The organism is Cytobacillus oceanisediminis (assembly GCF_003182355.1).
GTDB lineage: Bacteria > Bacillota > Bacilli > Bacillales > Cytobacillaceae > Cytobacillus > Cytobacillus oceanisediminis_A.
This window is the reverse complement of the sequence record NZ_QGTW01000005.1, coordinates 230,686-288,356: the sequence shown is the minus strand read 5'-3', so window position 1 is coordinate 288,356 and position 57,671 is coordinate 230,686. Positions and strand designations below refer to the sequence as shown.

At 41.8% G+C, this 57,671-nt stretch carries 56 protein-coding genes, 4 pseudogenes and 2 riboswitches (1 of these 62 running past the window's edge); of the genes and pseudogenes, 49 read left to right on the top strand and 11 right to left on the bottom strand.

Annotated elements, in window-relative coordinates; genetic code table 11:
• The 12 genes from DFO73_RS12205 to DFO73_RS12150 form a co-directional block, all read left to right on the top strand.
• A protein-coding gene (locus tag DFO73_RS12205) for a cbb3-type cytochrome c oxidase subunit I (protein ID WP_258309434.1) crosses the window boundary here: on the top strand, positions 1 to 757 show its 3' end. It extends 875 nt beyond the left edge of the window; 757 of the gene's 1,632 nt are visible here — the last part of the coding sequence; the start codon falls outside the window, past its left edge; the stop codon is at positions 755 to 757.
• A gap of 65 nt (positions 758 to 822) precedes the next feature.
• Positions 823 to 1,458, top strand: a complete 636-nt coding sequence (locus DFO73_RS12200) for an SCO family protein (protein WP_110065044.1) — start codon at positions 823 to 825, stop codon at positions 1,456 to 1,458.
• Entirely contained in the window at positions 1,455 to 2,012 is a 558-nt protein-coding gene (locus DFO73_RS12195) for a hypothetical protein (RefSeq protein ID WP_110065043.1), read from the top strand. Before DFO73_RS12200 ends, DFO73_RS12195 begins: the two co-directional genes overlap by 4 nt.
• A gap of 162 nt (positions 2,013 to 2,174) precedes the next feature.
• Positions 2,175 to 2,963 (top strand): DUF2935 domain-containing protein, encoded by a 789-nt coding sequence (locus DFO73_RS12190; protein ID WP_110065042.1) that lies wholly within the window; start codon positions 2,175 to 2,177, stop codon positions 2,961 to 2,963.
• Between the two features lie 41 nt (positions 2,964 to 3,004).
• On the top strand, positions 3,005 to 3,343 hold the full coding sequence (locus DFO73_RS12185) for a YmaF family protein (RefSeq protein WP_110065041.1): 339 nt from the start codon (positions 3,005 to 3,007) through the stop codon (positions 3,341 to 3,343).
• Between the two features lie 193 nt (positions 3,344 to 3,536).
• The gene (locus DFO73_RS12180) at positions 3,537 to 4,406 is read left to right on the top strand and encodes a cation diffusion facilitator family transporter (RefSeq protein WP_110065040.1); all 870 of its coding nucleotides are present in this window, start codon (positions 3,537 to 3,539) and stop codon (positions 4,404 to 4,406) included.
• Between the two features lie 219 nt (positions 4,407 to 4,625).
• Positions 4,626 to 4,739: riboswitch (TPP riboswitch) on the top strand.
• 126 nt (positions 4,740 to 4,865) lie between these two features.
• Positions 4,866 to 6,647, top strand: coding sequence for a phosphomethylpyrimidine synthase ThiC (thiC, locus tag DFO73_RS12175; protein ID WP_110065039.1), 1,782 nt, complete (start codon positions 4,866 to 4,868; stop codon positions 6,645 to 6,647).
• 23 nt (positions 6,648 to 6,670) lie between these two features.
• A riboswitch (TPP riboswitch) is annotated at positions 6,671 to 6,778 on the top strand.
• Positions 6,779 to 7,044: 266 nt separating this feature from the next.
• A complete protein-coding gene (gene tenI, locus DFO73_RS12170) occupies positions 7,045 to 7,653 on the top strand; it encodes a thiazole tautomerase TenI (RefSeq protein ID WP_110065038.1) in 609 nt (202 codons plus the stop codon).
• Entirely contained in the window at positions 7,654 to 8,775 is a 1,122-nt protein-coding gene (gene thiO / locus DFO73_RS12165) for a glycine oxidase ThiO (RefSeq protein WP_110065037.1), read from the top strand.
• A 14-nt stretch (positions 8,776 to 8,789) separates the two neighbouring features.
• A complete protein-coding gene (gene thiS, locus DFO73_RS12160; protein WP_110065036.1) occupies positions 8,790 to 8,993 on the top strand; it encodes a sulfur carrier protein ThiS in 204 nt (67 codons plus the stop codon).
• Position 8,994: 1 nt separating this feature from the next.
• A complete protein-coding gene (locus tag DFO73_RS12155; RefSeq protein WP_110065035.1) occupies positions 8,995 to 9,762 on the top strand; it encodes a thiazole synthase in 768 nt (255 codons plus the stop codon).
• Positions 9,759 to 10,778: a MoeB/ThiF family adenylyltransferase gene (locus DFO73_RS12150; RefSeq protein WP_110065034.1), complete on the top strand. Its 1,020-nt coding sequence runs from the start codon at positions 9,759 to 9,761 to the stop codon at positions 10,776 to 10,778. Before DFO73_RS12155 ends, DFO73_RS12150 begins: the two co-directional genes overlap by 4 nt.
• 57 nt (positions 10,779 to 10,835) lie before the next feature.
• On the opposite strand, the gene DFO73_RS12145 is transcribed toward DFO73_RS12150, so the two are convergent.
• On the bottom strand, positions 10,836 to 11,264 hold the full coding sequence (locus tag DFO73_RS12145; protein WP_110065065.1) for a hypothetical protein: 429 nt from the start codon (positions 11,262 to 11,264) through the stop codon (positions 10,836 to 10,838).
• A gap of 266 nt (positions 11,265 to 11,530) precedes the next feature.
• Between DFO73_RS12145 and DFO73_RS12140 the strand changes: the two are divergent.
• Positions 11,531 to 12,039: pseudogene (locus DFO73_RS12140) on the top strand (VOC family protein).
• A 108-nt stretch (positions 12,040 to 12,147) separates the two neighbouring features.
• Here the strand turns inward: DFO73_RS12140 and DFO73_RS12135 are convergent.
• Positions 12,148 to 12,525: pseudogene (locus DFO73_RS12135) on the bottom strand (VOC family protein).
• Between the two features lie 198 nt (positions 12,526 to 12,723).
• Here DFO73_RS12135 and DFO73_RS12130 point away from each other — a divergent pair.
• Positions 12,724 to 13,263, top strand: coding sequence for a DUF3267 domain-containing protein (locus DFO73_RS12130; RefSeq protein ID WP_110065033.1), 540 nt, complete (start codon positions 12,724 to 12,726; stop codon positions 13,261 to 13,263).
• Positions 13,264 to 13,479: 216 nt separating this feature from the next.
• Here DFO73_RS12130 and DFO73_RS12125 read toward each other — a convergent pair whose 3' ends face one another.
• Positions 13,480 to 15,111: a bifunctional metallophosphatase/5'-nucleotidase gene (locus tag DFO73_RS12125; protein WP_258309430.1), complete on the bottom strand. Its 1,632-nt coding sequence runs from the start codon at positions 15,109 to 15,111 to the stop codon at positions 13,480 to 13,482.
• A gap of 9 nt (positions 15,112 to 15,120) precedes the next feature.
• Entirely contained in the window at positions 15,121 to 16,323 is a 1,203-nt protein-coding gene (locus tag DFO73_RS12120) for an NAD(P)/FAD-dependent oxidoreductase (RefSeq protein ID WP_110065032.1), read from the bottom strand.
• 192 nt (positions 16,324 to 16,515) lie between these two features.
• On the opposite strand from DFO73_RS12120, the gene DFO73_RS12115 reads away from it, so the two are divergent.
• The 3 genes from DFO73_RS12115 to DFO73_RS12105 all read left to right on the top strand — a co-directional run bounded on the left by DFO73_RS12115 (position 16,516) and on the right by DFO73_RS12105 (position 19,298).
• Positions 16,516 to 18,120: an ATP-binding protein gene (locus DFO73_RS12115; RefSeq protein WP_110065031.1), complete on the top strand. Its 1,605-nt coding sequence runs from the start codon at positions 16,516 to 16,518 to the stop codon at positions 18,118 to 18,120.
• Positions 18,121 to 18,138: 18 nt separating this feature from the next.
• Positions 18,139 to 18,807: a response regulator gene (locus DFO73_RS12110; RefSeq protein ID WP_110065030.1), complete on the top strand. Its 669-nt coding sequence runs from the start codon at positions 18,139 to 18,141 to the stop codon at positions 18,805 to 18,807.
• Positions 18,808 to 18,935: 128 nt separating this feature from the next.
• Positions 18,936 to 19,298 (top strand): hypothetical protein, encoded by a 363-nt coding sequence (locus DFO73_RS12105; RefSeq protein WP_110065029.1) that lies wholly within the window; start codon positions 18,936 to 18,938, stop codon positions 19,296 to 19,298.
• 55 nt (positions 19,299 to 19,353) lie between these two features.
• On the opposite strand, the gene DFO73_RS29315 is transcribed toward DFO73_RS12105, so the two are convergent.
• Positions 19,354 to 19,485 (bottom strand): hypothetical protein, encoded by a 132-nt coding sequence (locus DFO73_RS29315; protein ID WP_258309429.1) that lies wholly within the window; start codon positions 19,483 to 19,485, stop codon positions 19,354 to 19,356.
• A gap of 564 nt (positions 19,486 to 20,049) precedes the next feature.
• Between DFO73_RS29315 and DFO73_RS12100 the strand changes: the two genes are divergently transcribed.
• The 12 genes from DFO73_RS12100 to DFO73_RS12045 all read left to right on the top strand — a co-directional run bounded on the left by DFO73_RS12100 (position 20,050) and on the right by DFO73_RS12045 (position 32,485).
• Positions 20,050 to 21,060, top strand: coding sequence for a tripartite tricarboxylate transporter substrate binding protein (locus tag DFO73_RS12100; RefSeq protein WP_110065028.1), 1,011 nt, complete (start codon positions 20,050 to 20,052; stop codon positions 21,058 to 21,060).
• Between the two features lie 174 nt (positions 21,061 to 21,234).
• Entirely contained in the window at positions 21,235 to 21,693 is a 459-nt protein-coding gene (locus DFO73_RS12095) for a tripartite tricarboxylate transporter TctB family protein (protein WP_110065027.1), read from the top strand.
• A gap of 17 nt (positions 21,694 to 21,710) precedes the next feature.
• Positions 21,711 to 23,228 (top strand): tripartite tricarboxylate transporter permease, encoded by a 1,518-nt coding sequence (locus DFO73_RS12090; RefSeq protein ID WP_110065026.1) that lies wholly within the window; start codon positions 21,711 to 21,713, stop codon positions 23,226 to 23,228.
• Positions 23,229 to 23,565: 337 nt separating this feature from the next.
• Positions 23,566 to 23,865 carry a hypothetical protein gene (locus tag DFO73_RS12085; protein ID WP_110065025.1) on the top strand — a complete coding sequence of 100 codons (300 nt, stop codon included), beginning with the start codon at positions 23,566 to 23,568 and terminating at the stop codon, positions 23,863 to 23,865.
• 641 nt (positions 23,866 to 24,506) lie between these two features.
• Entirely contained in the window at positions 24,507 to 25,493 is a 987-nt protein-coding gene (locus DFO73_RS12080) for a LacI family DNA-binding transcriptional regulator (RefSeq protein ID WP_110065024.1), read from the top strand.
• A 247-nt stretch (positions 25,494 to 25,740) separates the two neighbouring features.
• On the top strand, positions 25,741 to 27,081 hold the full coding sequence (locus DFO73_RS12075) for an ABC transporter substrate-binding protein (RefSeq protein WP_110065023.1): 1,341 nt from the start codon (positions 25,741 to 25,743) through the stop codon (positions 27,079 to 27,081).
• Positions 27,082 to 27,143: 62 nt separating this feature from the next.
• Positions 27,144 to 28,094 (top strand): carbohydrate ABC transporter permease, encoded by a 951-nt coding sequence (locus tag DFO73_RS12070; protein ID WP_375137321.1) that lies wholly within the window; start codon positions 27,144 to 27,146, stop codon positions 28,092 to 28,094.
• Positions 28,091 to 28,927 (top strand): carbohydrate ABC transporter permease, encoded by an 837-nt coding sequence (locus DFO73_RS12065; RefSeq protein WP_110065022.1) that lies wholly within the window; start codon positions 28,091 to 28,093, stop codon positions 28,925 to 28,927. The genes DFO73_RS12070 and DFO73_RS12065 overlap by 4 nt, the downstream gene beginning before the upstream one ends.
• A gap of 45 nt (positions 28,928 to 28,972) precedes the next feature.
• Positions 28,973 to 29,662: a YesL family protein gene (locus tag DFO73_RS12060; protein ID WP_110065021.1), complete on the top strand. Its 690-nt coding sequence runs from the start codon at positions 28,973 to 28,975 to the stop codon at positions 29,660 to 29,662.
• An 18-nt stretch (positions 29,663 to 29,680) separates the two neighbouring features.
• Positions 29,681 to 31,192 carry an arabinosylfuranosidase ArfA gene (gene arfA / locus DFO73_RS12055; protein WP_110065020.1) on the top strand — a complete coding sequence of 504 codons (1,512 nt, stop codon included), beginning with the start codon at positions 29,681 to 29,683 and terminating at the stop codon, positions 31,190 to 31,192.
• Between the two features lie 543 nt (positions 31,193 to 31,735).
• Positions 31,736 to 32,266 (top strand): GNAT family N-acetyltransferase, encoded by a 531-nt coding sequence (locus DFO73_RS12050; RefSeq protein ID WP_110065019.1) that lies wholly within the window; start codon positions 31,736 to 31,738, stop codon positions 32,264 to 32,266.
• 63 nt (positions 32,267 to 32,329) lie between these two features.
• Positions 32,330 to 32,485: a DUF1540 domain-containing protein gene (locus DFO73_RS12045; protein ID WP_009335488.1), complete on the top strand. Its 156-nt coding sequence runs from the start codon at positions 32,330 to 32,332 to the stop codon at positions 32,483 to 32,485.
• Positions 32,486 to 32,579: 94 nt separating this feature from the next.
• On the opposite strand, the gene DFO73_RS12040 is transcribed toward DFO73_RS12045, so the two are convergent.
• Positions 32,580 to 32,837 (bottom strand): hypothetical protein, encoded by a 258-nt coding sequence (locus DFO73_RS12040; protein ID WP_110065018.1) that lies wholly within the window; start codon positions 32,835 to 32,837, stop codon positions 32,580 to 32,582.
• A 266-nt stretch (positions 32,838 to 33,103) separates the two neighbouring features.
• Here DFO73_RS12040 and DFO73_RS12035 point away from each other — a divergent pair, with 266 nt between their 5' ends.
• On the top strand, positions 33,104 to 33,556 hold the full coding sequence (locus tag DFO73_RS12035; RefSeq protein WP_110065017.1) for a GNAT family N-acetyltransferase: 453 nt from the start codon (positions 33,104 to 33,106) through the stop codon (positions 33,554 to 33,556).
• Between the two features lie 73 nt (positions 33,557 to 33,629).
• Positions 33,630 to 33,788 carry a hypothetical protein gene (locus tag DFO73_RS28645; RefSeq protein ID WP_181395994.1) on the top strand — a complete coding sequence of 53 codons (159 nt, stop codon included), beginning with the start codon at positions 33,630 to 33,632 and terminating at the stop codon, positions 33,786 to 33,788.
• Positions 33,789 to 33,836: 48 nt separating this feature from the next.
• Here the strand turns inward: DFO73_RS28645 and DFO73_RS12030 are convergent, their stop codons facing one another.
• Positions 33,837 to 34,121 carry a DUF1259 domain-containing protein gene (locus DFO73_RS12030; RefSeq protein ID WP_309043052.1) on the bottom strand — a complete coding sequence of 95 codons (285 nt, stop codon included), beginning with the start codon at positions 34,119 to 34,121 and terminating at the stop codon, positions 33,837 to 33,839.
• A gap of 500 nt (positions 34,122 to 34,621) precedes the next feature.
• Between DFO73_RS12030 and DFO73_RS28640 the strand changes: the two genes are divergently transcribed.
• Complete coding sequence (locus tag DFO73_RS28640; RefSeq protein ID WP_181395993.1) at positions 34,622 to 34,768, top strand: hypothetical protein; 147 nt, start codon at positions 34,622 to 34,624, stop codon at positions 34,766 to 34,768.
• 40 nt (positions 34,769 to 34,808) lie between these two features.
• Here the strand turns inward: DFO73_RS28640 and DFO73_RS12025 are convergent, their stop codons facing one another.
• The 3 genes from DFO73_RS12025 to DFO73_RS12015 are packed head-to-tail and all read right to left on the bottom strand — an operon-like array spanning position 34,809 to position 36,216.
• Positions 34,809 to 35,105 (bottom strand): putative quinol monooxygenase, encoded by a 297-nt coding sequence (locus DFO73_RS12025; protein ID WP_110065016.1) that lies wholly within the window; start codon positions 35,103 to 35,105, stop codon positions 34,809 to 34,811.
• Between the two features lie 21 nt (positions 35,106 to 35,126).
• Positions 35,127 to 35,762, bottom strand: a complete 636-nt coding sequence (locus tag DFO73_RS12020) for a nitroreductase family protein (protein WP_110065015.1) — start codon at positions 35,760 to 35,762, stop codon at positions 35,127 to 35,129.
• A gap of 25 nt (positions 35,763 to 35,787) precedes the next feature.
• On the bottom strand, positions 35,788 to 36,216 hold the full coding sequence (locus DFO73_RS12015; protein ID WP_110065014.1) for a MarR family winged helix-turn-helix transcriptional regulator: 429 nt from the start codon (positions 36,214 to 36,216) through the stop codon (positions 35,788 to 35,790).
• Between the two features lie 446 nt (positions 36,217 to 36,662).
• On the opposite strand from DFO73_RS12015, the gene eutB reads away from it, so the two are divergent.
• The 11 genes and pseudogenes from eutB to DFO73_RS11960 all read left to right on the top strand — a co-directional run bounded on the left by eutB (position 36,663) and on the right by DFO73_RS11960 (position 50,379).
• Positions 36,663 to 37,673 carry a hydroxyectoine utilization dehydratase EutB gene (eutB, locus tag DFO73_RS12010; RefSeq protein WP_110065062.1) on the top strand — a complete coding sequence of 337 codons (1,011 nt, stop codon included), beginning with the start codon at positions 36,663 to 36,665 and terminating at the stop codon, positions 37,671 to 37,673.
• A 370-nt stretch (positions 37,674 to 38,043) separates the two neighbouring features.
• Positions 38,044 to 39,756, top strand: coding sequence for a PucR family transcriptional regulator (locus tag DFO73_RS12005; protein ID WP_110065013.1), 1,713 nt, complete (start codon positions 38,044 to 38,046; stop codon positions 39,754 to 39,756).
• Positions 39,757 to 40,153: 397 nt separating this feature from the next.
• Entirely contained in the window at positions 40,154 to 41,341 is a 1,188-nt protein-coding gene (locus DFO73_RS12000; protein WP_110065012.1) for a M24 family metallopeptidase, read from the top strand.
• 16 nt (positions 41,342 to 41,357) lie between these two features.
• A complete protein-coding gene (locus DFO73_RS11995) occupies positions 41,358 to 42,362 on the top strand; it encodes a cyclodeaminase (protein WP_110065011.1) in 1,005 nt (334 codons plus the stop codon).
• A gap of 14 nt (positions 42,363 to 42,376) precedes the next feature.
• Entirely contained in the window at positions 42,377 to 43,579 is a 1,203-nt protein-coding gene (locus DFO73_RS11990; RefSeq protein ID WP_110065010.1) for a cystathionine gamma-synthase family protein, read from the top strand.
• Between the two features lie 29 nt (positions 43,580 to 43,608).
• Positions 43,609 to 44,856 carry a M20 metallopeptidase family protein gene (locus DFO73_RS11985; RefSeq protein WP_110065009.1) on the top strand — a complete coding sequence of 416 codons (1,248 nt, stop codon included), beginning with the start codon at positions 43,609 to 43,611 and terminating at the stop codon, positions 44,854 to 44,856.
• Positions 44,846 to 45,901: a homoserine dehydrogenase gene (locus DFO73_RS11980; RefSeq protein WP_110065008.1), complete on the top strand. Its 1,056-nt coding sequence runs from the start codon at positions 44,846 to 44,848 to the stop codon at positions 45,899 to 45,901. The genes DFO73_RS11985 and DFO73_RS11980 overlap by 11 nt, the downstream gene beginning before the upstream one ends.
• Positions 45,902 to 45,922: 21 nt before the next feature.
• The gene (locus DFO73_RS11975; RefSeq protein ID WP_110065007.1) at positions 45,923 to 47,365 is read left to right on the top strand and encodes an aldehyde dehydrogenase family protein; all 1,443 of its coding nucleotides are present in this window, start codon (positions 45,923 to 45,925) and stop codon (positions 47,363 to 47,365) included.
• A gap of 285 nt (positions 47,366 to 47,650) precedes the next feature.
• Positions 47,651 to 49,195 carry a BCCT family transporter gene (locus tag DFO73_RS11970; RefSeq protein ID WP_110065006.1) on the top strand — a complete coding sequence of 515 codons (1,545 nt, stop codon included), beginning with the start codon at positions 47,651 to 47,653 and terminating at the stop codon, positions 49,193 to 49,195.
• Between the two features lie 253 nt (positions 49,196 to 49,448).
• Positions 49,449 to 49,767, top strand: a pseudogene (locus DFO73_RS11965) (MBL fold metallo-hydrolase); the annotation flags it as partial.
• Positions 49,768 to 49,812: 45 nt separating this feature from the next.
• Complete coding sequence (locus DFO73_RS11960; RefSeq protein ID WP_110065061.1) at positions 49,813 to 50,379, top strand: DUF4256 domain-containing protein; 567 nt, start codon at positions 49,813 to 49,815, stop codon at positions 50,377 to 50,379.
• Positions 50,380 to 50,433: 54 nt separating this feature from the next.
• Here the strand turns inward: DFO73_RS11960 and DFO73_RS11955 are convergent, their stop codons facing one another.
• On the bottom strand, positions 50,434 to 50,844 hold the full coding sequence (locus tag DFO73_RS11955) for a MerR family transcriptional regulator (RefSeq protein WP_110065005.1): 411 nt from the start codon (positions 50,842 to 50,844) through the stop codon (positions 50,434 to 50,436).
• A 244-nt stretch (positions 50,845 to 51,088) separates the two neighbouring features.
• On the opposite strand from DFO73_RS11955, the gene DFO73_RS11950 reads away from it, so the two are divergent.
• The 6 genes and pseudogenes from DFO73_RS11950 (at position 51,089) to DFO73_RS29310 (ending at position 56,999) form a co-directional block, all read left to right on the top strand.
• On the top strand, positions 51,089 to 52,129 hold the full coding sequence (locus DFO73_RS11950; RefSeq protein WP_110065004.1) for an NAD(P)-dependent alcohol dehydrogenase: 1,041 nt from the start codon (positions 51,089 to 51,091) through the stop codon (positions 52,127 to 52,129).
• Positions 52,130 to 52,227: 98 nt separating this feature from the next.
• Positions 52,228 to 52,545: pseudogene (locus tag DFO73_RS29610) on the top strand (enoyl-CoA hydratase).
• A gap of 148 nt (positions 52,546 to 52,693) precedes the next feature.
• Positions 52,694 to 54,082 (top strand): aminotransferase-like domain-containing protein, encoded by a 1,389-nt coding sequence (locus DFO73_RS11940; protein WP_142669524.1) that lies wholly within the window; start codon positions 52,694 to 52,696, stop codon positions 54,080 to 54,082.
• A gap of 100 nt (positions 54,083 to 54,182) precedes the next feature.
• Complete coding sequence (locus DFO73_RS11935) at positions 54,183 to 55,499, top strand: MFS transporter (protein WP_110065002.1); 1,317 nt, start codon at positions 54,183 to 54,185, stop codon at positions 55,497 to 55,499.
• A gap of 50 nt (positions 55,500 to 55,549) precedes the next feature.
• On the top strand, positions 55,550 to 56,755 hold the full coding sequence (locus tag DFO73_RS11930; protein WP_110065001.1) for an aminotransferase-like domain-containing protein: 1,206 nt from the start codon (positions 55,550 to 55,552) through the stop codon (positions 56,753 to 56,755).
• Between the two features lie 118 nt (positions 56,756 to 56,873).
• Positions 56,874 to 56,999 (top strand): hypothetical protein, encoded by a 126-nt coding sequence (locus DFO73_RS29310; RefSeq protein WP_019379528.1) that lies wholly within the window; start codon positions 56,874 to 56,876, stop codon positions 56,997 to 56,999.
• The last annotated feature ends 672 nt before the right edge of the window (positions 57,000 to 57,671 follow it).

Below are 57,671 nucleotides of genomic sequence, written 5' to 3'. Positions count from 1 at the left end.
ATCCTTGATGACAGCTTATGCGATGTTTGCGGTATTTGAACGCACAGCCAGAAAGAAAGGCGGAAGAGGCCTTGTTGGCTGGTATAAAAAATTGCCTTGGGGCGATGTTCGCTTCCTTGCTCCATTTATTGCGATGGCTGCCTTTATTCCAGCCGGAGCGGGCGGAATTGTACAAAGCACAAACCAATTGAATCAGGTTGTCCACAACACCATGTGGATCGTGGGCCACTTTCACTTAACACTTGGAATGTCTGTTGTGATGACATTCTTCGGCATCAGCTACTGGCTTGTTCCTTATGTGTCAAAAAGAGTGCTGACACCGCAGATTAATAAATTGGGTGTTATTCAAACCATTATTTGGACTATTGGTATGGTGATCATGTCTGGTGCGATGCACTGGGTCGGATTATTGGGATCTCCAAGAAGAACGTCTTATTCCACTTATTTTGACAATGCAACGGCTCTAAGCTGGGATCCATACCTATTCTTCCTGGCTATCGGCGGTACGCTGTTGATGATCGGTGTGCTAATCCAGGTGTACGCAGTATTCTACCTCATGTTCTTTGCGCCAAAAGGAAACACCGAATTCCCGATTGCCGAAGTCGAAGAGGATGCAGCTCCAACACCTAGATGGACAGAGCGCTGGGGCTTATGGATTGTGTGTATGCTTGTCCTTGTCGGCATGGCTTATGTTATCCCATTAGTAGATTTCATTGTCAATGCCCCTCCAGGTTCACCGCCATATAAGACCTGGTAAATGACAAGTGGAGGGAGATAGCTCGATACAGGGCTATCTCTTTCTTTTAAAAGGAAGTGATGATCATGTTTCCAAAGAATAGAACGGCTCTATCTAGCCTGCTTGTGCTGCTGTTTGGTGTGATCCTGTTTTATATAGGTACCGACGGGTTTCAGGCCTTTACGGCAGAAACAGCCCGTTTGAACCAGCTAATGGATGATAAGCCCCAGTTTCCGGATATCATACTTGAAGATAATAAAGGAAGAAAATATTCTTTTTCCGAGTTTGAAGGGAAGTATGTGTTTATTACCTTTTTGTATACATCATGCGGAACGGTCTGCCCTGAACTGGAGGTCAATATGTCTGAAGTGTACAACAGGATCCCAAAAGAATACATCGGAAAGGATATTCAGTTTCTTAGCATCAGCTTCGATCCGGAGCGGGATGATCCTGAAACGCTGGACACATACCGAGAGGCATTTGGAAGTGACGGAGAAACGTGGAGAATGGCAAGGATTCCGGATCAGCAGGAATTGAAGTCACTATTGGACCGGTTCGGTGTCATCGTTATACCGGATGAGTACGGCAATTTTGCCCATAACTCGGCTTTTTATCTGGTGAATCCTGAAGGACGGTTGATTGAAGTCATGGATTACACACTGATAGAGGAAGCAGCGGATCAGGTAACGAAGATACTGCAGAGCGGAGGGGATGAGAGATGAAGCAATCAGGCTACGGTTTCTTGCTGCTTCTTGCGTTAATACTCCCGCCTGTATCGAATTTGCTGGAATCGATCATGATTACCCATATGCATATGCAAATGCCCATGCTTGTGTTTGCGGGGGTTTTGATGGCCAAGTTTTTTCAAAAACGTTTTCCGCAGTTCTTTGAAAAATGGAACGAAAACGGGCTGCCTGGCATCTTGCTGTTTACCATCATCATGGTGTATTGGTCCCTTCCAAGGACGATGGATGAAGCCTTGACGCTCACGAGTGTGGAAGCTTTTAAATTCTTTTCGCTCCCATTTTTAGCGGGAGTGCCTTTAAGAGACAGCTGGCCAAAGCTAAGCTCTTCTTGGAAACATGCTCTAATTATTTTTTTTACTGTTTTATTTTTAGGCATGGGCTGGCTGTATATATGGTCCCCTGTGCAGCTGTGCAACAACTATCTAGTAATCGAACAGATTACGCTCGGATGGGGCTTTATCACGACAGCGTTCGCTATGGTCGTGTACTTAGTTTATAGCTATTTTATGGATTTTTCAAAATATGAATAACAGGATGCCTGCTGCCGCTTTGGCTGCAGGTTTTTTCTGTTTGAATGGCTTTTCTTTTTCAAGCGAGGAACGTGGCAAGAAACAAAAACAGGGATAGTTAGTATTAGTCCTAACAATCCTTCATATATATGAGAAGGAAGTGTGGAATAAGGAGGGGATAGCATGGCAAATCCAATTGTTGCAAGGTCGCTGGATGAAATTAGATTTTGGTCCAGGATTATGAAAGAACATGCTTTATTTTTAAGTCTGGGGTTTACGTACGAACAGAAACAATTAATTGCCGAAGCGCAGCAGTTTATTGCTCTATTTGAAAGAATAGAGGAAAGGCTGGCTAGATTTACAGTCAACTCAGAACTGGGCCAAGTTCAAGCTTTTAATAACGAAGTTTATCAAGCAGCAGCTGCTATCTGGAGCTATAAAAGGAAAGTACTGGGTCTGACATTAAGATGTGAAATTCGTTCAAATAATTATCCTTTATTAATCGACCATATCAGCAGAGAAGCAGCTTATTTTGCCAATCGATTAAAAGAACTCAATGCCGGGATACTCGCTCCAAAACCTGAAGCAATTATTGAAGAGAATGTTTTCTTTCTAAAAATCATGGCAGATCACGCAAAGTTTATCGGCCATCTTTTAGATCCTTCAGAAAGAAAGTTAGTTGAGCAGGCCAGAGAGTTTAGCCATGATTTTGACCAATTGGTGTTCCAGGCCGTTGATCTCGATTCTATGCAGCCACAATCAGAAACGAAACCTATACTTAGGCAATTTTTAAACCAGAATAAAGTATCAGTTGCTTCGTTAAGGGACTTTAAGAGAACAGCAAGAGAATTGATTGAGGCATGCCGCATCAAGAGCAATATTCACCCGCTTCTGGCTGACCATACATTTAGAGAAGCTGAAAGGTTTTTGGAAATCATAGATTTGTTTGAAGCGAGTCTGAATAAGGCTTAACTTACTTTTAAGAAAAAATTTTTAATCGTGAGGGTGATCAAATGGCTAAGACAGGAAAAAATGATTTTGTAAGCGGGTTTGTTCCACGTCATAATCATGGTTCTGTTGATTATACTTCGGTTGATGATGGGCATGTTCACCAGTGCTTGGATGTCTCTTCTCCTCCCATTCAGACCCAAGATCAAAATCATATTCATTATACGGAGGGATATGTTGTGTTTGAAGACGGGCATACCCACTACTATAAGGCATACTCCGGGCCAGCGATTCCAGTAGGAAATGGAATGCATGTCCATTACTATGATTTTTATACAACTGAGGATGACGGACATCGGCATCGGATTAGGGGTGTTGACCAGCCAGCTCCAGGTAATAAATAGTCTATATAATAATAATATAACTAGCCAACCTATTAATAGGCTGGCTAGTTATGTTTAATTATTAATAGCACTTTTCCCTCATTCAACTTACTTGTATACTGCCTATTTATTTAAAAGGGCACAAAAAGATTGCTCTAGACCCACCTGTATTTTAGTTGGTAATATAGTCAAGTGCTATATGGGGGGCTAGAGTATGGAAGAGCAAAAGTATAAGGATCTTAAATTGGGAGAGCGGGCTGCCATCATTAGTATTGCAGCTTACATATGCCTATCTGTCCTAAAACTAGTAATTGGATATTTAAGTAACTCTGCTGCATTAAAAGCTGATGGTCTAAACAATACAACCGATATCATAGCATCTATTGCTGTCCTCATTGGACTTAGAATTTCACAGAGGCCGCCTGATAAAAACCATGGGTATGGACATTGGAAAAGTGAAACGATTGCATCCATGGCTGCATCCTTTATTATGGCAGCGGTAGGGCTGCAAGTGCTGATGAATGCTATCTCCTCCATGTTTGAAGGGGTGCAGGAGTCCCCTGACATCATGGCCGCTTATACCGGCCTTTTTTCCGGGCTGGCCATGTATTTTGTGTATCGCTACAACAAAAAATTAGCCGTGAAAATAAACAGCAAAGCCGTAATGGCCGCTGCAAAAGATAACATCTCTGATGCCTGGGTAAGTATTGGTACCGCCATTGGGATATTTGGATCACAATTGAATATGCCCTGGCTTGACCCGTTAACAGCCATCATTGTCGGTCTTTTAATATGCAAAACAGCCTGGGATATTTTTAGGCAGGCTTCCCTTGAGCTTTCAGACGGCTTTGATGAAAATAAAATCGAACACTATCAGGATGTCATTGTAAGAGTAGAGGGAGTGAAAGGGATCAAAGATATTAAAGGCAGAAGCTATGGAAACAATGAGGTCATTGATGTGGTCATTCTTGTTAATTCCACCCTGGATATTAAAGAAGCCCATGATATCGCGACCCATGTGGAGAGAGTGATGATGAATGATTATGGGGTGTATGATGTTCATGTTCATGTGGAGCCAAATTAGGGAAAGCAAGAAATAAATAAAATGCCAGTTGCCGGTTTGGACAGGCTTCCCTTGTGATAGACAAAAGGATTTACACTAGTATAAAGGCCCTGGATAACGGGATTTGCGACTGCTCCTGCTGGAACGGGAAAGCATGAAATTTTTGTGTATATTGGAGGAGTTTTAAAAAAAATCTTTTATTTGTTTCCAGCTTTATGTATACTGAAATTAAATTTTAATAGCAATAACTAGGGGTGCCCAATAGTTTGGGCTGAGAAAGAAACACGTTAAGTTTCTTGACTCTTTGGACCTGATCTGGATCATACCAGCGTGGGGAAGTTAGTGAGTGCAAAAGTTTTTTTTGTACAAAACATCTGCGGCTAAGCCGGTCCATATTCATGTGGACCGGCTTTTTTACATATCTGGCACTTCCTTGGTACCAGGTCTCGTCCTTACATTTTTTAAAAGGGAGAGATTCGAATGACTGCATCATTAAATCAAGAGAGCATTTCTATTATGTCAAGCTTTACAGGCAGCAAAAAAATCTATGTGGGAGGATCCAGACCGGATATGAAGGTTCCTATGCGTGAGATTGAACTAAGTCCCACGAGCGGAACTTTTGGAGAGGAAATCAATGAGCCGCTTCGTGTATATGATACGAGCGGCCCTTATACAGATCCTCAGTATTTGGCAGATCTTAAAAAGGGGCTTCCTGCACTGCGAAACGGCTGGATTCATGAGCGCGGGGATGTTGAAGAGTATGATGGGCGGAAAATTAAGCCTGAGGATAATGGGTATCAAAGAGAGAATGATCCGCGTGCCAATCATAAAGTTTTTCCGGGATTAACCCGCAAGCCATTGCGTGCGAAAAAAGGAAAAAATGTCACCCAGCTCCACTATGCCAAAAAAGGGATCATTACTCCCGAGATGGAGTTTATAGCCATTAGAGAAAATATGGACCCTGAATTTGTTCGTTCTGAAGTAGCCAGGGGCCGGGCAATCATTCCTTCTAATGTAAATCACCCGGAAACGGAGCCAATGATAATCGGCAGGAATTTTCACGTTAAAATTAATGCGAACATCGGAAACTCTGCTGTTTCATCCTCTATTGAAGACGAGGTTGAAAAAATGACCTGGGCTACACGCTGGGGAGCAGATACGATCATGGATCTATCTACAGGTAAAAATATTCATACCACACGTGAATGGATTATCAGAAACTCTGCAGTCCCAGTCGGCACCGTTCCAATCTATCAAGCCCTCGAAAAGGTTAACGGCGTTGCCGAGGACCTTACGTGGGAGGTTTATCGTGACACCCTAATTGAACAAGCGGAGCAAGGGGTTGACTACTTTACCATTCATGCAGGTGTTCTTCTTCGGTACGTTCCGTTAACAGCAAAACGGTTAACCGGAATTGTATCGAGGGGTGGATCCATTATGGCCCAGTGGTGTTTGCATCATCATAAAGAAAACTTTTTATATACTCATTTTGAAGAAATCTGCGAGATTATGAAAACCTATGATGTGGCCTTCTCCCTGGGGGATGGTCTTCGCCCGGGATCGATTGCAGATGCCAATGATGAGGCTCAATTCGCAGAACTCGAGACACTTGGGGAACTGACTAAAATTGCATGGGAACACGATGTGCAGGTTATGGTAGAGGGACCGGGCCATGTTCCAATGCACCTAATTAAAGAGAATATGGATAAACAATTGGAAATCTGCAAGGAAGCGCCATTCTACACACTTGGCCCCCTTACAACTGATATAGCTCCCGGATATGATCATATTACCTCTGCAATCGGGGCTGCCATGATAGGCTGGTTTGGAACCGCAATGCTTTGCTACGTCACCCCCAAAGAACATTTGGGCTTGCCCAATCGGGATGATGTTCGCGAGGGTGTCATCACTTATAAAATAGCTGCGCATGCCGCGGATTTGGCAAAGGGCCACCCAGGCGCGCAAAAAAGAGATGATGCTCTGTCAAAAGCCCGGTTTGAATTCCGCTGGAGAGATCAATTCAACCTGTCATTGGATCCTGAACGAGCTTTGGAATACCATGATGAAACTCTGCCGGCTGAAGGGGCAAAAACAGCACACTTTTGTTCCATGTGCGGGCCCAAATTTTGCAGCATGAGAATTTCTCAGGATATCCGCAATTATGCTAAGGATCATAAGCTTGGCACGGAGGAAGCGATTAAGAAAGGCATGGAAGAAAAAGCGGAGGAATTCCAGCAAGCCGGGGGTCGTATTTATCAGTAGTCTTATTATAGTTTAATAGAAATTATGTCCGCTGGGGGTGCTGCTTCAAGGGTGAGATAAAAGCAAAAGCTTTTAGACCCTTAGAACCTGATCGGGATAATTCAAGCGTAGGGAAATGGAGTATCGGGAAATTTATAGCCTCATACAGCCGCTTCCTATTTGGAGGCGGTTTTAAGTTTTATAATCTGGCTCTGTTAAAGTCCATTGTTGATATTAGCACGTGTTGATTGGAACGGAAGGCGTGAGACTCCTGCGGGAGTGCGGATCAAAGGGAGACCCCACAGGCGCATAGCGCCGAGGAGGCTCCCGGACCGCCCGCGGAAAGCGAGTGCCTGCAGTGGAAATCAACACCAAAGTTTAACAGAGCCTAAAATTTAATAAAGGTAGGGAGATGGCCATGAGGAAACAGCTTCATGTTATATCGGATGGAAAGCGTTCTTTAGAGGCTTTCTCTGAAATAGCAGGTAAACTGGAACCCTTTACAGATAGATTCCACTTACGGGAAAAACATCGAACCTCAAAGGAGCTATACACAGGAGTAAAGCTGCTTCTTAAACAGGGAATCCCTACTCATAAAATCGTTATAAATGATCGGGTGGATGTTGCGTGGGCCTTTAAAGCTGGTGTGCAGCTTGCTTTTCACAGTCTGCCAGTCCATGTTGTAAGAAGGCATTTTTCTGATATGCCAATCGGCTGTTCCGTACATTCTCTTGAAGAAGCCGAAGAGGCAACTAAACAAGGAGCAGACTATATCCTGTTTGGCCACATTTTTGAAACAGATTCTAAGAAGGGAGTCCCTCCAAGAGGTATTGGGGCGCTGGAGGCTATTAAAAAGAGAAATGATATCCCAGTATTGGCTATTGGCGGCATTAAACATGAGAACGTTCCTGAAGTTTTGGAGGCGGGAGCAGATGGCATTGCTGTAATGTCGGGGATTTTGCAGGCAAAGGATCCTGTTGAGGCAGCAAAGCTATTTTCAAAGAAATTAAACGAGGAGGGGCAGTGAATGAGAAAAGTGTATGACGCCGTTATCGTTGGGGGAGGCATTAACGGAAGCTCCATTGCTTTTCAGCTGGCTAAAAGAGGATATAAAGTAGCTGTTTTGGAAAAGGGGAAAATGGCCGGCAAGGCTTCCGGCGCCGCCGCGGGAATTTTAGGTGCACAAACGGAGCTTACTGAAGATGGCCCGCTATTCCAATTGGCATGTAAGAGCCGAGGCATGTTCCTGAGTCTTGTCCCTGAACTGGAAGAGCTATCCCATGTACATATTGGCTATGAAAATATAGGTATGTATAAAGTGGCGGCTGATGAAGATGAAGAGCTGGAATTAAAAAGACTAATAGAAAGCCAGCGAAAAGCGGGTGAGCAGGCTGAGTGGCTTTCGATTGATGAGCTGATCAAACGAGAGCCATCAGTGTCTGATAAATTGCTGGGTGCCATGTATATACCAAATGACGGCCAGGTTCAAGCCTATGAATTGTCACTTGCCTTTGCAAAAGCTTCCAGGGCTCTCGGCGCTGAAATCTATGAGTATACAAGTGTATCAGAGTTTATATTAAAAGATGAAAAAGTTCATGGGGTCATAACCGACCAGGGAGAATTCCTGGCAGAATCCGTTATAGTAGCCACCGGAGCCTGGAGCAGGGTTCTTCTTGAAAGAACAGGCTTGTCACTGCCGATTATTCCGGTTAAAGGTGAATGCTTCTCGGTCGCTGCCGGGAAACCGCTTGTAAAAGGGACTATTTTTTCACATGGATGCTATATCGTTCCCAAGCAATCAGGGAGATTAGTAGTGGGAGCGACCGTTAAGGTGAATTCTTTTGATGAGAAGGTAACTCTTGAAGGGATATCTTCGCTGATGGAAAAGGCGAAAAACCTCGTTCCGGATATAGCAAATGCGGAATGGGAGCGCGCCTGGACAGGAATCCGCCCGCAATCGGCTGATGGCCAGCCTTTTTTAGGAGAACATCCTGCCTATAAAGGGTTATTTATTGCTGCTGGCCATTTTCGGAATGGAATCCTCCTTGCTCCGGCAACAGGAGAGCTCATGGCAGACATCCTCGAAGGAAAAACGGAGCCATCAAATCCATTCGAGCTGTCCCGCCTTGAATCTATAGTCCATTCGTAAAAAGGGGTGTTTTTATGAAAATTGTCATTAATGGGGAAGGTATTCAGATTCCGGATACAGTCATTACTGTTTCACTTCTGCTCAAACATTTCGAGCTGGAGCAAAAGGTAGTCATTGTCGAACTGAACCAAACGATTTTAGATAAAGCCATGCATGCTGAAACCGTTTTATCAGATGGAGATCGAATAGAAATCGCACACTTTGTAGGAGGCGGATAATATGTTGAAAATTGGACCCTATGAATTTAACTCAAGGCTGCTGCTGGGAACAGGGAAATATCCCAACTTTGATGTTCAAAAGGAAGCGGTAGAATCTTCTGATACAGAGGTGCTTACGTTTGCTGTACGCCGCATGAACATTTTCGAAGCGAGCCAGCCCAACTTTTTGGAAAAGCTGGATTTAAAGAAATATAAATTGCTGCCCAATACAGCAGGAGCAAAGACTGCAGAGGAAGCGGTCCGGATTGCGAGGCTATCCAAGGCTTCAGGGCTTTGTGACATGATCAAGGTTGAGGTAATCGGATGCAGCAAAACACTTCTCCCTGATCCGGTTGAAACACTAAAAGCAGCAGAAATCCTATTAAACGAAGGCTTTATTGTCCTTCCGTATACCTCTGATGATGTAGTTCTTGCAAGAAAGCTGGAAGAACTGGGCTGCCACGCGGTCATGCCATGTGCTTCGCCAATTGGTTCAGGGCAAGGAATTATCAATCCTGTTAATCTCCAATTTATTATAGAGCAGGCTGCAGTTCCGATTATTGTAGACGCCGGGATTGGGAGCCCGGCAGATGCGGCATTGGCCATGGAGCTGGGGGCAGATGGAGTCCTATTAAATACAGCTGTTTCCTCTGCCAAAGATCCTGTCAAAATGGCAAAAGCAATGAAACTGGCCATTGAAGCAGGGCGGTTAGGCTACGAAGCAGGCAGGATGCCCAAAAAACGTTACGCAACAGCAAGCAGCCCGGCGGAAGGAATGGTTTTTAGTTGAATGTGCGATACTCCCGCCAGATCTTATTCCCTCCAATCGGCAAAGAAGGCCAGAAAAAGCTTGGAGAAAAACACGTTTTAATTGTGGGGGCTGGTGCATTAGGTGCTGCAAACGCTGAAACCCTCGCAAGGGCAGGCGTCGGCAAGATAACAATCGCTGATCGCGATTATGTGGAATGGAGTAATCTGCAGCGCCAGCAGCTTTATTGTGAAGAAGATGCTGATCAAAAAACACCAAAAGCCATTGCCGCAGCTAACCGATTGAAAGCCATTAATTCAGAGGTCCAAATCATCCCCCGCATTATGGATGTTGGGGTACAGGAATTAGAAGAGCTGATTGAGGGTGCAGATTTAATCATTGACTCAACAGATAATTTTGAAATTCGCTTTCTTATCAATGATGTATCTCAAAAACATAGGATTCCATGGATATACGGAGGCTGTGTTGGAAGCTACGGATTGAGCTATACTATTTTGCCGGGGGTTTCACCTTGTCTGCAATGCTTGATGGACAAATTGCCATTAGGGGGAATCACCTGCGATACGGCGGGTGTTATTCAGCCGGCCATTCAAATGGTTGTCTCTCACCAGTCTGCAGAAGCATTAAAAATATTAACGGAAGACTTCGAATCATTACGGGGGACACTTGTCTCTTTTGATATTTGGAAAAATCATTATAGTTCTATTAACGTATCTTCTCTAAAAAATCCTGAGTGTTCATCATGTGGGAGCAGCAGAGCATACCCCTTTCTATCTTATGAAAATCAGACAAAGACAGCGCTGTTATGCGGCAGGGATACCGTGCAAATAAGGCCTTCAGCCCTTCAGAATATTGATTTTTCCTACCTGGAAAAAGTTCTGGTGTCTCAAGGAATCAAAGTAGAGAGCAATCCTTATTTGCTTTCGTTTTCGATCGGCGAGAAGAGGCTGGTCGTCTTTAAAGATGGAAGAGTACTGGTTCATGGGGTAAAAGACGTTCTCCAGGCTAAAAACCTGTATCATCGCTATTTAGGTTAACGTAAACAGAAAAATGCGCCTCCGAATTATATAGCTGGGGCGCATTTTTATTTGGCCTTAACGGCTTTTTAACAGGAGTTTATCCAATTCCCGTACTTGATCATAAGCATTTACTAGATGATCAGGTACCAATATCCGTCCATATTCCCACGAATTTCTTTCGATTTCAGACATCAGCTGCTCTATTTCCTCATCTTCTCCGTACATTAAAGTCCTGATATCATGTTTGTTTTTCTTGAAATCCAGATAATAGCCGATTTCATGATAAAGAAGTAATTTGACAATATTTTCTTCAGTCTCTCTGATTTTGAAATTAATTTTTGCTATGTATCCGTTCACTTGCAGGTAGTTAAATTTAATTGTATTGGTTGAAACGTTATAGTTCATAGGAGCATTAAGTTTATTGTTGAATTCATAGTTTATATTCAAACGATGTTCGGCTAAGGTGTTTTTAATAATCTTCTCGATATCCCAAATATACAGCACTTTGTCTATCACATTCCTTTCATTTTGTTTTGTTTCCTTGACTTGATTATACAAGCATGCTGGAAAGGGGAATAGGCTTTTCAAGTGAAATAGGTCTAATTGGTTAGAAACTGGCAGAATCTGAATAAAGATACGGTATACCATTAATGTTAAACGGGGGATTCCGATCATGTACAGTATAGTGAGTTAAGCAAATAGCAGATAATATAAATTCAATTAAGGTTAGAATGGGTGATAAAGGAAGCGGTTTAATAGGAGCTGAGACGATGAATAATAAAATCCAAAAAATCACCCCCAACTTGTGGTTCAATACGGAAGCAGAAGAAGCAGCGAAGTTTTATACCTCCATTTTTAAGAACTCCGAGATCAGCCATATTATTCGCTATGGAAAAGAAAGGCATGAAATCAGCGGCAAGTCAGAGGGATCTGTTATGACAGTTGAATTTCGGCTAGAGGGGCAAAAATTCGTGCTTTGAATGGCGGCCCTCAATTCAAATTTTCAGAATCCATCTCCTTTATTGTCCATTGTGAGAATCAGGAAGAAATAGACTACTACTGGGATAAGCTATCTGAAGGTGGAGACGAGAAGGCACAAGCGTGCGGGTGGCTGAAAGATCAATACGGCGTATCATGGCAAGTTGTACCGGCTGATTTAAGCGAAATGATCAGCGGCCCTGATTCTGGAAAATCGGAAAGGGTGATGAAGGCATTGCTTCAAATGAAGACTAAATTAGATTACAATCTTTTGAAAAGAGCGTATGAGGGGGAAAGCTAAACTAAATTTCATCCAAGAATTATCTTGGATTAGAATGAATTCAGGTTTTCATGTAAAAAGACCTGTCACAGCTGCTATTAACAAAACGTAGACAGGTCTTTTTCAGGTTTATGTATCTTCTCTTAACAAATAGTCATTGCCATCCTGATCTTTAAATGTAAACATCGTTCCGAATGGCATTCTTAATATTTCCTCAACTTCTACCCCATTTTGCTTCATTTTCTCATAAGCGGATTCAATATCCGTTGTACTGAAAAGAATGGATGGATGGGCAACAGCAGAAGGCTTTTGCTGTTCCATTGCTGACTTGGAATAAAGAACCAAAGTAGTAAACTCGTCATCGCTTGGCCCGACTTCTAACCAAGTGGCATTTGGACCCATTGGCTGTTCAAGTTTTAATACAAAGCCCATTTTATTCAGCCAAAAATCCTTTGCTTGCTCTTGGTTCTGGACTTAAACAGTGATTTTTCCAATCGTATTGATCACCGTGAACTCTCCTAAGATTCATTTGCTTATAAAGGGAGTTTATCAATCTAAAACGGTAAAAGCAATTTCAGTTATGGTGAACGCTGTTTCTTTTAAGGGGCTGCCATAATGATCAATTTTATAAATGGAAAAATATGAAACTTTACTGTTTTTCATCCGTAAATGAAAAGGAGGATTCATTTTTGCGGGGGTGAAGAATTGGATAAGAGGAAAGAAACAGTTGTTTCCATTTCTATGACGAAATTGCAAATTTATTTGTTCATTGCGACCATTGTGATGATATTTGGTGTGCTCTTTTTACATGCTGCACTTTATAGTGAAGGGGCTATCAACTTTAACTTAGCCGGTTTTCTTTTATTTTTAGCCGGTATGATTGTGATTATTATTTTACATGAAGCGATACATTTGGCTGGTTTTCGTTATATTGGCGGTGTGCCATGGAAAGAAATGTCCTGGGGTGTCAATTTGAAATTAGGTGTGGCTTATGCTCATGCAAATCGGCCCGTAACCGTTCAGCAGATGAAAAAAGTTTTACTTCTGCCATTCATACCCACAGGCCTGCTGCCGATTTTCCTTGGTATCGCAATGAACTTGCCTTCTGTATCCATTCTGGGGGCTTTATTAACAGCAGGCTGTTTTGGTGATCTTGTTTTATATCAAAAGCTCTTAAGGTTTTCAAATGACTCCTTGGTTATTGACCATCCAACGAAACCCCAATTTACGGTTTATGAATCATAATGCTGGGGGGTTTTTAGGCCAGCTGTGAGAACTGTGACTTAAGGAAAGCTGCCGTCAAGGTTGCTCGGCTTGAATTTGTATACGGATGTCCTTCAAAGGGAAGATGAAGGACATTTTGGTATGAATATGGAAGGATGTTGTCCTTTAAAGGGAAGATTTGAGGACATTGGTTTTGTCCGTCAAACGCTTGATTTAAGAACATTACATACTAGTCTTTTAATTTTCCCTTCGGATCCGCCCCTTAATTTCTGAGCTGAAAGGCTGGGGCAGCTGTTTAATGTGCTCAATCAGCGCATCAATATCCATCGGCCCAGTTTCTCTATTTGTTCCTTGCCGGAAGACGGTAAAGTTGTCCCCGCCTTCTGCCAGGTAGGTGTTAACAGTGACCGAATAGTTTTTTTCGGGATACAGCTTCGTTCCATCTGCCAACCGGATATCGCTTACTTTTTTACCGGCAGGCTGGCCGTCATCCCATGTATAAGTGAGGCCCGAAATCTGCAGGATTCTCGTCACAGCCGGCTGCCATTGCTGGTTAAGGAGTTCCCGAATTTGCCGGCCACTCAGATTCATTTTAACAAGATGATTATTGAAAGGCAGGACAACAAATAAGTTGCCCCTTGTGACGTTTCCTGCGTCAATGTCTCCCCTGATTCCTCCAGGATTAATAAAAGCAAAATCGGTGTTCATGGCTGTCCGCTGGGAGTCGGCAATGAGATTACCGAGCCCGGATTCCCCGCTGTTGTTCCGCTCGGCTGTAATTGGGCTTGCAGCGGTACCGACTATGTTGTTTACAATCGGTTCGACTCTTTTTTCGTAACGCTCAATCATTCGGGTAATATCGCTGGCGGGTATAATTTCCCTCTGATAAACGGTCACAATTTCAGCCTGCTTGCTGATAATATCCTTTGTTTTACGATCCATTTCAATATCGACATCTGAAAAGGCCGTTCCGTATGAATAAGATTGAACCAGCAGTTTTCCATCCACAACGCTATTCAGATAGGCATGGTTGTGGGCGCCATAGATAATATCCACTTCATCGTCAACTTCATTTGCTAAATCTATTAACGGCCCAGTGGCCTGTTCTCCGCTGGCTTTAGACTTGCCAGGAATATGGGCCAGCACGACAATTGCCCTGACACCTTGCTTCTTAAGTTCATCAGCATATTTATTAATGGCTTCAGCTTCATCAGTAAAAGCTAAACCTTCCACTCCGCTCGGCGCCACCATGCTTGGTGTTTCTTTCATGACTACTCCGATAAAGCCAATTGGCATCCCGCTTCTTTTTATAATTTTATAAGGGGGAAGTAACAGTTTGCCCGTTTGCTTGCTGATGATATTGGCTGCAATCCATGGGAAGCGGGACCCTGAGAATCCTTCTGTGGCAGAGGGTTTTCCTCCATTTATGAGGCGAAGCAGCTCTTCAGCTCCTTCATCAAACTCATGGTTTCCAACGGTGCCGATATCAAATCCCATCCTATTCAAAAATTCAATGGTCGGTTCATCCTGCAGAAGGGCGGAAAGCGGCGGACTGGCTCCGATCATATCGCCAACATGAAGCAGAATGGTGTTTTCATTTTCAGCGGCACGCTGCCGTAAATAGGCAGCCAGGTAATCAGCTCTTCCAGCAGGCTGTCCGTTTACTTTCCGTGTAACATTCAGCTGCCCGTGAAAATCGTTAATTCCAAGCAATTGAATTTGAGGATTTAATGATTCCATACGGTCATCAATATGGCCGTGGTAATCTTCTGAAAGGCCCTGTTTATCCCAGTCAGCCAGTACGGATACGGCCTGCATAGGAAACAAACCCAGTATGCTTAACAATAAAATAGTGATTTTTTTATTCATTTTATTCACCTAACTGCGGTCCAGCCGTACGATATCTGCAGCTGGATGGTAGTTATATTTAATTAAATCGCGGATAATTATGGCACCGATCATGCTGCAGACTGTTCCATTTCCGCCGAATCCAAGCAGGAAATAAACATTCTTATGTTTCGGATGTTCACCGATTAAAGGGAGGCCATCGAATGTATTGGCATAAATCGAATTGTATTCAAACTCCACTTTCGCTTCCAAATTAGGGAATAGCTCTTTGACAGAGTCCAACAGCTTTTCTGTTTTCCTTTTAAATTCTTTTCTGCTATATCCGCCAACAGGTTCGGTTTCATCGAGCCCCCCGGCAATGAGCCGTTTTTCATCACTGAGGCTAATATATAAATATGGCCGTTTCGTTTCCCAGATCAGGCAATCTTCGTACCATCGCTCACGGTCGCTGAGAGGATTGGTAACAATAGCATGTGTCCGGGAAAGGGTGATTTTTTTTGTATTCATAAAATCCAGCGTATCATAGCCTGTTGCAAAAATAACTTTTTGGGCCGAGATGGTGCCGCCATTTGTTTTAAAAGTATGTTTTTTATCACCAAGTTCGTAATCTTTCATTGCCGTGTTTTCGAAAATTTTCACGCCTTTGCCTGCTGCACGCTCTGTCACTGCCTGGCAATATTTTAGGGGATTTATCCGGGCATCACAAAGGGTATAAATGGCACCTGGCTTGGTGAATGGAAACTTGGACTCGATTTCTTTTTTATCCATGAAGGCAACTGGAAAATCCAGTTTGGACAAGAGCTCATATTCAGCCTTCAGCTTTGATAGGTCGCTATTGCTGCTTGAAAAATACAGGCTGCTTTTCTTTTCAAAACCTGATTCAGTGTCAGAATCAGCTGCAATGCGGGCAAGCTCATCTATTGCTTTTTGGCTGAGTTTATAGAAAGACACTGCTTTTTCATCGCCGATTTGCTTGATCAGATCTGTCAGCATCTGGTCGGACATAAAATGGAGGGATCCAGTATTTGCAGCTGAGACCCGCTCTCCAATTTTATTTTTTTCAATAAGGACGGTATCCACTCCATACTCTCCAAGCAAAAAGGCGCATAAAGCCCCGGAAAGACCGCCGCCTATAATTAACACATCGCATTCCAAATCACCCTCCAGTTTGTCATATCTTCTGGAATTCCGGCTTGTCTCCGGCCAATATAATTTGCCCTGAAAAAGATCCATTTGGAGATCGTCCTCTCTGTGAAAAATAGCAGTTTATTTTTCCACGAAAAGATTATTATTATGTAAATTTGAGGAGAGGCATAAAAAAGCATTACACCTAAATTTCCAACCAAAGACAAGATGACAAAGTAATGAAATATTATTAGAATATTAATAGATTTATAATAATTTTGTATTCTATCCGGGGTGACTATGAAAACCAAAAAACTTCCCATGTCTCTGCAAACAAAGATTATTGGTTCAAACATCTTAAATACCATTTTTATCATTTTGATTTTTCTCGCGATTTCTTTAGTAATGGAATATAAGCAGGTTGAAAAGCAAATGGGCAACCAGGCTCTTCAGCTGGCCATTGCTGTATCAGCCATGCCTACTGTTGTATCCTCTTTTGAACAAGATGAGCCGTCAAAGATCTTGCAGCCGCTGGTTAATAAAATCAGAAAAGAAACAGGAGCGGAATTCATTGTAATCGGAAACACAGACGGGGTCCGCTATGCCCATCCGGATGAGATGAAGCTTGGCCTGCCAATGGTTGGGGGAGATAACAGCCAGGCGCTAAAGGGCGAGTTTTATATATCCAAGGCTAAAGGCTCACTTGGAAGGTCCATTAGAGGGAAGGGGCCAATTAAAAATGAGGAAGGGCAAATTATCGGTGTCGTTTCCGTTGGGTATTTAATGGAAGACCTGCAAGAGACAGCATTTCAGCGTGGAAAAGAGATCGGCTTTATTTCTTTATTCGTTATCCTAATTGGGATGATCATAAGCTATCTGCTGGCAAGGAATATCCGCAGAACTACTTTGGGGATGGAACCATATGAGATGACCTCCCTATATTTGGAAAGGAATGCGATCCTTTATTCCATAAAAGAAGGAATTATCTCTGTAGATAAACACGGATTTATTAGATTGATCAACCAATCAGCCAAAAACTTACTGGGTGTGAAGGACGATATTTTGAATCAAAAGGTTGAAACAATTCTTCCAAACACAGGCGTCTATAAGGTGCTTCAAACAGGAGAACCTGATCGGGACCATGAGGTTACATTGCGAAATAAAAATGTCATCATCAATCGGACCCCGATTATAGAAAATGATCAAGTTATTGGTGTTGTCTCAACGTTCAGGGATAAAACAGAAATAAATAAAATGGTTGAGACTTTAACGGAAGTAAGAAAGTACTCAGAAGATCTGCGGGCACAAACCCATGAATTTTCAAATAAGCTCTATGTTTTATCCGGGCTGCTGCAGCTTGGAAAGGTTGATGAAGCGATTAACATGATTCAAGCTGAATCTTCTGCAATTGAAAACCAGAATAAAATCATATTTGAGCAAATTCAAGATCCGAAAATTCAAGCCTTGCTGCTCGGGAAGTTAGGCAAAGCTTCAGAGAAAAAAATCCAGTTTATTATTGATGAAAATAGCAGCATAGAAGCACTGCCGGCACATTTATCCTATGCAGAAGTCATCTCCATTATCGGAAACCTGGTCGACAATGCTTTTGAAGCGGTGGAGGGAATCAAAGACGGTGAAGTTACTTTTTTTGCGATAGATGTAGGGGAGGATCTGGTCATCGAGGTCTATGATAGTGGACATGGCATTCCAGTACAGGAAATGGATCGAATCTTTGAAACGGGGTATTCCACAAAAGGTGATCAGAATCGAGGGTTTGGTTTGGCGATTGTCAAACAAGCTGTGGAAAACCTGAATGGTACCATCGAAGTTCATTCCAAGCCTGGCGCAGGAACAGTTTTATCCATTTACCTGCCAAAAAAACTTTCTATATCCAACAGCATATAAAGAGAGGTGAACAATTCCATGAAGATAGCCATTGCGGAGGATGACTTCCGTGTCGCTTCGATCCATGAGCAATTTTTAGAAAAGATAGATGGTGTGGAGGTAGCCGGTAAGGCACTAAATGCATCAGAGGCACTTGCCCTATTAGAGGATAAAGAAATAGATGTTTTATTATTGGATAACTATCTGCCAGACCGAAGCGGGGTCTCTATTCTCCCAGAACTGAGAAGTAAATTTCCAATGCTGGATGTCATTTTAATCACAGCTTCTACGGAGAGGAAAGTGGTAGAGCCTGCCATTCGCAACGGAGTCCTCGATTATATCGTAAAGCCAGTCGATTTTAACAGGTTTAAGGCAGCCTTGGAAAAAGTAATGAACCGAAGAGAACTGCTTGAGTCTGATGATGAATTTAATCAGTCTGTCATTGATCAGGTCTTATCCGGCCGCACTTCCGGTGCAAATCCTGTATCCCTTCCAAAAGGGATTGATCCATTAACACTGACGAAAGTACAGGAAACGATGGAGTCTTTAAATAATGGAATTAATGCAGAAGATTTAAGTGAGCATTTGGGGGCTTCGAGAACCACTGCAAGAAGATACTTAGAGTATTTAATATCCACAGGGAAAGCAAAGGCGGAGCTTGAATACGGCATTGTCGGGAGGCCTGAGCGGAAATATTATTTGATATAAGTGACACCTTTCTTACTAGAGAGGTGTTTTTTTGTTCTTTAAAGCAAACATTTATAATTCAGTATTAAATGATTGCACTTTTTATTGGCAATGATATTTATTATACAAACATGAGAGGAGCGGGTTTTTTGAACATAATTTCAATATGGTTCACCGACCCTCCTGTCTATCACCAATTTCCTCCGATTTATGAGAATTTAGGACTTCCTGAAGTATCTTCCTTCATAGACCAGCGATTTGAATTTGTTTATACATCAGGAAAAACGGAAAGAACGGGACGTGGCAGCATTCGCCTGTATAAAAAGCATGGGGATTTCAAAGTAATCATCCCCGAAAAATTGCCTGGATTCGGTCCGGTCAGACTGGAGAAATTGAAGAGCATGCTATTGGAAAGGGTAAAAGCTGATTTTATTCAAAATATGGAATCAGAGCCACCAGAACGCAAAATATACTACACCGATTTCCGACGGAAAGCCAGAGATACTGATTGAGTTAATTCATCATGGCATTTTATAAAAAGGGACAGAAAACACTGTCCCCGTTCTATTACTTGCTTTGATCTCTTTGGGCTTTTAATGCCATTCTTTCCAGGCCATTGTCTCTATCACCCGCAAATTCAGTATCTTTTGGAAGAGCATTGTTCTTATGTTCAGTCTGGTTTTTCTTGCTTTTAGCCATGATTTCACCACCCTTGCCGTTTGTTTTGCCATATCTTGATGGATGCCAACGATAATGCTGTTTCCGGCACCCGCGATTTTAGTTTGCTTTCTTTTTTTTAGGCTATGCTAGATGATTTTCCTCCTCAGCTAAACAGTCCCCCTTTTGAAACCAATGTGCCTTTTCGTTTTTATAAAAGGCTCTGTTAAATTTGCCTGTTGATTTCAGCACGAGGCACTCCCTTTCAGCGGGCGGTCCGACGCTCCTCGTCGCTATGCTCCTTCAGGGTCTCCCTTTGATCCGCACTCCCGCAGGACGTTGAATAAGCATCCTCGAATAAACACCTCGTCGTAAGAAAATGCGAATGCATTTTCGAGGAGATCGTGCCTTCCGCTCCAATCACCAGGGTGCTAAAAACAATAATAAGCTTTAACAGAGCCTTATAAAAAAACTCGTGAACAAAATGAACAAAATAAACAGAAAGGTTTTTATGCAGGATATTTTGAAAACGATTACATTTATACTTTTCTGACTTATTATAGCGTTTAAGGATGAAAGAATTAGAAGAACAGAGGGGGAAACAGAATGAAAAAAATATTGGGTACGGCAGCTGCGTTCATGATGCTATTGGCAGCCGGATGCTCCAGCCAGTCGTCAAGTGGAGGAAATACCAGCGAAAATGGGGAGTGGACACCATCACAGCCAATTGAGATAACCGCACCTGCTGGGCCTGGCGGCGGCTGGGATACGACTGCAAGGATGGCATCTCAAGTGTTTGAACAAGAAAAAATCATTGATAAACGGCTGCCGGTTGTCAATAAAGCTGGCGGAGGCGGAGCAATTGGCTGGGCTTATGTCGCTGGTAAAGAGGGCAGCCCGCACCATATGTTTGTTGGGTCGCCGCCATTAATATTAGTGCCTTTAAATGGCCAATCGGAATACGGTTATGATGACTTTACACCCATTGCGAATGTCATTGCAGATTATGGGGCATTTGTAGTAAAAGCTGATGCCAAATGGGACAATCTGAACGATTTGTTTGAAGATATGAAAAAGGACCCTGCAAGTGTGAGTGTAATCGGTACCTCATCTCCGGGAAGCATGGACCATATGCAATTTGTCAAAATCGCGAAAGCAGCCGGAGTTGATGTGACAAAAATTAAGTATATTTCCGATCCTGATGCAGGCGGATTAACGGCTGTTCTGAATGGAAGTGTCGATGTTTATACAACTGGTGTTGCTGAAACGATTGAACAAGTACGTGCCGGCAAAATTAAAGTTTTAGGCATTACATCTGAAGAGAGATTGGAAGGGGAGGTTTTATCTGACTTCCCAACTGCTAAGGAACAGGGAATTGACGAAACATTTATTAACTGGAGAGGCTTTTTTGGACCTCCAAATATGGACCCTGCCGCTGTGGAATACTATGAGCAAAAATTCAAAGAGTTAAACGATTCACCAGCTTGGGATGAAATCCGCAAAAAGTATGGCTGGGGAGAGCTTTATATGGACAGTGAAGAGTACAGTGAATTCTTAAAGACAGAAGCTGAAGATATGAAGACGCTGCTTGAAGAATTAGGGCTGGCTCGAAATTAATCATTTGGCTGTATAAAAGCAAATGTTCAATATGGCACTCTGTTGATTGGAGAGGAAGGCGAGCTTCTTGAGCGGAAATCCACAGACAAGGTGTTAAAGAGTAAATAATTTAAAAGAAAGATAGAACACATCTAAGCTGTTCTATCTTTCATTCTATTAATAGAGGTGAAATGAATGCTTAAAAGGATTAATCAAAAAATTGCTGTTATCCTCGCAAGCTTAGCAGGAGTTTACTTAATACTAAGCTATAGCCTGCCAAAATATCAGAATGCAATTATCGATGCCGATGTTGTCCCTAAAGGGCTTGGCTTTCTCTTATTATTTTTCGCAGTCCTTTTATTTTTTGATAAAAAGGAAGAAACAGAAGCCGAGAAGCAAAAAAGAACATTGAGTAAAAGCAATTTTTTAATATTATTGGCCGTACTGGCTTTTATCTTAATTTATATTTCTTTGCTTGAAATCCTGGGATTTTTAATCATGACGACTTTATTTATTTTCGGCTGTTCATTATTCCTGGGTTATAAAAAGCATATTGCTAATGGAATCGTTTCGGTCGTTTTTTCGGTTGCCATTTATGGTTTATTTAATTATTTGCTTCGGATTAATCTGCCGGCGGGCATTATTCCATTCTAAAGGGGGGGGGAAGAGTTATGGATGCATTTCAAGGGCTAATGTCAGGATTTCAAGTCGCATTTAGTTTGCAGGGAATCCTGTTTGTATTTATTGGTGTATTTGTAGGGACCTTTATCGGGATGATGCCTGGATTAGGGCCGATTAGTGCGATAGCCATTATGATTCCGATCACCTACAGCATGGATCCAACTGTTGCTTTAGTGATGATGGCTGGTGTGTATTATGGGGCAATATTTGGCGGATCGAGTTCCTCTATTCTATTAAATGCACCAGGAGTAGCCGGAACCGTTGCGACTGCTTTTGACGGCTATCCAATGGCGCAGCAAGGGAAAGCCGGGAAGGCACTGGCGATCGCGGCCGTTGCTTCCTTTACCGGCGGGACTGTAAGTGTTATCTTACTCATGCTATTTACGCCGATGCTTTCGGCTGTTGCAGTCTCGTTTGGCCCAGCTGAGTATTTTGCCTTAATGTTTATGGGGCTGACAGCGATCTCAAGCTTGTCAGAGGGATCCACGATTAAAGCATTTATATCCGCGACTTTAGGGTTTATCGTCGTTACAATCGGGATTGACAGCCAAACAGGTACAAGCCGCTTCACTTTTGGCAATCCCAACTTGCTCGAAGGAATCGACTTTTTAGTCATAGCGCTGGGGTTATTTGCCCTAGCTGAGGTTTGTACACTTGTATTAAATCGTAAAGACGATACGATGAGTAATAATAAAGAGCTGGGAAGCTTGCGAATTTCCAAGCAGGATATGAAGGAAATGAGAGGGCCGATGACAAGGCAATCACTATTAGGCTTCATCATTGGTGTCTTGCCTGGTGCAGGCGCAACAATTGCTTCTTTTATTGCTTATATTACAGAGAAAAAAATGGCGAAAAACCCAGAGGAATTTGGAAAAGGTTCGATTAAAGGGTTGGCAGCTCCAGAAACAGCTAATAATGCGGCTACTGGCGGAGCGTTTGTTCCGCTGTTGAGCTTAGGGATCCCAGGTTCAGGGACTACGGCTGTTTTATTGGGAGCGTTCCTGGTTTTAGGCGTACAGCCGGGCCCGCTGCTCATTCAAGACCGTCCAGAGGTGTTCTGGGGAATTATTGCGAGTATGTATGTTGGAAACATCTTTTTATTAATTCTAAACCTGCCTTTAATTCCTTACATTGCAAAAGTGTTGAGAATTCCAAGGCCAATGCTAATCTCGCTGGTTATCATTTTTAGTTTGATAGGCGTATACGCCATTAGCTTTAACACATTTGATTTATACCTTTTAGTCGCATTTGGAATTATCGGCTTCCTCATGAGAATGTTTTCGTTTCCAGCTGCTCCATTTATCCTCGCTTTTATTTTAGGAGGAATGATGGAACAAGCATTAAGACAAACATTAACCATCTCAAACGGCAGCCTATCCATCTTTTGGGATAAGCCGATTGCTTTAACGCTTATAGGAATTAGCTTGCTGACGATTTTGGTTCCTTTATTTACAAATAAGCGGAAACTTACAGCGGCAAGTCCGGAACAACAGAAAAATATTAGTTAATTTTAAAGGCTGTTCTCGTAAAGTTTGTTGTTTTTGATGGATCACTTAGTATATCCAACTGAGTTGTGTAACGGAGACTTGACTTCAGCGAAAAGAGGGGGAAGTGGGAGAGACTCCCACAGGCGAAGCCGAGAAGGCTCCCATTCCTCCCGCGGGTTCGCTGAGTGCCCCGTACGGAAATCAACGGGCAGAATTCATAAGCAAAAACAACAATCTATGAGAAAAGAGCTGTTTAAAATTGATCTCCTTGTGCAGTTTTTTCGTCAGCTTGTTTATTCAAAGGCGAAACGGGAATGGACATAATGTAAACATAATACTGCAAAGGAGATGAAATCGAATGAAATATAAAAAACGATTGCTTTCGGTCCCATTGAGTGCAGGATTATTGTTAGCAGGCTGTGGAACTGATGAACAGGAACCGCCGCCGGAAACAGAAGATGTGGAATTAGAAGATAAACAGATGGAAGAGAATAATAACGATGATACTGAAATGCAAGATCCGGGTACAACAGATGATACGGAACTGCAGGATCCTGGCACAGAAGAAGAAGCGCCTGGTGAAGGCAGCACGGATGGTACCGGTGGAGATACCGAAACCAATATGGATAGGAACGAAGAACAATCGGAAGAAAATTAGTTGGCTGATTTGCTGAAAGATAACTAAATAATTCATAAGAGCGTCTGTTACCCGTGACAGACGCTTTTTTCATTGGCTGATCCATCATTTTGGCCAAGTTGATGATATATTGCCAAAGTTGGTAATATATAAGTTTATTTGATGTTATATTTCGAAAGCTAATGATATTTTTCTAAAAGTTGTTGATAAAAGAGCCGGCATCAGCATTTTTACCTCGACTTTTAATCTTAGGCGTCTGCTTTAATCTTAAAAAGAGCCTTTTTAAATTTTAATAACAATAACTTTCGAAAAAACAGCAAAAACCCCTTGTTTTTCTTAAACAAAACTTTTTAAAAAATCGCAGAATAGAGGAAGAAATTATAAAAAGGGGCGAGCTCCATTTTAAAGGTGGCTTTAAATTTGGAACTTTTCTATCAAATAAAAAGGCCCTTTTAGTTATCTAAATTAGGGAAGTAGACTGGCTAAGGGTGTCAGCTAACCGAGGATATTGAAACGCAGCCAGCAGGCTTCTGGTAATTATCCTCCGTACTCCATATTTTTAGCTTCTATTTGTCTATTAAAAAAATTATAATAAGCTTAAAGCAATCTATATTTCTTACTTAATAGAGACACTGAGCCAGAATTGGGAAGGGAAATAGAATATGAGAATAACGATTAAAGATATCGCAAACGCATGTGGTGTTTCTGCCGGTACAGTGGACAGAGCACTAAATAACAGGGCCGGTATCAGTGAGAAGACTAGACAGAAAGTAATGAAGGCTGCAGAGGAAATGAACTACCTCCCGGATTTAAATGCCAGAAGCCTTGTTGTAGGAAAAACGATGACAATTGGAGTCGTCTTATTTGATTTGTATAACCGTTCGTTTGCCCAATTAATGAACGCAATCGAAAAAAGGGCAAGAGAAATGGGCTATTTTACTTATATCACGCTGACTGACAAAGACCCTGATAAAGAAAAAAAGTGCATTGAATATTTAGTAAACCGCAAAGTGGACGGGATTATTCTCCTGACTGTAAATAGCGGCAGTGAGTTTAAAGCGTATCTGGAGAAACTCAATACACCTTTCGTAATGGTTTTTAACAAGATTGAAGAAAATCAATATATTGGAGTACAAGAAAGGAAGGCAATGAAAGAAGCGGTTGATTATATTGTTTCAAAAGGCTATAAACGTTTTATTTATATAAGTCCTCCTCTGGCTTACAAAGAAACAAGTAATATTTTTACTCAGGAAGAACGCTACTATGGCTTTATGGAAGGGTTAAAAGCGAATGGCATTGATGAAGAACCCAATATTATTATTGATTCAGATTATATAGGTAAACTGAGAGAATATCATTTTTCTAAAGAATATAAGACCGCTATCGTGTGTTCTACAGATTTATATGCTTTGGAAGTAATGAGTTTTCTAAAAGGAGAAAATGTATCGATTCCAGATCAGGCAGGGGTTATGGGTTATGATGATATCGATGTTTTAAAATATGTATCTCCCCGACTTACAACAATTCGGTACCCAATTGCTGAAATTGGAGAAAAAGCAGTAGAAAGTCTTATAAATAAAGTGAATAATGGAGAGTATCTTTCAGTCCCGCTATTACATTATAAATTAATAAAGGGAGAATCAATCTAAGATTAGTTAACTAAATATTCTAAAAATTAGTTGACCTTCTTTTTATGCGGTGGTAGTATTTAGGGTAATCAACCTGATTACAACAATTTGTAAGCGCTACCTCATTTTTTGCAGAAAAACGTGTACGTACACGAAAAAATAGGAGGCATAAGCTATTAGCTCCTATTCGATTTCTTGCCGAAAAACGTGTACGTACACGAAGGTGTTGTAATTTTTGTTGATTGATAAAAGCAGAGGGGGAAATGGGATGAAAAATGCTAGGTTAATTGCACTTTTTCTGGGAGTTTTGTTCATGTTCCTGGCCGGATGCTCAAGGAGCAGCGGAGGGACAGAAGAATCTTCAGAAGGAGCAGAAAGGTCGGAGGTTATCGGAAGCGATTCGAAGGATGCAACGGAATTAAAATTTTGGACATTCCAAGAACTACATATTAACTTTTTTGAAGATGCTGTGAAAAGGTGGAATGAAGAATTCCCTGATCGCCCAATTAAGTTAAAAGCTGAAGCTTATCCGTATGACAACATGCATAACAACTTGCTTTTAGCGCTTCAGTCCGGTAAGGGTGCCCCTGATATTGTTGACATTGAATTAGGTCGTTTTCCAAATTATTTAAAAGGTGAACCGCAGCTTCTTCCAATGAATGAGTACGTAGAACCTGTTCTGGATCAATTTATTGAATCACGGTTTGATATTTATTCAAAGGATGGCAATTACTATGGGATGCCAACTCATGTGGGGGCGACGGTAGCTTATTATAATAAAGAAATTATGGATCAAGCAGGAGTAGATGTTGATTCAATTATCACGTGGGAGGACTATCAGGAAGCTGGCAAAAAAGTTGTAGAGAATACAGATGCGGTAATGGCAGCATTCGAGACTGCTGACTGGTGGTCATACTGGCCGCTGATTAAACAGCAGGGATCCGATTTCTTTAATGAAAACGGTGAACTAACCCTTTCAAATGAAACGAATGTAAAGACGCTGGATACCGTTCAAAAATTAATTCACGAGGATAAAATTGCTGAACTGGCTCCTGGCGGAGAATACCATTCAGAGGAGTTTTATGGATACATGAATAGCGGCAAAGCCGCTTCCATTATTATGCCCATGTGGTTTATGGGGCGTTTTACGGATTATATGCCTGATTTGAAAGGTAAAATGGTAATCCGTCCTGTTCCGAAATGGACAGAAGATGGGAACCGTTCTGCCGGTGCAGGGGGAACAGGTACGGCAGTAACGAATCAAACGGAACATCCAGAACTGGCAAAAGAATTTCTTGCCTACGCAAAGTTATCTAAAGAGGGGAATATTGCCCTCTGGAAGGTCCTCGGCTTTGACCCCCCAATGTGGACAGTATGGGATCATCCAGAAATTAAGAAGGACAACAAATATTATGAGTATTTTGGAGATGATATTTTCGAAACCCTTTTAAGCGTGAAGGACGAAATTCAATCCATTAACATGAATGAAGATATTCCTAAAGTTCAAGAACAGCTGTTTACAAACGTATTCAATAATGTGCTGCGCTCGAAATCGCAAAGTGCTAAAGAAGCCCTGAAGCAAGCAGAAGAAGCGGTTGAAAATAATTAATGAAACACGGAAGGCAGATTATCTCTGCCTTCCGGCTTTAAAAAGGCAGAAAGGGGAAAGCGATGATTGAACCTCCTATTACGACCCGTGCAAAACACGGAATACAAATGAAAAAACGCCGACCAGTAATAGACTTCTTTTTATCCAAAAGGGTTGTTCCCTATGTTTTTGTAGCACCATTTATTCTTTCTTTCCTATTGCTCTTTCTTTATCCGCTAATCAGTGGCATTGTAATGAGCTTCCAATCCATCCTCCCTGGCCAGACCACTTTTGTAGGATTGAAAAATTATGAAAAAATAATGAACCCTACTTTTTATAAAGCACTTTCTAATACAACTATATATGTCATATTAACCACATCGATTTTGACCATTGTTCCTATTATCTTAGCTACAGTGTTAAATTCAAAATTTACTCGTTTTGCAAATTTATTTAGGGCAGCCATTTTTATCCCAGCTCTGACTTCGACGATTGTGGCCGGTGTTGTTTTCAGGCTGATGTTTGGAGAATCGGAAGCTGGCTTAGCGAATACTGTTATTGGTTTCTTTGGATTTGATCCTGTTGACTGGCGGTTTGGTGCTGTCTCGGGAATGTTTTTAATGGTTTTACTATGTACGTGGAAATGGCTCGGTGTTAACATACTCTACTTTATGGCAGGCTTGGCAAATGTGCCTAAAGAATTGTATGAAGCAGCAGAAATCGATGGTGCTGGCATGTTTCAGAAATTCAGGCATATTACCCTTCCTCTTTTAAAGCCAATAACCATATATGTCATTACGATTTCAATCATTCACGGCTTTAGGGTTTATGAGGAATCGTATGTATTTTGGCAGGATACTTCACCTGGAAACATTGGATTAACAATCGTTGGTTACATTTATCAACAGGGATTCCGAATGAATGACATGGGTTTTGGCGCAGCAATAGGTGTTGTTCTCATGGTGATTATATTTATCATCAGCATTGCTCAGCTAACAATGTTTGGTACTTTTAAGAAAGGAGATAACAGATGACTTCCAAAGAAAAGCTTATCTCGATTGGAACAACAGCCGCAATTGCAGTTATCGCCATTCTCGCTGTATTTCCATTGTTTTCTCTCTTTATTTCTTCATTGCGGCCATCTTCGGATTTGATGAGAAATGGGATCACACTAACCATACCATTTGAAAAATTGAATTTAAATAACTATGCATTCATTTTTACCCAGGCAGGGAATTACTGGGATTGGTATATTAATAGTCTTGTAATTTCTGCGGCCACTATCGTGCTTTGCCTGTTCTTCTCTTCAATGGTCGGTTACGCACTGGCGGTTTATGACTTTAAAGGAAACCGTCTGATTTTTATCCTTGTCCTATTGATCTTAATGATCCCTTTTGAAATACTGATGCTTCCTTTATATAAACAAATGATTGGTCTACGGCTTGTTGATACTTATCCCGCAGTCATTTTGCCTATGATTGTGGCTCCGGTAGCTGTTTTCTTTTTTAGGCAATATGCTTCAGGGTTGCCAAAGGATTTAATGGAATCGGCAAGGATTGATGGGTGTTCCGAATACGGGATCTTCTTCCGTATAATGGCCCCCCTAATGCTCCCGTCCTTTGCGGCAATGGCAATTCTGCAAGGCTTGGCCAGCTGGAACAATTTTCTTTGGCCTTTGGTTGTTTTGCGTTCAAATATTATGTTTACACTGCCTGTAGGATTAGCTACTTTATTGACACCATATGGAAACAACTATGACGTCTTAATTGCCGGGTCCGTAATGACTGTCTTGCCTGTCATTATTTTGTTCCTTTTTTTCCAGCGCTACTTTATAGAAGGATTGACAGTTGGAGGAGTGAAAGGGTAACAACAGCTTAATGGCTCAGCGGCTCAAAGTGAAAGGAGACGTAAAATGCAGGAAAACACATTTATGGATCGTTTAAACACAATATTTATGTGGATTAGCCGGCTGGCTTTCCTAAACATGCTTTGGATCGCTTTTAGTGCAATTGGTTTATTCCTGTTTGGTTTTTTTCCAGCAACGGCAGCCATGTTGGCCATTTGTAATAAGTGGCTGAAAGCGGAAGGTGAGATACGTATATTTAAGGAGTTCTCTACATTTTATAAAGAATCGTTTTGGGCAACGAATCGAATAGGCTATATATTAGCAGCTGCGAGTATTATTCTGTATTTAAATTTTCTTGTGATAAGGGAGTACGGTTCCAGCCTGGTGTTTATCTCTGCATTTTACCTTATGGCTTTCTTTACGATGGCTGCCGCTACACATATATTGCCGTTGTATATTTACGAAAAAAGCTCCTTTATACCTTTAGCCAAAAAGGCCTTCATAATCAGTATAATCAATCTGCCCTACTCAATAGCTATATTAGTTAGCCAATCGGCAATTTATTATTGGTTGTTTTCATATCCCGCATCCGCAGTGTTTTTTCTTGGGAGTCTTCTAGCCATTATCCAAATGTGGATCGCAAACCGTTCTTTTATAAGATTGGAAAAAAGAGCAAAGCAAAAAACAAATTTAACAGGAATACACCTCTCAAGAAACGAGATGAACAAAAACCCCATCTTCTTTCTGAAAAAATAACCAGTTGAAAAAAGGAGAATGATCGTTTTGGTACAAAAAGCAAAGGTAATGATCGATAAAGAATTCGTAATTGGCGAAATTGATAAGCGGATTTATGGTTCATTTATTGAACATTTAGGCCGTGCAGTTTATGAAGGTATTTATGAACCGGAACATCCATCTGCAGATGAGCAGGGTTTCCGGACAGATGTTATTGAACTGGTGAAAGAATTAAATGTCCCCATTATCCGCTACCCTGGAGGAAATTTTTTATCAGGCTACAATTGGGAAGACGGAGTGGGACCCGTATCAGAACGTCCAAAAAGGCTTGATCTTGCATGGCGTGCAACCGAGCCAAATGTTATTGGAACAAATGAATTTATCGATTGGGCAAATAAGGTGAATGCCGAAGTCAACATGGCAGTCAATCTTGGGACACGGGGGATTGATGCAGCGAGGAACCTGGTTGAATTTTGTAATCATCCATCTGGCTCTTATTGGAGTGATTTGCGGATATCCCATGGTTATAAAGATCCTCATAAAATAAAGACATGGTGCCTGGGAAATGAAATGGACGGCCCGTGGCAGATTGGACATAAGACGGCAACAGAATATGGCCGACTGGCAGCAGAGACAGCCAAAGCAATGAAATGGGTGGACCCCTCTATCGAACTTGTAGCATGCGGGAGCTCCAACCGCCATATGCCGACTTTTGCCGCTTGGGAGGCAGAAGTACTCGAACATACTTACGAACACGTGGAATTTATTTCATTGCATACGTACTATGGCAATCGGGATAATGATCTTGCTAACTATTTAGCTCAGTCATTGGACATGGATCAATTTATTTATTCCGTTATTTCCATTGCGGATTACATTAAAGCGAAGAAACGGAGCAAAAAAACGATTCATCTTTCTTTTGATGAATGGAATGTATGGTACCATTCAAGGGAATCCGATAAGCAGCTGGAACCTTGGACCACTGCTCCGCCTCAGCTGGAAGATATTTATAATTTTGAAGATGCACTTCTTGTCGGAAGTATGCTAATGTCACTTTTACGCCGTGCTGATCGTGTAAAGATTGCCTGCTTGGCACAATTGGTTAATGTAATCGCTCCAATTATGACCAAAAAAGGGGAAGAAGTTTGGAAACAAACTATTTTCTATCCGTACATGCATGCATCCCTATATGGAAGAGGAACAGCACTTCAAACAGTTGTATCCTCTCCGAAATATGATTGCAGGGATTTTACAGATGTTCCTTTTTTAGACACAGTAACGGTTTATCATGAAGAAGAGGAAACCTTGACATTATTTGCGGTTAACCGCCATCAAGAGGAGACCCTAAAGATTGATTGTGACATTAGAAGCTTTGAGGGATACACAGTAAAGGAGCACATCGTTCTTGAAAATAAAGATGTAAAAGCAACAAATCAGCATAATCACTCTAATGTGGTTCCACATAATAACGGAGATGCGATTTCGAATGGAGGTTATTTAACTGCAAACCTGCCAAAGCTTTCATGGAATGTTATCCGATTATCAAAGTAAGAGTATACTAGTAGTTTGACATAGGTATAACTCAAAAAAGGTGCCTGGCGCCTCTTTTTAAAGGAGCAAGAAAGCACACGCGTATTTATCTCGTAATCTGAATCCAACCCTGCCGGAATGATGCTCGGCGACGAGGATCGTACAGCAGGAGGGACTTTAAGATGAAGGTAAAGTTTTGGCTGAAATAGCGGAGAACAGTCTTTTCTTTCAAAAAGAATACATTGTGAAATGATCAGGCCGGAAGAATTGGAGAAAAAATTGAAATAACTATGGAAAAAAACCTGCCCTCGGGCTGCATTTGCAGTTCGGAGGCAGTTTTTTTATGAACCTGTCTTCAGAATAGATGTATTTATTGTCAAATTGAAAAGTGCCAGAAGGTTTGTGCGGATAGCCCCTATTTATATGCGGATAAAATTTTTTATGTGCGTATAGCCTTCATTTGTGTGCGGATAAAAAATTTTATGTGCGGTTAGCTTTTTAAAAGGAAATAAGTGAAAATCCACGAACATAACTAAGATGATAAATTTGATAGGGGCTAATAAAATGGATCTTAAAACCGAGAGATTAATGCTGCGCAAGTTTAAGGAAGAAGACTGGAAAGCCGTTTATGAATACACTTCCAATCCGGAAGTGATGGAATATATTCCGGAAGGCGTTTTTTCGGAAGAAGCTGCTAAAGAGTTTGTCCGCAAACATAGTGGAGAAAGCGCCAAGTATTTTCCCGTCCTATTAAAGGATGAAAATGTCCTGATTGGCCATATTTCTTTTCATAAGTATTTTGGCGGCCATACATATGAGATCGGCTGGGTCTTTAATCCGAAGTTTTATAATAAAGGCTTTGCTTCAGAGGCAGCATATGCAGTGCTGAAGTATGGATTTGATGATCTGGGTCTCCATCGGATTATCGCGACCTGCCAGCCGGAGAACCCGCCTTCATACAGGGTGATGGAGAAAATCGGCATGAGGCGGGAAGGATATTTCAAAAAGTGCATTCCGCACGGCGATGGATGGTGGGATGAGTATTATTATGCAATTTTGAGAGATGATTGGGATAATAGGGACGATTTGCAGTAAAAGCAGAGTAAAGGTATATCACCTCCTGTTTTGCTTAAAATAACAAAACAGGAGGTGATATACATGGCTAAAGATGTCCTTTGTGAAGTAAATAACTGCACGTATTGGGAAAAGGGAAATAAATGTGGTGCAGAAGCTATCTACGTTGTCAGCCATAAAGGCAAACAGGCTTCCAATAGTAAAGAAACAGATTGCAAAACATTTGAACCAGAAGTTTAAGACGTTAAGGTAACCATTTTTGGTTACCTGTTCTTTGTTTAGTATTGATAATCATTATCAGTTTTATCCATCCCTTTGCCAATTTCTCAATCATTTATTGAGTTTTACGGAGAGGCGTTAGTTTTTTCATGTTTTTAAATATCTTATAATGAGCCGTTCCGACTTTTTCTTCTACATAGTCCAAGGAGTAATCGCCAGAAGGATCAGAAAGCTCCCCAATTGCTCTGGAAAGGTGATCGATCACCGATCTGTAGGAATCACTCTTTTTCAGTTCTTCCTTTGAATTCATTTCCGCCATAATGTCATAAGCCAGGTTTTGAATTCTCCGTAAACGAATTTGCTTTGTTTGCATATTATCGCATCCTCCCCTTTTTTGAATCAGTATTTATATATGGTTTTTTTCTGAAAACATAACTAAAAATCGTTTCAGACTGCCGCTGAATTTTTTGGAAAATTATAGTATAATGTACATGTCCTTGTTATTTTTAGACAATTCTGTTAAAAGGAGGCGTTCATTATGCTAAAAAAAATGGCACTGGCTGCGGTTAAAAATAAGGGGTTAACGCCTAATTAACAAATTGTTAGCGTTCCCCCAAAAAAGCGAAAAGGGGAATTTTTGTGAATACAATACAAGTTAGAATTGCAGAATTAAATGCAGAGAACTGGTATGACTGCTGTCTATTAGAGGTTTCGGAAGAACAAATAGCTTATCTCGAGCCGAACGCTGTTTCCATTGCCCAGAGCAAATTTGAAACCACTTTAAAACCATATGCAATCTATTTTGAAGAAAAAGTAGTCGGCTTTTTCATGTTCAACACGGTGCGAGAAGAGCTTTATGGATACTGGATATATAGAATCATGGTAGACAAGAATTACCAAGGCAAGGGAATTGGCAAAAAAGCGACGGAGCTGATGATTGCTGAAATGGCTAAGCTGCCCGATGTGAAGAACATTGTTGTAGGCTATCATCCGGAAAACCAGGGAGCGCACAACCTTTATAGAAGTTTAGGGTTTGTGGGTCACGGTGACCGGTTCGGGAAAGAAATGGCTGTTGTCAAACAGATCGGATAGGAAGAGAAGGACCAGTTTTGGTCCTTTTTATTCGGTTGAAAAGGAAAAAATTAGAAAAAAAGGAGGAGGCAATATGGAATTATATATGCTATTATTTGTTTTTTTCGTTTTTATCTTAATCAGTTCAGTCTTAAATATCCTTTTTAAGATGACTGAAAAGAAACATTGGGGCATGACGTTGGTATTAAGCCTGGTTTTATCCATCATCAGTGTTGTCGTACTAGGGCACTAGGGGTTCGCTAATAAAAAACCATTTGTGATGTAAATCCAAATGGTTTCTTTAGAAAAGATCTGCTTCCCCGGCTGCTTCGATGCTATTTCTGGCAAATTCAAATGGGTCGCCGACATTTTCCAAGTGCATATACATGAGACGCGGTTCTTCAAAAAGCCAATGGTTGTGCAAAGCCGTAACGATAATTCCCCGTTTTCTTAACTCTGATAGGAACGGATTAATCTCTTTTTGAAGGATGACAGTTTCACCCAAGTTAAGAGTATCTGTGCCGCGGCTATTTTCAAATGAAAGTGCGAAAGGAAGTGCAAGAGGGGAACGGGTGGTGCGGTCCAGTATTTTGCATCAATATCTCGAAGGCGCTGAACTATACGGGCTGGCTCAGTTACCGCTACATCTCCTCCTATAATATCCGCAAGTTTCTGGCACGCTGATGGACTCAAACCTCTTACAGCACTTCGGCTTCTGTGTTTATCTCTTTTTCTCCCTGTCTGGGCTTGTACCTCAGATGGGGATTCAAACTCTTCATAAGAATCATTGTGAAAGTCAAAACTAACATCCTGACGGCGATTGGAAACCCTTATAAATTTTTGATTGCCAAATCTGTCATATTCTCTCCAACTCATTCTTTTTGCCTCCTTGTCCTTGGCTGAACACTGACTGTTTATTCTTATTAATTGGAAATAAATGGGTTATTCATTTAAGGCAAACACCTTGTTTGAAGAAACCGGTCTTGATTAGGTAAAAATCCGCTTCTTATTTCCCGCAAATCTTGAATAAAAATGGTTTCAAAACAAATACTTGATTTAATGAGACTAAATGAAAAGGTGATGAACATGAACAATAAACAGTATGGTTTTGCAAATTTAACGGGTGGAGACCTTCAGCAGGTGCATAATCTTGAGAAACAATTAAGCAAGGAAAAAGGGGAAGAAGTTATTCTTATTGCTTATCATGATCAGAAAGAGAACCAAGGGAAATAAAAGTGCCTGCCCCGATTATTAGTGGGGGCAGGCATTGTTTTTATTTCTCAATAGGATTGGCATTGAACAGCTTCACCTGAGGAGGGGCAGCCATAAACTGTGATGCCTTGGCAGTGAATTCAGTAAAGTGTTCCGTCTGATTATGGAATTTTACAGCGTCCATGTCTGTCCAAAGCTCCACCATGGTGTAGGATCCGGCTTTATCAGTATCTTTTAAAAGATCATATGAAATATTGCCTTCTTCCGATCGGGAAGCATCAATTAACGGGCGGATTTCAGCCAGAAAATCATATTCTTTCTCGGGGTGTACTTGAAAACCTGCATGAATAATAATCATTCTTTATTTCTCCTTATGGTGTTATTTCCATTCCGCTATGGTATCAACAGGCAAGCGGACAGATTTGTATCCCTGGTCAGCGGCTTTTCCGATTGAAATCAGCATAACAGGATAGTAGCGTTCCTTGTCCAAATCAAAGCTTTCAGCAATGCGGTCCTTTTCATAGCCGCCGATTGGATTGGTATCATAGCCATGGGCACGGGCAGCAAGCATCAGCTGCATGGAAACAAGGCCAGCGTCGATTAGATTCATTTCTTTCTTTTGCTCAAATGACATGCTTTCTACCAGACCTTTGATCGCTGGAACCTGCTGGTCTCTTACCTCAGCTGGCATGTAGCCTTTTTCTACAGCTGTATTATAGATCCTTTCCAGGTACTCTTCGCTCTTCATATCCACAAAAACCGCAATTACGGCTGCGGAAGTCTGGACTTGTCTTTGATTGAATTTCGCCAGTGGAGCCAGAGTTTCTTTGCCTCTTTTTGAATCAATGACCACAAAGCGCCACGGCTGCAAATTAACGGAGGAAGGAGCTAAAGCGGCTTCCTCAAGAATTTCAGCCATTTCTTCTCTGCTGATTTTAACGTCAGGATTGTAATTCCGGATGGAACGGCGGCCTGTTACAATTTCTTTAAAGTCGTTTATTGCTGTTTTATTCATGATGACTCTCCTTTTCGTGGTGTAATTAAATTTTCTCTACATTCTCCTGAATGCGTGTAAGCATATTTAAAAGTGCAATACGCTCTTCATTTGAAAAGCCTTTTAGGACATTTGCAATGAACCGCTGTTTTTCTTCGCAGTAAGCAGCGATTTTCACTTTGCCCTCATCGGTCAGACGGACATAGGTAAAGCGGTTATCTTCTGGATTTTTCCTGCGTATGACCATTCCTTTTTCTTCAAGCTGTTTAAGGTGCCTGGTAACGGCTGCGTGGTCGATATTTACCTTTTTCTGAAGAGCCCTCTGGGTAATTTCCTCTGCTTCAAAAAGCTCTCGCAGGATCTCTAGCCGCGACTGGCTGATGCCTGTACAGCGCTCAAACTTCGGCATGGTCTGTTTATTGAGTTCAAACAGCCTCTGGGCAATTAACTCTTCTTCCTTCGAACATTTGAACAAAGCATCCTCCACCTTTTTATTAATTGATAGGTCAATTATTGATGCATCAATTAATATACTCCTATTGATTTCTGAAGTCAAACAGATTAGCTTGAAGAAGTTTTTCAAGTTCTGTATACAGTAGGGGAAGCAGTTCCTTTTAATGTTAAGAATGTTATTCATAAATATAAAAATGGCGTTATTGTTTTATATACAACTGGACAAAAGGAGAGGGGAAGAGAATTTACTGCTCTAACAGCGTCCTATTTAAAAGGGAATAAAAAAAGGAGGACTTAATTGATAATTATTCCATCATTTATGGTCAAGTTTACAAAGATTTTCCTACAGTGTTATAAAATTTGTATGAAAAAATTTTCCTTTTATCAGCACTTTGGACAATTGAAATATCTGAAAAATCGGACTACTATTAATAAAGAAATTCTTATATGGAGGGGGAACAAACATTGATGCATTTAAAATCTGTGAAAGGAAGAATAGGGATTTCCATCCGCGATATTTGGGAAGCAAAGAAACGAATTTCTTCCCTGGTATATAAGACTCCATTGATTCAATCAGCGGTCCTTTCTGAAAAAATGGGCCGGAGGGTTTTTTTGAAACTGGAAAATGTTCATGAAATTGGAGCCTTTAAAGTCAGAGGGGCAGCGAATAAAATTTTGAGCTTAAGCTCCGAAGAGAGAGGGCGAGGGATTGCTACATATTCAACGGGGAACCATGGAATGGCTGTTGCGTATGTGGCAAAAAAGCTTGGAGTTAAGGCCGTTGTATGCATATCAAACCGTGTCCCTAAAGCTAAGGTCGATTCATTAAAAAGGCTGGGAGCCAAAATAGACATTTACGGTGACAGCCAGGATGCCGCCGGGGAACGGTGCTATGAGCTGGAGAGGATGGAAGGGCTGACTGTGATTCCGCCGTTCGATGATCCCTATGTGATTGCCGGACAGGGAACGATCGGGTTGGAGCTTTTGGAGGAACTTCCGAACTTAACAGATTTGATTGTACCCCTTTCAGGCGGAGGTCTTCTTTCAGGGATTGGGCTCGCCATAAAATCAAATGACAAGGGGATAAGGGTTTCAGGTGTTTGTATGGAAAAATCTGCTGTAATGCATGAGAGTTTAAAAGCGGGGAAACCTGTATTGCTTGAAGAGAGTGAGACTCTTGCCGACAGCTTGCTGGGGGGAATCGGCCTGGATAACAGTTACACCTTCCGTATGGTTCAGGAATACATGGATAAAGCTTATCTGATTCCAGAAGAGGAGATTGCATACAGCATGGCTTTTATGATAGATAAGCACAGAATGATTATGGAGGGGGCAGCAGCCACTGGAATTGCAGCGATTTTAGGCGGGAAAATTCCCCGGCAGGAGGGGGACGTTGCTGTAATCATCAGCGGACATAATGTGGATCTTTCTGTCATTCATCGGGTAATTCAAGATTATGCCATTGGCAGTGAAGGGTGAGAATGATGTTAATGCCGGAATTGATACTATCAGAGAGGTACTGAAAGGTGCCTATTATGGCATTCAAACTTTACGCCATCATGGGCTACTGCATTCAAGAAAGCTTCGTTAAAGTGTAAAAAAGTCGGCGGCATTAGCTTATTTTAAGTCCTTACGATATGAAATAGCCAGGGATTTCCGAAGCCGCATTTTTGGAAAAAGAATAGAATCCTTTCCCCTATTAATATGGAAATGTGATGACATTGTTATATTAATAAAATATTAACTAGAAGAGCGTAAAATTAATAGTAGACGTTGCTATCTGAATATGGTTTCCTATAATAAAAGTCTTCGATCTTTTTAATCTTAAGGTGTTCAGAGGGGAGCCAACATGAGATTAACAGTTAAAGATGTACTAAAATACAAGATTCTCAATAGCGCCAAGATTGTTACCGGAAAGGAATATGCCGAAAAACGGCATATTCAATGGATTTCAGCCATCGAAATGCCGGTGGAAAACTTTGTCCGAAAAAATGAAGCGGTATTGACGACAGGGATTGGCTGCGGAGAGGACGCTGAAGCTTTCAAAAAGTTCGTTCAGGATGTGATCGACTCCGACGCTTCCGCTCTGATGGTCGCTTTGGGAAGATACATTTTTGATATTCCCACTGAGGTAATAGAATTGGCCGAAAAGAATAATTTTATTATTATTGTGATTCCATGGGAAATCCGCTTTTCCAGTATTATCGAATCGGTTATGAAAGAGATTAATGATATCGAATATAAAGAACGTGAAAAATCGGAAAAGGTTCAGCAGGAGCTTCTTAAATTCATTCTAAAAGACACGGACCTGAAGGAAATCTCAAAATTCGTTGAAAAGCATATTGGGTATCCGATCGCCATTACAGACCGATCCGGCACCCTTCAAAAAAAAAGCATCCACACACAAGCCTTTATAAAAGAGTGGAAAAAATATGTCCTGCAAGGTATTCTTCCATCAAGGACAGATAGCACTCTATTAAAAGGAGACCCCATGTTTCAAAAGTTCCAAATGGTTAAGATAGAAAACCGGTTTGTTTTTCAGATTCCGGTCCTCCAGGTAGCCGACAATCCACAAGGTTATATTTTTGTATTGGTTCCTGGTTCCGAATCAATCGAATCCTTTCTCACTCTTTTTCGAGTTAACGTGTTAGAGCATGCTGCAACTACGATTGCTCTTTGGCTTTCAAGGAAAAATGCTATTGAAGAAACAAAAGTGCGTCTTCGCAGCGATTTTGTTCAGGAGCTTGCTAAAGGCGAATTCCTCTCTTTTGAACAAGCTGATTCCAGGGCAAAATTGCTTGGATATAATCTTAAGCATCCGTATGTGTGTATTGTCGGATATCCGGAAAATATGAAAATAATATTCCAAAAGCGCAAACAGGACTATGATTCATATGAACATTGGCTTGAAAGCATGATTCAATATATCGAGGAAGAAATCTACTATGCAGCCCAGTCCCTTAAAAAGGACATGCTGATGACCTATCAGGGTGAACAGCTTGTCATTTTCCTGGAAACTCCGGGGGTGAAGGAAAATGAAAACGCTACAAATTTCCTTGATCTTGTAGAACGGCGCCTGGGAAATTTGCTTCCTGAAGTTGTCATATCCTGGGGCATCGGCAATGCTTTTGAAGGAATTTTAGGATTTGGGGAAAGCTTTCGTCATGCAAGCACTGCTTTAAGTATCGGGCGGCGGAAAAAGGGTTCCGGGCAGCGGATGATGTATGAGCAAACAAGAGTGGATAGGGTGCTATTAAATATGGCCGGCAATAATGAGATGAAAGAGATCATTATGTCAACTATTGAGCCTCTTGTACATTATGACGAGCAGCGGCACATGGATTTGATCGGCACTTTCATTGCCTATAATCAATTTCATGGAAATGTAAGCCAGACAGCGAGATCTCTAAATCTTCACCGGCAGTCCCTGCTGTACCGGCTAAGGAAGATTGAATCTTTGACTGGTTTATCCCTTATTGATCCGGATGATTTATTTCTTTTGGATCTGAGCATAAAAATTTGGAAAATAGGAGAACATGCTGTTATGGCAGGTCAAAATTAATTTTATTGAAAAATAGAGAGCTGTGGGAAAAATCCTTTAGGGATTCTCCCGCAGTTTTTTTCTTTTGAACTTCACAAACCTCGGATTTCTCTGCCCTTCCCAGGATCTCTCTGCAGCTATTGATTTTCCTTGGACAGGAGAATCACGACCATCCTCTACTTATCATTTCAATGCCGAATCAGCAACTCATTTTAACCATTATTCTGTTTTAAGACAATATTTTTTACTGACCTTTTAAATCATCTGAATTCTAAATCTTTTGATAACTTGACTAAAATAAAATTTGAATTTTCATACAACTTTGCAGATGATAGATTTCTTCCCCTGACACTATAATGAATCTACAAACGAAATACCTGAAAAATTAAATACTGGTTTGGTAGGAGGGAGCACCACCATGTCATTTGGAACAGCAGAGTATAAAAAGAGAATCTTGAAAACAAAAGAAAGAATGGCAGCAGAAGGGATTGAAGTTTTGCTTATTACGGATCCCGCTAATATGAATTATTTATCCGGTTATGACGGATGGTCCTTCTATGTGCATCAAATGCTCATTATCATCATTGATGAAGAACAGCCGATTTGGATTGGCAGGGGACAGGATGCAAATGGAGCCAAAGTAACGACATGGCTTTATCATGAAAATATCATTCCCTACCCTGACGATTATGTACAATCTGAAACCAAACATCCAATGGATTTTGTAGCAGATATTTTAAAGCAAATCGGACAGCAAAACCGTTTTATCGGTGTTGAGATGGAAAACTATTATTTCACTGCAAAATGCTATGAGCAGCTGAAAAAGGGACTTCCGAATGCTAGTTTCCGCGATGCATCCCTGCTGGTAAACTGGGTCCGCATTATAAAGTCCGAAACAGAGATCGAGTATATGAAGAGAGCAGCAAAAATTGTGGAAAAAACAATGGCAGCAGGAATTGAGCTGGTTAATGAAGGCGTACGGGAATGTGATGTTGCCGCGAAAATCTTTCATACACAAATAACAGGTACGGATGAATTCGGCGGGGACTACCCGGCGATCATGCCTCTTCTACCATCAGGAGAAAGAACTTCCACTCCGCATTTAACCTGGACGGACCAGCTTTATAAATCAAGCGAGCTTGTGATTCTAGAACTGGCCGGATGCTATAAGCGCTATCATTCCCCTCTTGCCAGAACCGTCCATATCGGCCAGCCTTCCGAAAAAATTAAAGTACTTTCGGAAGTAGTTGTCGAAGGATTGAACGCTTGTCTGGATATGATTAAGCCAGGGATTGCCTGCGAAGAAATTGAGGAAGCATGGAGAAAATCGATTGAAAAAAGCGGAATTATAAAGGAATCGCGCCTGGGATATTCCATGGGTCTGAACTATCCTCCAGATTGGGGCGAGCATACAGCGAGCATTCGCAAAGGAGATAAAACCATCCTTCAGCCCAATATGACATTCCATTTGATCCCGGGTATCTGGCTTGACCAATACGGTTTCGAAGCAAGTGAATCATTCAGAGTAACCGAAAATGGATGCGAAACATTTGCAGAACTCCCAAGGGATTTATATATAAAGGAAGCATCACTTACAAAGATCTAGGAGGTGAAGCGAAGGGATGCTAATTTTTACAGAACAAGAACTTAAACAGTATGTCCAGTTGAACAATGAAGCGATCGCTATTGTGGAAGCCGGATTTACGAAGCTTGCAGAGGATGAAGCTGTCATGCCGCCGATTATGCGTGTGGATCTGCACGACCAAAATGGGGAGGTGGATGTCAAAACCGCATATGTAAAAGGGGAAGACATGTTTGCAATTAAAGTATCTTCCGGATTCTTCAATAATTATAAGCTTGGACTCTCAAGCGGAAATGGACTTATGCTCTTGATCAGTACTCAAACAGGCATCCCCCAGGCAATGCTGCTGGATAACGGCTATTTGACCGAGGTACGGACAGCCGCAGCGGGAGCGATTGCTGCAAACTATCTTTCCCGTGAAAACATTGAAACAGTCGGAGTAATTGGAGCCGGAAGCCAGGCGAGGTACCAGGCAAGGGCTCTCAAACTCGCACGGAATTTTAAAAGAATCCTGGTTTATTCCAGGTCAGAGGAGCGCTCGAGAAAATATGCCGAAGACATGTCCGCCGAATTGGGGGTTGAGGTCCAAGTGGCAGAGAGTGCTGAAGTGCTGGTGCGTAGCAGTGATACGGTCATTACGACTACTCCGGCAAAAGAGCCGGTGATCAAAGCGGAATGGCTTCACCCCGGACTTCATATTACGGCTATGGGATCAGATGCTGAACATAAGCAGGAGCTTGAAGCAGAAGTTCTTGTCCGGGCGGATAAGCTTATATGCGATACAAAAGCACAGTGTGCCAGGCTTGGAGAATTGCATCACGCACTTGACAAAGGAGTATTAACGAATGAATCGCCCATTATTGAACTGGGTCAATTAACATCCGGAAGGCTAAGCGGGCGGGTAAATGACGAGGAGATTACGGTTTGTGATTTAACTGGTACAGGAGTCCAGGATACTGTCATCGCCCTGTTTGCTTACAGTGAATTGGTCAAGCGGGAAATCGGCTTGAAGGTTGAGAACGAAAAACTGGCATTAAAAAACTGAGAAGGAGTGATCGTATGGTAAAAGAAAATGTTCAGGCAGGTACAAAAGCAGTATGGGCTGGGGAAAAGGATTATTTGGTGCATGGAGCCACCCAGGTGCCGGTCGTACTCAGTGTGGCATATGGATATGATGATATGGATGAGTGGTATGATGTAGCGATTGGGAAGAAAAAGGGACATATTTACGGAAGAAATACGAATCCAACCGTACAGGCATTTGAAGATAAAGTGAAAATTCTGGAAGGCGCCGAAGCAGCGACAAGCTTTTCAACAGGCATGGCTGCAATCAGCAATACATTATCGACGTTTTTGGTGCCGGGGGATCGCATTGTATCGATGAAGGACACTTATGGCGGGACGAACAAGATTTTTACGGAATTTCTGCCTCGCCAGCAAATCGAGGTGGTTCTTTGCGAAACAGGGAATCACGAGCAAATAGAAGCGGAAGTGGCAAAAGGGTGCAAAATTCTTTACCTCGAAACACCGACGAATCCAACCGTCAAGATTACCGACATCGAGCGCATGGCAAAAGCCGGACACGATGCAGGGGCCATTGTCATCGTGGACAATACATTTGCAACGCCAATGAATCAAAATCCCATTTCACTGGGTGTGGATCTTGTTATCCACAGTGCTACAAAATTCCTCGGCGGGCATGCTGATGCACTTGGAGGAGTCGTTTGCGGTCCGCATGAACTTGTGGAAAAAATCTATCACTATCGAGAAATCAATGGCGCCACAATGGATCCGATGGCAGCTTACCTGATGATCCGCGGTATGAAAACTCTTCACCTTCGTGTCCGCCAGCAATGTAAAAATGCAATGGCGCTTGCAAAATATCTTCAAACAAAAGATATGGTGGAATCTGTCTATTATCCAGGGATTGAAACACACCCAAACCATCATATTGCCAAAAAACAAATGAAGGATTTTGGCGGGATGCTCAGCTTTGCTGTTAAAGGCGGAGTAGATACAGTCCGTGATTTGCTTCCGAAATTGCAATTCGCCAACCGCGCTGCAAACCTCGGAGCTGTCGAAACAACAGTAGGACCCGCCCGAACAACAAGCCATGTGGAATGTACGCCTGAGGAACGTGCAGCAGTTGGCATTCCGGAAGGGTTAATCCGTGTCTCCTGCGGAATTGAAGAAATAGAGGATATTATTGCAGACTTTGAACAGGCATTTAGCCATGCAGAAAGTGTTTTGCAGGTAAAGTAGATTACTAGTTCCGATCGAGGTGAGAGATGATGTCAAATAATCATCCTATCGTTGAGCAAGCGAATAATTTGGCTGGCCGTCTTGTTGAATGGCGCCGTCATTTTCATCAGCATCCCGAGCTTAGCTTTCAGGAGTTCGTGACCTCCCGTTTTGTTGCAGATGTGTTAAAGGAAATAGATGGAATAGAGGTAGAAACAGGAGTAGGGCTTGAAACAGGAGTAGTAGGCACTTTGACCTCGGGGGATGGACCAGTCATTGCACTAAGGGCTGATATGGATGCCTTACCGATTACGGAGGAAAATAGAACAGGCTATTCGTCCAAAAATGAAGGGGTGATGCATGCTTGCGGCCATGATGCACACACCTCTATTCTCCTCGGGGCTGCCTCCCTCCTCTCGGACCATTTTAAAAAGGGCGAATTGAAAGGGACGGTTAAATTTATTTTCCAGCCAGCGGAGGAAAGTACCGACGCAAACGGACTTTCCGGTTCACCGTACATGGTCCGTGCAGGGGCTTATGACCAGGCTGAAGCTGCCCTTGCCCTCCATGTCTGTCCATGGCTTCCTGTAGGGAACGTGCAAATCAGCGATGGCTACAGTATGGCTAATGTGGATGTTTTTGAAGTGAGAATCCATGGCTCAGGCGGCCATGGGGCTTATCCGGAGCTTGGCACCGATCCTATTTGGATGCTTGGCCCGGTCATGCAGGCATTGTATGGAATTACAGCCAGGAGAGTTTCAGCGCTGGAAGCTGCCGTTATCAGCATTGGCCAAATCCATGCCGGCACAGCAAGCAACATCATTCCGACTGAGGCAGTTATTCAGGGTACGATTCGGAGCTATACACCGGAAGTCCGTGATTTTTTGGCATCAGAAATAAAGAAAGCGCTTTCTATCGTGGAGCATCTGGGGGGAAGCTTTTCATTGAATATCCAAAGAGGGGAGCCAGCTTTAAAAAACCATCCTGCCGTCAATCAATGGATAACGGACGCCATTAAAAAGACATATCCAGGTATGGGTATTACCAGAGGACCATTTGGCCTTGGAGGGGAGGACTTCGGCTATGTGACTGAAAAAATTCCAGGATCCATGTTTTTCCTTGGGTGTTCACCTCCAGACAGGGTCCAGCGCGATCTCCATACCCCGGTTTTTGATTTGGATGAAGCCTGCTTGCCGATTGGAACTGCTATCTTGGCACAAACGGCTGTCATGTTTTTAAAAAAGAAAACGAAATTACAAATAGACCAAAATTTGGAGGTGGAAATACTTGGCACATAAATTGGCGTTTATAGGATTTGGGGTTGTTGGCCAGGGATTGGCAGAAATTTTGCGTGATAAGAAAGAAGCGCTTAAACAGAACGAGGGATTTGAAGCTGAGGTTGTAGCCATTTCCGATTTAATGAAAGGGTCAATCTACCATCCGGGCGGCCTGGATATCGGTACAGCTTTGCGAGTATTGCAAGAAACAGGAAATCTGGAGAATTATCCGGAAACACCGGGGCTAATCAGGGGATGGGACAGCATCAGAACAATCAAGGACACCAATGCAGATACGGTTATTGAGGTTTCCTATACAGATGTCAAAACCGGCCAGCCTGCCATAGACCACTGTAAAGCTGCATTTGAAAAAGGAAAAAATGTGGTGATGACCAATAAGGGACCAGTGGCCCTCGCTTACCAGGAGCTATCTGAAATGGCGCAAAAGCATGGAGCCCATTGGGGATTCGAGGGTACGGTCATGAGCGGTACACCGGCATTACGGATGCCGGCTGCGACCTTGGCCGGTAATGACATTACAGAAATCCGCGGCATATTGAATGGGACAACCAATTATATTCTCACCCAAATGGAACAGGAAGGCGTCTCTTATGAAGCGGCTCTTAAAGAGGCACAAAGGCTCGGCTATGCAGAGGCGGACCCTGCGAGCGATGTAGAGGGCTATGATGCAAGATATAAAATTGTCATTCTCTCCAACTATGTGATGAAAGCTCCTTTATCAGTCGGGGAAGTGGAATGCTCGGGCATTACAGGGATCACTTTAAAGGATATTGAAAAGGCAAAGGCGGAAGGGAAGTGCTGGAAGCTCATTGCAAAAGCCAAAAAGGAAAACGGCAAGGTTATTGCCTCGATAGCACCTGAAAAGTTGGATGCTGAAGATTCTTTGGCTTCCGTCAGGGGCGCAGTCAACGCCATTACGTATCAATGCGATCTTTTGGGCACAGTCACATTAAGCGGTGCAGGAGCAGGGAAAATAGAGACAGGATTCTCCCTTTTGATTGACTTAATTTCTATTCATCGTGCAAGGCAGCTTGTTTCAATCTAAAACAGAAAGGCGGTAATACGCATGACCACTCAACTAACTGGACAAAGAATGTTTCTCGCAGGGAAATGGACGACAGGCGAACGATTAATTGAAGTTCGTGATCCGCAGGATAACAGCATCATTGATACAGTGCCAGCAGCTTCGAAGGAAGATATGCTTAATTGTATTGAAGAAGCGAAAGAGGGGGCGAAGATTGCTGCTTCCTTGCCTATCCATCAGCGAATGGCTATTATTAATCGGGCTGCAGACTACCTTGAAGCCAAAAAAGAAAAGTATGCAAAAACGATTGCAAAGGAAGGAAGCAAAACCATTCGGGAAGCTTCAAAGGAAGTGGCAAGAGCCATTCAGACCTTCCGGATCAGTGCAGAAGAAGCAAGAAGGATTCATGGAGAAACCATTCCGTTTGACCAGATGCCTGGGAGTGAAAACCGCCTGGGATACTACCGCCGTTTCCCGATTGGAATTATTGGCGCCATTACCCCCTTTAACGATCCATTAAATCTTGTAGCACATAAGGTGGGTCCCGCCATTGCCTCCGGGAATGCCATTATCGTAAAACCGGCAACAGTGACTCCTCTCAGCGCCCTTTTAATTGCTGAAGCATTTGAATATGCCGGATTGCCTCCTAAAGTGTTATCAGTCATCACCGGTTATGGAAGCGAAATTGGGGATGTACTTGTAACGCATCGTGCTGTACGAATGATTACCTTTACTGGCGGCCTGGACGCCGGGGAACAAATTATCCGTAAAGCGGGATTGAAAAAGATCAGCATGGAGCTGGGGTCCAATTCTCCTGTCATTGTGCTGGAGGATGCTGATCTGGACGAGGCTGTTGAATCAACGGTTTCCGGGGCATTTTGGGCAGCAGGACAAAATTGCCTCGGCGTGCAAAGAGTTTACATTCAGGATTCTGTTTATGAAGTATTTCAACAGGCATTCGTTTCCAGGACGAATCAATATTGCGTAGGGGATAAGCAATCAGAACTGACGGATATGGGGCCGCTTATTACGGAAAAAGAAGCTATCCGGGTTGAAAAAATGGTCAATGAAGCGAAAGAAAAAGGAGCAGCCGTATTAACAGGCGGGAAAAGGAACGGGGCTTTTTATTCACCTACTGTTCTCGAAAATGTCCCGGAAGATTGTACCGTTGCTAAAGAAGAAATTTTTGGTCCGGTTGTTCTTTTGTATCAAGTATCTTGTCTTGATGAGGCAATCAGTAAATCGAATGACATAAATTATGGCTTGCAGGCTGGAATTTTTACCAAAGATATTGAAAAAGCGCATCAAGCCATTGCCAAAATGGAGGTAGGCGGAATAATGATCAATGATAGCAGTGACTACCGTATTGATGCGATGCCATTTGGGGGAGTAAAAAATTCAGGGCTAGGCAGGGAAGGAATCAAATTCTCCATCCAGGAAATGACAGAACCAAAAGTAGTCTGCTTTAAATTATCTAACTATTAGGAATTTTTTAAACAAAATATGATCAGACAGCCGCCAAGCTGCCTGAGTGAATTGTGAGGAAGAACAATCCGGCTGCTCCGGAGGATCTTCCTTTCCTTTTTAGATAGCTGAAGTCATAATTTATGTCATTCAACCACCTTCATTAACCTTGAAATGCAGACAGGCTTTATAAAAAGCTTAGCTCAATCAAACTTGCATAGCTGTTTTACAGCAGGCACATAAATACTTAATCAAAGCATTAATAGAGCCATATCAAAGAAAAAGACCAATAAGGAGGGTTTTATTTTGAAGAAAAACCGGGACCGCGCTTCATATAACAATCCAGTCTTTAAAACCTCAGCCATAATCGTTGGACTTTTTACCATTTGGGGAGCCTTTTCGCCTGATAGTCTTGCCAAAAATGCCTCTACAGTTTTTAGCTTCACAAGCAAATCATTTGGATGGCTTTATTTACTCAGTGTGGCTGTGTTTGTTTTCTTTTGTTTATATCTTGCTTTTAGTAAATATGGGAGCATGAAACTCGGACCGGATGGAGAAAAGGCCGAATATTCCTTATTTGCCTGGATCAGTATGCTATTCAGCGCAGGTTTTGGGGTAGGAATTGTCTTCTGGGGTGTAGCAGAACCGCTGACTCACTTTTCTTCTCCGCCGCTTCCTGGGGTTGAGCCCCAATCAGCAGAAGCTGCCCGGGTAGCCATGCGGTATTCCTTTTTTAACTGGGGCATCCATCAATGGTCCGTCTTTGCCATTGTCGGACTGGCTCTTGCTTATTATCAATACCGTCATAAACGGAGGGTTCTTGTGGGGGAAGTCTTAAGTGCAAATCACCCTGAAAAAAGAAAAAAACTGAAGTCAGCAGTTAATATACTGGCTGTCATTGCTACGGTAACGGGAATTGCCACATCGATGGGAATGGGTGTCCTGCAAATTAATGGCGGCTTGAACTATGTCTTTTCAGTTCCAAACAACCCTTTGGTGCAAATCGGCATTGTTGGTATCATGCTTGCTCTTTATCTAGTATCAGCTACAACCGGTATTGATAAAGGAATTAAGATTTTGAGTAATACAAACATGATCATGGTCCTTGCTTTAATGGTGTTCTTCCTGTTCAGGGGCCCTACCGTATTCATATTTGAAAGCTTCGTCCTTGCTATAGGCGACTATATCCAGCATTTTGTGGAAATGAGCTTCTATTTGACTCCATACACAGGTGAGGCGTGGGTTCAGGATTGGACAGTGTTTTATTGGGCATGGGTGATTGCCTGGTCTCCTTTCGTTGGTTCCTTTGTTGCCCGGATTTCAAAAGGGAGAACAATCAGGGAGTTTGTAATAGGTGTAATGGTTGTCCCGCCAGCTATTGGGTTTGTATGGATGGCGATTTTCGGAGGAACGGGATTATACATGGATTTATTCCAGGGTACAGCCATATCCGAAGCTGTTTCGCAAGATGTGACAACTGCCATTTTCGTTCTGTTAAAGGAGTTTCCGTTATACACATTGTTATCAGTGATCATGCTAGTCCTGATCGTCATATTCCTTGTTACCTCGGCAGATTCAGCTGTTTTCGTTCTGGGCATGATGACATCGGATGGGGACTTGAATCCATCCAACAGGGTAAAAGTGATCTGGGGAGTATTAATGGCTGGGATCACTGCCGTGTTAATTGCCAGCAGCGGATTAAAAGGGCTGCAAACCGCTTCCTTGGTCTCCGCTCTTCCTTTTACGATCATATTGGGCATTATTAGCATATCGCTCTATAAATCATTGTCCAGGGAGAGAAAAGAAGCAAAAGGACAAGCCAAGTCGGTTCCCCTGCAGAAAGCCCAGTAATAACTGGTGGGAAAATTCAATTTCTAAAGAGGGTCCTATCACATGTCCATCAAGCGATGAACAAATCATTACCCCATTAACATAAAAACGCTATTCTTTCTGTAATATCATGGAAAGGATAGTGTTTTCATGTGTAGGGAGGTTTTAAATGAACTTATTCTGTTTTCTCAGGAATTGCAACCTCTTTGGCTTGGGTTTACCTCCTAAATCCTATTGCCGGTACCCAAATCTTTTTTTAAACTTAGCTATAATTATGAAAAGGTTTGATATAGAAAGAAGAGCACTTATTAATGGACAAAAAAACCAAATTTATCCTAGTCTAATTATTGCTAAAAATGTTTTAGTGTTGGTAGATAATTGGTATGCAAACTTTTTACCCCTAATTGAAAAGGGAATTAAAAATGGATATATAATGAAGAATTTAAAGAATATTATTATCACTCACTATGAAGAAGACCATATTGGGTCTTTATATGATTTTAAAACAAAAATTTCCTTGCATTAACTTAATAGCTAGTGAGATTAAATCAAAATACATTAGTGGTGAATTGATAGCGGAGAGATTAGATCAGCAGTTTTGTCCTTATACAATGAGTAAAAACAAGGAGGAACTAATTATGACAAAGAGAAATACGGAGTTGTCACCTGAACAACGTGAAGAACTACTCAGAACTTTGAAAGCCCGTTTTGAGAAAAACATGAACCGATATAAAGGTCTCAAATGGGCTAATGTGCAAGCTAAGCTCGATGCTAATACTGAAAAACTGTGGTCGCTCAATGAAATGGAAGGAACCGGCGGTGAACCGGATGTTGTTGGCCATGATGAAGAGACGGGCGAATACATTTTTTATGATTGCTCAGCGGAAAGTCCTAAAGGCCGCAGAAGTGTTTGTTATGACCGTGAAGCGCTGGAGTCGAGGAAAAAACACAAACCAGAAAATAGCGCTATTGATATAGCAGATGCCATGGGCATTAAACTTCTAACGGAAGAACAATACCGGGAGCTGCAGAAACTTGAAAGTGTCGATATGAAAACGTCGAGCTGGGTGCAAACACCTGCTAATATTAGAAAACTTGGCGGGGCTATCTTTTGTGATCGCCGCTACGACACTGTCTTTGTGTACCATAATGGAGCAGATTCCTACTATGCAGCAAGGGGTTTCCGTGGCTCGCTGAGGGTCTGAATTTCACAGGCAGCTAAATCTGTATTTGAGAACAGACATACAGGTGGCTTTCTATTAATTATTAATCTCTATTTTATCTTTTTTATGGATATCTTCCGTTCCGGCATCCAATGCAGTCTTGTAGTATAAGCATTTATGCTCGATGACTTCCATTGTTTTTCTTAGTTCTTCCATTTGAGCTTCTACGTTTGCTTTTCGTTCCAGAAACATGTCATATCTTTTCTGCAGGGTGGCATCCCCATCAGAACACCAATCAATGAAATTTTTTATTTCCTTAATAGGCATCCCTGTGGCTTTCAGACATTCAATTATTTTTAAAGCGCTGATATCGGATTCTTTAAACAATCGGTTACCGGTGGGGGTCCGTTCTACAAAAGGCATTAATCCCTCCTTGTCGTAGTAACGAAGGGTATATACTGTCAGATTCAATTCTTTTGCCACTTCGCTGATTGAATATGTCTTCATTATTTATCTCCTTTTCTTATAGATATAGACTTCGAGTTAACTATAGGGTATGGGGGGGAGATTATCATGGTATTTTGTAAATGTCAAAGTCATCTTATGGGGTAGGAAAAAAATAAATTTATCGCTTGACCTAGAGTTAACTGTAAGGCTTAACATGGTTTTGCAGGAGAAAAATGAATGGGCTTAACCTGAGTTCCTCATTTAAATCTATCATTCTCCTGAAAAAACACGGGAGGTTTTATTCATGATAACTGCTAAGGCACGGGCTGTTGACGGTCCGGACAAGCCGTTTAAAGCGGCTGAAATTAAAAGGCGCGATCTGGATTTGCATGATGTTCTGATTGAAATTAAATATGCTGGCATATGCCACTCTGACATTCATACTGCTCACGGGGAGTGGGGACCTGTGAACTATCCGCTCGTACCTGGGCACGAGATTGCAGGAATTGTCACGGAAGTAGGAGCTGAGGTCACAAAGTACAAGATAGGTGACCGGGTAGGGGTCGGATGTATGGTTGACTCCTGCGGCGAATGTGATAACTGCCGTAATGGAGAAGAACAATACTGCCTAAAAGGAAATGTCCCTACCTATGCTGGTGTGGACAAATACGGCGAGCCTACTCAAGGCGGCTATTCTACCCACATTGTTGTAACAGAGGACTTCGTCGTCAGAATACCTGATAGCATTGAGCTGGATGCTGCAGCACCTTTACTTTGTGCAGGGATTACTACCTATTCGCCGCTAAACCATTGGGAAGCTGGTCCAGGAAAGAAAGTAGCAGTTGTTGGTATGGGCGGCCTTGGTCACATGGCTGTCAAAATTGCACATGCCATGGGTGCAGAAGTGACTGTTCTTTCCCAAACATTGAATAAAAAGGAAGATGGCCTGCAATTCGGCGCAGACCACTACTATGCTACAAGTGATCCGGAAACTTTCAAGGAACTAGCCGGAACTTTTGACTTAATTATTAACACGGTAAGTGCAAAAATCGACATGGATGCTTACTTCTCACTGCTCACTCTTGACGGAATATTGGTTAACGTTGGTGCTCCTGCAGAACCATTGTCAGTAAATGTGTTCTCTCTCATCGGACATCGCCGTTCCTTTGCTGGTTCAATGATTGGAGGCATCCGTGAGACTCAGGAAATGCTGGATTTCTGTGCAAAACATAACATCGTTCCTAAAATTGAAGTCATTTCAGCTGATCAAATTGACGAAGCTTACGGCTGCGTATTAGCTTCAGATGTGAAGTATCGATTTGTGATTGATATCAGCACAATGTAAATTGTCCAAAGATGTCCTGAAAGCCTGGCTTTTGGGACATCTATTTTTATCCCGGCTTTTTTAGAATCATACAAAGATAGGTAATATAAAAAATAGACATGGAAGATTTTATAGATTTTTGTAATAAGGGCAATCCAATTTCAGATGATGAAGGAATTCATCATAAAACCCAATATGAACAGAGAAGACTTGTGGTTCACGGGTTATTAATCGCCACTCTGACAACCAAAGTAGGCTGAGATTATAACGTGTTGGCTCGTAGATGACTTTTGAATTTTTGCGGCCTTTTTTACAGGTGATACAATCATTTGTGAAGTAACGATTGATAAGTATGAAAAGCAAGATAATAATAGAATGTCCATACGGCGTCCTTCCTTTGCATGAATCAGAATGAGAAATTAGTATTGAGGGTGTGATATTATCTTAAAATGATGCTTATTAAGATTAGCTGCCGAACAAGGTGGCTTTTTTTTGAACAAACGGGGCAGTACAAAAAAAGGGACCAAGGGTTATAATTAAGGATGCAGCGTTATTAAAAAAATTGTATGAAAAAGGATGCGTATCATGCCGATTAATTCTTTTGAAAACTATCCTATGACCTGGAAGCCATCCATTGATAAAACAGAAAAGCCCATTTATCAAGCACTGGCAGGGCAATTGGAACAGGATATTTTAAACGGAGTGTTATTGCCTGGAACGAAACTTCCTCCACAGCGGGAATTGGCCGATTATTTAGATTTAAATGTGAGCACCATTTCAAAAGCATTTAAAGTGTGTGAACTAAAGGGCTTATTAAGTGCAACGGTTGGAAGCGGCACATTTGTGTCCTATGATGCTCTATCGAATGCTTATTTACTTGAAGATACAAAGCCGAAGCATTTAATTGAAATGGGAGCGACTCTTCCGGATAATGCTTCTTTCGAGCCGCTGATGCTCCAGCTGAAAAGTATGCTGCAGGAGACAGATTATGAAAAATGGTTCGGTTATGGCCGGGGAGGAGAAAGCCATTGGCAAAAGGATGCAGCGGTAAAGCTTATCAGCAGAGGCGGGTTAGAAACAACCGTTGATCACATTTTATTTGCAAATGGGGGTCAAAATGCGATTGCTGCTGCACTGGCAAGTCTTTGTAAGCCTGGAGAACGCATTGGTGTTGACCAGCATACGTACCCTGGCTTAAAAACTGCTGCAGCGATGCTTAGTGTGCAAATAGTTCCAATAAAATCAGAGAACGATGAAATGAGCCCAGCGTCTTTTGAATATGCGTGTAAAAATGAAAATATTAAAGGCATTTACTTGATCCCAGATTATCATAATCCGACAGCTTCCTTTATGTCAGTAGAGAATAGAAAAATGATTGCAGCCATTGCCAAAAAGTATAATCAGTTCATTATTGAAGATGCATCGTACCATCTTCTCAATAAAAAACCACTGCCGGCAGTCGCATCATTTGCACCAGAACAGGTTATCTATATTGCAAGTTTATCTAAATCATTTGCACCGGGTCTGCGGCTGGCCTATGCTGCAGTGCCGAGTCAATTCAAGGAGCCAATTTCAAGGGCACTTTATAATTTGAATGTTTCCGTTTCGCCATTATTGGCAGAACTGGCAGCACGTACAATTGTATCAAATCAATTTGAAGCCTTGATTGAGGGCCATCAGGATCAGACGATTCGCAGAAATCAACTTGTAAACAGGTACCTGGCAGACTTTACGTGCTTAGGTGCTGAAACAGGAATCTTTCGCTGGCTGCTATTGCCAGGCAAGATTACAGGGGCTGAATTTGAAGCGTTAGCTAAACAGCAAGGAGTTCAGGTATTTGCAGCAGAACGGTTTGTAGTAGGAAACAGTTGTCCGGAGAGGGCAGTAAGAGTTTCTGTTTGTGCCCCGGAAACGCTTGAAGAGCTTGAGAGAGGATTGATTATCCTTAAACGACTGTTAGACAGTCTTATCTAATATTGTTTGCCATACAATTATAATATTGTATGGCTTTTTTGCACGTGTTAAGATGATTTAAATCTAGTTGGAATATTATGAAAATAAGGAAGGTTAGATTTTGCCGGTTAAAAATAGTGAAAAAGTTTTAGCACCCCAATCTGCTTGGCTGCAGAGCTGCATAAATTCTTCAGAAAAACAGCAGCAACTATACAAAAGAACATTAATTGTCATTGTCATATCCCAGATTTTTGGTGGAGCAGGACTTGCAGCCGGGATAACAGTAGGGGCACTTCTGGCGCAAAACATGATGGGGACAGATAGTGTAACGGGAATTCCAACGGCGTTATTTACTTTAGGGTCAGCAGGGGCTGCGCTGCTGGTAGGACGGCTTTCTCAGCGGTTTGGCCGCCGTCCTGGTCTTGCCGCAGGATTTTTGGCTGGAGGCATAGGTGCCATTGGAGTAGTGGTTTCATCATTAACAAACAGCATGCTGCTATTATTTATTTCACTGCTCATCTACGGGGCTGGAACGGCTACAAACTTACAAGCACGCTACGCTGGAACTGACATGGCAAACCCGGCACAAAGGGCAAAGGCTATTAGCATGGCCATGGTCTCCACCACATTCGGAGCTGTTGCCGGGCCAAACCTGGTGGATGTAATGGGGGATTTTGCTATATCCATAGGAGTTCCTGCTTTAGCAGGTCCCTTTATATTAGCGGCTGCAGCGTATATACTTGCTGGATTGGTCCTATTTATTTTCCTTCGTCCTGATCCATTTATTGTGGCAAAAGCAATATCAGATGCACAAAGTAAAACTAATCATTTAGAGAAAAATTCTAATTTGTTATCGATAAACAGGCGAGGCATTTTTGCAGGAGCTGCCGTAATGGTTTTAACTCAATTTGTGATGATGGCCATTATGACGATGACACCCATTCATATGGGACACCATGGCCATGCTTTGAATGAAGTTGGGCTTGTCATTGGATTTCATATAGGTGCGATGTTTTTGCCTTCGTTACTTACTGGTTTCCTTGTTGATAAAATTGGCCGTGCTCCTATGGCTATTGCTTCTGCTATTACGCTGCTTGCTTCTGGCATTCTGGCTGCAGCGGGACCTGCTGATTCAATGGCCGCACTCAATTTAGCCCTTGTTTTACTCGGGCTTGGCTGGAATTTTGGCTTAATTAGCGGAACGGCCATTCTTGTAGATTCAACTCACGCTTCTACTCGGGCTAAGACGCAGGGTTCTATCGATGTATGGATTGCTTTATCAGGAGCATTAGGAGGAGGTGTGTCTGGAATAGTTGTAGCATATTCCAGCTATGCAGCCCTTTCAATTTCTGGTGCTATTCTTTCAATACTGTTGATTCCCATTGTTTTTTGGGCAGGTATCCATCAAAAAGAGAAAAGTATAAGTATAAGTGACTGAATTTTCAGTATGATAATCAACTCCAAAAAATATAAAAGGAATGTTTATAAATGGAACATAAATTTGCTGAGAGAGCTCGATTTGTAACATCTTCTGAGACACGTGAAATATTAAAAGTAACAGAAAGACCAGAAGTAATCTCTTTTGCGGGAGGACTGCCAGCTCCAGAGCTGTTTCCTGTAGACCCTTTAAAGGATGCTTGCAGTGCTGTATTGAACGAAGAAGGTGCGGCTGCCCTTCAATATAGTACGACTGAAGGATATATTCCTTTGAGAGATGCTATTTGTCAGAGAATGAAAATGGCTGGGATTGACTCTAGCCTTGAAAATGTTCTTATTACATCAGGATCCCAGCAGGCAATCGACCTTACTGGAAGATTATTTATCAATGAGGGAGATACTATTATTTGCGAAAGTCCGACTTATCTAGCTGCCATTAATGTATTCAAGTCATATAAGGCCCAATTTATTGAAGTGGCAATGGATGATGATGGAATGCTGATGGAAGAGCTGGAGAAAAGGTTGCAGGAGCATCCCAATGCAAAATTTATTTATACGATTCCTGATTTCCAAAACCCTACTGGCCGGACCTTAAAACTCGGAAGGCGAAAAAGAATGATTGAGCTTGCTAATCAATATGATGTGCTGATTGTTGAGGATAATCCCTACGGTGCTGTAAGATTTGCTGGAAAGGAACTCCCTCCAGTAAAACATTTTGACACAGAAGGCAGAGTCATTTATTTAAGCACTTTCTCGAAGATTTTCACTCCCGGTCTTCGGCTTGGATGGATTTGTGCAGACCCATTTTTCATTGATAAGTATGTTGCTTTCAAGCAAACAGCTGACTTGCACACTGATAGTTTTGCTCAAAGAATTACGGCAAAGTATATGGAGCTTTACGATATCGAAGAGCACATTCATAAAATTAAAGCTGTTTATAAAGAAAGATGCACAGCTATGTTATCTTGCATTGAAGAATTTTTCCCCAATAGTATATCTTACAGTAAGCCGGAAGGCGGATTATTTATTTGGGTTGAGCTTCCAGAGGGCATTGATTCAGCACATATATTTACAGAGTGCCTGAAAAACAATGTTGCTTGTGTACCTGGTGCTTCCTTTTTCCCAAATGGCACACAAACAAATACATTGCGTTTAAATTACTCTAATATGCCTAAAGAGAAAATCATTGAAGGGATGAAGCGTATGGGAGAAGTATTGCATCGGGAATTAGCAAATGATTCAATGCTGACAGTCTGACGGAAACAAGATGCTGTGTCACAATCCTGTATAGTTTATTGCCTGTAACTCAATAATTACTCCATTGCCTGCATTCAATCTGAACCTCAACAATATCGACAAAATCGGGGGTACATTCATGGAGTTTGAAATTTGGATGAGCGGGAATACTCAATCAGAAAGAGGCCCATCTTTCACACGTGCATTCATACAGCATAGACACTGTAAGAAAGAGGAATGTAAAAAAATCCTGGAAGACCCATAAGTTTCCTCACCCAATAACTGGCCATCATTAAAGGTAAGGTGCCGTGTATATTGTTAAATAATGATAAGAAAAGAAGAGCCCAATTTTTTCATAAAAGCGGGCTTTTCTTAATTAAAGTTAAAAAGCGGCAGTTGGAAATGATAGCGAAATTCCGATATCCATTATTTCCTTATCTGCAAAAAATACTTTAAACATTATTTATAGTGCTCCCAATAAACTCACTTTTGAAAGTCTTGAAGGAGACAGGAGGGTTTTAAGCCGTGTGAGATCAGGATTTTAAACCGCTGAAAACTGTTCTCTCTTGAAATATGGACTCTATTAGAGGATTCGGGAGTTATATTAAGATTATGTCCTATAGAATCTTTCTGAGCAGGGAATGAAAGTCTAGAATCCCAAATAAGCCTCTTTTTTGTATGTGATTGGTTTAGCGCATTTTGTTAAAATTTAAATATTCCCCAGCAAGCCTGTAAAATAATTCACAACCAAAATACCTCTGCCGTATTTATCTATCTATCTATTTTTCCAATACCCAAAAGATGGACAATGGTGATTTTATGTTAGTAAGAATGACGAAGATAATAATAAATGAATTTTCGCAAATTTTTTAAGGGTGCGTTTCGTAATACTTCACAAAAAATATTTTTGTTTGTTTTGCGTTTTTATTTGTTCACC

Coding starts and splice junctions, on each gene's coding strand:
- DFO73_RS12200 (WP_110065044.1), top strand. CDS start 823: ATGTTTCCAAAGAATAGAACGGCTCTATCTAGCCTGCTTGTGCTGCTG.
- DFO73_RS12195 (WP_110065043.1), top strand. CDS start 1,455: ATGAAGCAATCAGGCTACGGTTTCTTGCTGCTTCTTGCGTTAATACTC.
- DFO73_RS12190 (WP_110065042.1), top strand. CDS start 2,175: ATGGCAAATCCAATTGTTGCAAGGTCGCTGGATGAAATTAGATTTTGG.
- DFO73_RS12185 (WP_110065041.1), top strand. CDS start 3,005: ATGGCTAAGACAGGAAAAAATGATTTTGTAAGCGGGTTTGTTCCACGT.
- DFO73_RS12180 (WP_110065040.1), top strand. CDS start 3,537: ATGGAAGAGCAAAAGTATAAGGATCTTAAATTGGGAGAGCGGGCTGCC.
- thiC (WP_110065039.1), top strand. CDS start 4,866: ATGACTGCATCATTAAATCAAGAGAGCATTTCTATTATGTCAAGCTTT.
- tenI (WP_110065038.1), top strand. CDS start 7,045: ATGAGGAAACAGCTTCATGTTATATCGGATGGAAAGCGTTCTTTAGAG.
- thiO (WP_110065037.1), top strand. CDS start 7,654: ATGAGAAAAGTGTATGACGCCGTTATCGTTGGGGGAGGCATTAACGGA.
- thiS (WP_110065036.1), top strand. CDS start 8,790: ATGAAAATTGTCATTAATGGGGAAGGTATTCAGATTCCGGATACAGTC.
- DFO73_RS12155 (WP_110065035.1), top strand. CDS start 8,995: ATGTTGAAAATTGGACCCTATGAATTTAACTCAAGGCTGCTGCTGGGA.
- DFO73_RS12125 (WP_258309430.1), bottom strand. CDS start 15,111: ATGAATAAAAAAATCACTATTTTATTGTTAAGCATACTGGGTTTGTTT.
- DFO73_RS12120 (WP_110065032.1), bottom strand. CDS start 16,323: ATGGATCTTTTTCAGGGCAAATTATATTGGCCGGAGACAAGCCGGAAT.
- DFO73_RS12115 (WP_110065031.1), top strand. CDS start 16,516: ATGAAAACCAAAAAACTTCCCATGTCTCTGCAAACAAAGATTATTGGT.
- DFO73_RS12110 (WP_110065030.1), top strand. CDS start 18,139: ATGAAGATAGCCATTGCGGAGGATGACTTCCGTGTCGCTTCGATCCAT.
- DFO73_RS29315 (WP_258309429.1), bottom strand. CDS start 19,485: ATGGCTAAAAGCAAGAAAAACCAGACTGAACATAAGAACAATGCTCTT.
- DFO73_RS12100 (WP_110065028.1), top strand. CDS start 20,050: ATGAAAAAAATATTGGGTACGGCAGCTGCGTTCATGATGCTATTGGCA.
- DFO73_RS12095 (WP_110065027.1), top strand. CDS start 21,235: ATGCTTAAAAGGATTAATCAAAAAATTGCTGTTATCCTCGCAAGCTTA.
- DFO73_RS12090 (WP_110065026.1), top strand. CDS start 21,711: ATGGATGCATTTCAAGGGCTAATGTCAGGATTTCAAGTCGCATTTAGT.
- DFO73_RS12085 (WP_110065025.1), top strand. CDS start 23,566: ATGAAATATAAAAAACGATTGCTTTCGGTCCCATTGAGTGCAGGATTA.
- DFO73_RS12080 (WP_110065024.1), top strand. CDS start 24,507: ATGAGAATAACGATTAAAGATATCGCAAACGCATGTGGTGTTTCTGCC.
- DFO73_RS12075 (WP_110065023.1), top strand. CDS start 25,741: ATGAAAAATGCTAGGTTAATTGCACTTTTTCTGGGAGTTTTGTTCATG.
- DFO73_RS12070 (WP_375137321.1), top strand. CDS start 27,144: ATGATTGAACCTCCTATTACGACCCGTGCAAAACACGGAATACAAATG.
- DFO73_RS12065 (WP_110065022.1), top strand. CDS start 28,091: ATGACTTCCAAAGAAAAGCTTATCTCGATTGGAACAACAGCCGCAATT.
- DFO73_RS12060 (WP_110065021.1), top strand. CDS start 28,973: ATGCAGGAAAACACATTTATGGATCGTTTAAACACAATATTTATGTGG.
- arfA (WP_110065020.1), top strand. CDS start 29,681: ATGATCGTTTTGGTACAAAAAGCAAAGGTAATGATCGATAAAGAATTC.
- DFO73_RS12050 (WP_110065019.1), top strand. CDS start 31,736: ATGGATCTTAAAACCGAGAGATTAATGCTGCGCAAGTTTAAGGAAGAA.
- DFO73_RS12045 (WP_009335488.1), top strand. CDS start 32,330: ATGGCTAAAGATGTCCTTTGTGAAGTAAATAACTGCACGTATTGGGAA.
- DFO73_RS12040 (WP_110065018.1), bottom strand. CDS start 32,837: ATGCAAACAAAGCAAATTCGTTTACGGAGAATTCAAAACCTGGCTTAT.
- DFO73_RS28645 (WP_181395994.1), top strand. CDS start 33,630: ATGGAATTATATATGCTATTATTTGTTTTTTTCGTTTTTATCTTAATC.
- DFO73_RS28640 (WP_181395993.1), top strand. CDS start 34,622: ATGAACAATAAACAGTATGGTTTTGCAAATTTAACGGGTGGAGACCTT.
- DFO73_RS12025 (WP_110065016.1), bottom strand. CDS start 35,105: ATGATTATTATTCATGCAGGTTTTCAAGTACACCCCGAGAAAGAATAT.
- DFO73_RS12020 (WP_110065015.1), bottom strand. CDS start 35,762: ATGAATAAAACAGCAATAAACGACTTTAAAGAAATTGTAACAGGCCGC.
- eutB (WP_110065062.1), top strand. CDS start 36,663: ATGCATTTAAAATCTGTGAAAGGAAGAATAGGGATTTCCATCCGCGAT.
- DFO73_RS12005 (WP_110065013.1), top strand. CDS start 38,044: ATGAGATTAACAGTTAAAGATGTACTAAAATACAAGATTCTCAATAGC.
- DFO73_RS12000 (WP_110065012.1), top strand. CDS start 40,154: ATGTCATTTGGAACAGCAGAGTATAAAAAGAGAATCTTGAAAACAAAA.
- DFO73_RS11995 (WP_110065011.1), top strand. CDS start 41,358: ATGCTAATTTTTACAGAACAAGAACTTAAACAGTATGTCCAGTTGAAC.
- DFO73_RS11990 (WP_110065010.1), top strand. CDS start 42,377: ATGGTAAAAGAAAATGTTCAGGCAGGTACAAAAGCAGTATGGGCTGGG.
- DFO73_RS11985 (WP_110065009.1), top strand. CDS start 43,609: ATGTCAAATAATCATCCTATCGTTGAGCAAGCGAATAATTTGGCTGGC.
- DFO73_RS11975 (WP_110065007.1), top strand. CDS start 45,923: ATGACCACTCAACTAACTGGACAAAGAATGTTTCTCGCAGGGAAATGG.
- DFO73_RS11960 (WP_110065061.1), top strand. CDS start 49,813: ATGACAAAGAGAAATACGGAGTTGTCACCTGAACAACGTGAAGAACTA.
- DFO73_RS11955 (WP_110065005.1), bottom strand. CDS start 50,844: ATGAAGACATATTCAATCAGCGAAGTGGCAAAAGAATTGAATCTGACA.
- DFO73_RS11950 (WP_110065004.1), top strand. CDS start 51,089: ATGATAACTGCTAAGGCACGGGCTGTTGACGGTCCGGACAAGCCGTTT.
- DFO73_RS11940 (WP_142669524.1), top strand. CDS start 52,694: ATGCCGATTAATTCTTTTGAAAACTATCCTATGACCTGGAAGCCATCC.
- DFO73_RS11930 (WP_110065001.1), top strand. CDS start 55,550: ATGGAACATAAATTTGCTGAGAGAGCTCGATTTGTAACATCTTCTGAG.
- DFO73_RS29310 (WP_019379528.1), top strand. CDS start 56,874: ATGGAGTTTGAAATTTGGATGAGCGGGAATACTCAATCAGAAAGAGGC.